We start from the raw sequence: 57,671 nt of genomic DNA, 5'->3' as shown, positions 1-57,671 counted from the left end.
CGCCCGCCATCCGGTGTGGCGCGGCTAACCCGGCGAACACCAGGTAAGGTAACGCGCCGATCAGAGTAGAAGCGGTCGTGGCAGCCGTGGAGCCGTACACCTGGCTGAGCGGACGCAGCACGATCGTATAGGCGCCGAAGAGAATAGTTCCGACCGTGACGAGCCCGAGACCGACCAGCATCCGACCGCCGGCTTCCACTCCCAGCGACGGTCCGATGACGGCAGCAACCCCGCACATGGCGAGGGCGGACGCGATCCAAGCCCAGAAGGCCACATGCTCCTTCGCGAAAACCCGCCCCAAACACATGATCCATATCGGTTCGGTGGCCAGGATCAGCGCCGCGATGGACGAGGGAACCGATCGCAGACCGAACGCCACTGGCAAGGTGTAGCCCACCATCCCAAGCAGCCCAGCGATGACGAGGCGGGCCAGGTGGGTTCTCGCAATATTCTTCAAAGTCCTGACACAGAGCGGCAGACACACGAGGCCGGCGATGAGCGCACGGAGTACGAGTAAGGTCAGCGGACCGATCTCGGTGACCGCCGAGCGAGTAAAGACGGGGGCGAGCCCCCACATGACCACCGCCCCCAAACCGCTCGCGACCGCTCTGTCGCCCCCCGACTGCCCGACCGTCACGACCGGGTTCCATGCTCACGAAGAGCGAGTCTTTCGACCGCTGCGCCCAGCACGACGTCCTCTATCCGCACCAGCAACTCGCTGATCTCGTCGGCTCGGAGGAAGTTGCACGCGAGACTTAGCCACAAACGGCCCCCCCCGGCTTCAACGTTCAGATCCATCCCCGGTGACACGGAGACCTCGCCGTTGCCGACGACACGTGGAGAATGACGCTTACCGCGCAGACTCGCAAGTTCGGGCCGCGTGGGTGCACGGCCCTCAGCCTCACCATCACGCTGCCGCGGACTTCGCCGATCGTTGAAATGCCAGGAGTCCACGTAGGAGGCACGGTCCTCCAGCCCCTTTTCGCAGATAATCTCAGCCAGCATCTGCGGGTCGTAGCGACCATTCTTATAGGCGATCAGAGCGCGCCCGTAGGCCTGATTGGCGTCGCGAACGAAATCGCCCTGTCCGGCACCCGACCGGAAGATCGCGCACTGCTTGAGTCGACTGACCGAGGAAACCTGTTCGCGTGTATATCGATTGAAAACGTGGATCTTCATGAAGACCTCACTCATGTCAAACTTGGCGCGAAGCGCACCCACATAAGCCGCCAATATGATTGAAGACTCCGAGACTCCGAGGTCATGTGAAAGGACCGTCACCGCGCAGGAGAGCGCTGGCGATTCCAGAACCAGGGTTTGTAGAGCTGTCGTTCCATATGCTGCGTGAAAAGCGGATACCTGCTGATTCGGGATATCCGAGAGAAGTCTCTCCAGGTAATGGAGGGACCGCGCGTTCATCCTTCTTCCAGCTTCCGACTCTTCAAACTGCCTTTGAATAGTCGGCTGGTAAGGAGCGTCCAGCTCTGCCGAGCCGACGGACAACACGTGTTCGAGCTCTTCCTTGAAGGCGTCGGCACCCCCACCGTCCACCGTGATTCTCGACTGCACTACGACCATGTTCCGCGCGTAGCCATCTACACAGATAAGACCGACTTTGAGCGGTTGCTCACCGTGGATGCCGATTGCCTCCTCAGTGAGAAAGCCGACAGCCGCTGAAACGGCCGCCTGTCTGGAGCTTTCTGTACACTCAAGGGTGCCGCCCACGAGGTGACCGTCCCCGCAGACCCGCTGAATGACATCACCGCTGGGGAGAGCTTCAAATCTAGTACGCAGCGAATGATGCCGACCGATCATCGACAGGACAGCTCGGATACACACATCGCGCAGGTATCCGTCCTTCAAGTCGATGACATAGTACATGTCGATGTTTTGCGGGTCGTCGACGGGAGTGTCCTCGATCTGCAGCAGCCAGTCCCAGGTCTCCCGCTGGGCCCATGTCAGCCTCGACGAGGTGGTATCCAAACCCGTGTACTCGACGGAGAACCGTACGAAGTCTTCGTGCTTGAAGGACGTCATCGCCTCTTCCTCGTTGGTTACGCTGGCGGAAGCAGCGGACTATGACATCTGCCAGAGACCGTCCATGGTCTCGTGACTGATATTCTTCTCGAAGTCAGCCTGTGCGGCGTAGCCCATATTGATGATGGAACGCCGTCCACCAGTTATCGGATACACGCGGTGCAGAGAAGTGTCGGTCTTCATGAGGTAAATATCGCCCTGGCCGACCGCCAGCGAGTAGATCGGATTCTCCGCGAGAACCCGGTTGATCTGGGGATCTGCCTTGTTCCAGACAGTCCCTGGGACGCACTGCACGAACCCGCCGTCGGCGACCGGCGGGCACTCGGCCACCCAGACAAGCGCGAAGCTGTAGTCGTCCCAGTGCCAGCCGTGCGTGTCCCCCTCCTGGTCCAGCGAGGTGATCACGTATCGCTCCGGCTCGTACGGGCAGGGGAAGACCTGCTCGCCGGCAACTACCGAGAGCAGGTCGATTATGGCGGACAGACCGTAGATCGTAGGGATGATTTCCGAGATCTTGGCGATTTCGCTGTAGTCGACGTTTCGCATGCGCCGAGGGCTGTAGTCGGTTTCCTTGAAGCTGATATCCCGCCGCACCGAAGACAGGCCGACCACCCGAAGAACCTCTTCGGCCATGAGCTCCTTGACGCTCCGTGGGAACAGCTCCGACAGCTTTGCGCGCCCCTTGAGAATGAACTCCTGCCTGGCCTCGCTCAACAGGTTGGAGCTCGAAGTGGCCCGGGAAACATGCCGTTCGATATCAACTGCGACCGTACTGACAACCTTCGTTTCCGTTGAAGACATTTGTCCTCTCCTTAATGGTGACGAATCGCGTCAAGCTTCTAATGCCGTCACAAATGGTCAAAAATGTTCATTTGAACAGACGTCGAGACCGCTCGTTGTACAACTGTGTGAAATCCGTACTTGAACGGAGCCCAGCCTGTTAGTCGAGCTTCGCGAAGCTTGATTCTTCCGTGTCGCTGCCAGCCTCTTCCTTCGGAAGCTGAATGACCAGGTCGGGACTGAAGGCGAGAGCGTTGATACACTTTTGATAGCGCGCTCTGACATCAGCCCTTGGATGGTCGAGATACATAGCCGGCAGAAATTCATCAATCGGGATGACGTCTCGCTCCAGTCCGACGGCCAGCAGTTTCGCCGCCGCGTCACGGCTCATGACGTATCCGTACGTACAGTGGCTGTATCCGGGAATTACGAGCTCAGGGACGTCCGGAGCCGGTCCCAGATCCGGTTCCAGCGGCACGCGTCCGAGGTAGACCAGACCTATCTCGACCCGCCGACGACGGGCACGGTTGATCCCCGCAAGCACCCTGTTGCAAAAGTCAGGACTCAGCGACACATCGTCTTCCAGCACGAGAAACAGCTGCCGCCCCGACTCCAGGGCACGGCGCCAACAGGCCAGGTGGCTGAGCGTGCAGCCGATCTCACCGAACTTCAGATCCCGAGCCCACCAGAAGTTTTCAGAATCGATCCGCCAGGGAAACAACCCGATCCCCAACGCTCGAAGATCCTTCGCTTCCATCTGCGCGCCGTCGAACTCACGCTCCCACTCAGACGTGAACTCGACAGCCAACGACATTGGAAGAATCTCCTTCATATGTTTCCTCCGGTCGCTCCGGCGGCGCAGGTTGACCACATAGACTTGGAGATCCTCAAGAAAGAGATCCATACCGGCTGCCCCGTCTCATTGCGGATGGACACGCTCACGGACCACTTCAGCCACGAACGGCGCGAGCCGGAACTGAGAGCGTCCGCTCGTATCGCCCAGGGCGAGCCCGTCTTCGAGGAGATCGGAGAGCAGCACAAGGCGCCCTTCTACGTCCACAGCGGTGGATTCAAGGTCCGAAAGATCGAACGTCTGCGCCGCGTGTTCGGCCAGTGCCCTGACGAGTCGGCAGTGTTCCTCGGTCAGCAGGCTGAGGGACCACAGGATGCTGTCGGCGATCGACCGCTGATGCGACAGCAACGCATGATCGTCTGACCGGAGCAGCCACAGGCTCTTCTCGTCCGACAGCAGACTCCGGACAGGCAGAGCACTTATGCGCTCGGCTATAAACTCGAGATACCGGGGTATAGCGCCCACCCTGCGGCAGAGCTCAGCCACCGCCGACAGGTGCCGCCCGAGATCGCTGTCGGCGTGCCTTTCAGAACTGATGTTCCGCAGAATTAACTGCACCGCCGGCGTCTCCGACAGCGTCTCGCCAGGGAGGGGTGTGCATCGCAGTGGCTTGATATCGATGTTCGTACCGAGCCGCTGACTCAGCCGCCGACGCGAGGTAGCCAGGATATGCACCTTCCAAGTGCTGCTCAGCACCTCGCGTATGGCTGCGATCGTCGCGGACGGGAGATGCTCGGTGTTGTCGAGTACCAGGAGCATGTTGAGGTCGCCGTCCAAGGCGTTGTGACCCCGGTCCGGGCTCTCAGTCCGGTGGCGATTCATCTCGTCCACGATCCGGCGCATCACCTCAGCCGTCACACCGTCCGCTTCGCGGTGAAGATCGCCGAACTCCACGATTCCGACACCGTCCCGGAACGACGGAGCCAGCCTGGCAGCGACATCTATGGCACAGCGCGTTTTCCCTACGCCACCCGGTCCGAGGAACGTAGTGCACCTGTTGAGCTGAACGATCCGGGTAATGCGCTCCAGCTCCATTTGATCGCCGATAGTCGTTGTATGCGACGGAAGGGGACCCGACCACAGGCGCCGGCCGGCAACTGACGCGGCATCCCAGCCCACCGTTCCGCCGGCTTCCAGAGCGCCCGCGAGGAGTGCAAGCGTGGACGCTCTCGGCTGCGATACTTTACCGAGCTCGACATTGCGTATGGTCCGGACGCTCAGCCCTGCCCGCTCAGCCAGTTCTTCTTGCGTCCAGCCCCGAACCCTTCGCATTGCCACGATACGATCGTTGTGTTGGCTGTAGATGGTATTATCTACGTCCTTCTGCAATGGCATCAATGGATATGGCATTGTCGAATGCACGCTCACCCGGCACCCCCACGTTTTCGCCAAGCTTCCTTAACTGCCCGTCACTGCATCTGATGTTCCAGTACGCGAAAGATGTACGCCCACATAGCAACGCGTGAGCGCGCTACCTGCGCCAACGGAAGCGATAGGTGCGCAGGGAACTTGAAGATTTGAGAAAGATCGTCCTGACGCAATACCCTGACGGTGAGCCAGCGCAACAGGTCTTGAACGTCAGTGGTGCAGCGGAAGGAGGGATCCTTCTTTATGGACAGGATGATTTGGGCGCAACCGTCGAGGCTCGCCTCCGGCGCTGGTACTTTCCCGGCGGTGCCGACAAAGATGCGGACAGCCCGTTCCGGCTTTGGTCGACACCGTCGCTGCGGACCGGATAGAAGGAGTCGACTAGGGCTACCGGCATAACAGCTGCCCAGGGCGGGGAGGACTTTGCCGCCATACCCCCACTCGCTCTCATCGGATTCGATTCGGATATCGGTGGTCCTGGCTGAGTTTGCACACTTCACCTTGTCAGCTTTGATGGTCGCCAGCTCTCCGACCGGACTGCCAGCCGGGTTCAACTGCGGAAGGGCCGTAAGCTTCATGGTGGAACACCCAGCTATCCGCGAACTACTCGGCCGATACTCTCGACGAGCAGCCTGGCCGTGACCAGTGCCGATGAATCGGCGCGGATCAGGACTCGCCGAGATCGACAAGCGTTTGGGGTGCGCTCAGAACCGGCGGCACCCGACCTGCGGCTGCCGAATACCCGGCTCTGGCAAGATTTTCGTGACGGGGTGACACATCGTCACTGGAGTGCCATCGTCTCCACTGTGTAACGCAGTGCTCGAGGTCGTGTTTCCGCACCAGGAGAAGGTGCTGGTGGAGCACATCGGGTTGAGAGCGGGACGGTTCGAATCTGCGCCCGTACGCGTGAGGGTGTCCAGGTTGCGTGTCCTGGCTGTGGCGTGTTGTCGGCGCGGGTTCATAGCCGGTATGAGCGGCACGTCGCTGACACCGCTGTCGGCGGGCGTCCGGTCGTGGTGGACTTGACGGTGCGGCGGCTCTTCTGTGACCAGGCCGGATGTCCAAGGCGGACCTTCGTGGAGCAGGTCGAAGGCCTGACCATCCGCTATGGGCGCTACACGCCGCTGCTGCTCGGAGTGCTTCAGGCCGTCGGCGTGGCGTTAGCCGGCCGGGCCGGGGCCCGGCTACTGACGGCGCTGCACGCGGTGGTCAGCCGGGTGACACTGCTGGCAGTGGTGATGGCGATGCCAGACCCGGCGGTCTCGACCGTGACCATCGTCGGCGTTGACGATTTCGCATTCCGCCGCGGGCATCGCTACGGCACAGTGGTCGTGGACGCTGAAAGTCACCGGCCGCTGGAACTTCTCCCAGGGCGGGAAGCCGAGCCGTTCGCCGCGTGGCTGCGTGTCCGGCCCGAGATCAAGGCCATCTGCCGGGATCGGGCCACTGCCTATGCCGAGGCAGCGGCCCGCGCCGCGCCGCAGGCAGCGCAGGTTGCCGACCGCTGGGACCTGTGGCACAACCTGGGTCAGCATGTGGAGAAGGACGTCGCAGCTCATCGTCGGTGTCTGGGACAGCGGGTCGGGCCGGGGCCGCCGCCGGACACGGCAGCCATCGAGACGCTACCCGCCCAGACCCTGTCGGCCCAAGGTGTGCTGGAGGCCCGGACCCGCAAGCGGTTCCGCGACCTGCATGATCTGGCCGATCAGGGCTGGGCGATCGCGGAGATCGCCCGCGAGCTGCACCTGAACTACAAGACCGCCCGTACGTTCGCTCGGGCACAACGCGTTGAGGACCTGCTTGGGCACATCGCCGGGGCCCGACCCAGCATCCTGGACCCGTGGCGGGACTACCTGCTGGAGCGCTGGAGCCAGGGCTGCCACTCGGCCACCGCGCTGCACGCCGAACTGACCGAGCGCGGACTGGCTTGCGGCTTCCGCACCTTGTCCCGGTATCTGCGGACCCTGATGGTGCGCGGGGAGTTGCCACCGAAAGCCGTCACCCCGCCGAAGACCAGGACGCTCGTCGGCTGGCTCATGCGGCCCGATGCGGCGTTAACAGAGAACTAGCGCAGCGGTCTGAAACAACGTTGGACGACTGCCCTGACCTGGCCCGTCTCCGCGAACATGTCGCTGCCTTCGCCGACCTGCTCACAAACCGGCCGAGCAACGGACGCCTGCTCAAGTGGGTGAACGCAGCCCGGGCGGATACTCTGCCAGCGCTGAAGTCCTTTGCCATGGGTCTGGACAAGGACTGGGACGCGGTGCTTGGCGCGGTCACCTCGCCATGGAGCTCCGGCGTCGTGGAGGGCACCGTCACCAAGATCAATCTGGTCAAACGGCAGATGTATGGACGAGCCGGGCTCCCGCTTCTCTGAAAACGGGTCCTACTGATGTGACGACAACCACATGGCACGTCACGAAAATCTTGCCAGAGCGTGTGCCACGAACACGGAGGGAGTCGGAGTTGTAGGAGACCGGATTCTGATGTGGTGCTGCACGAGAGATGAAGGTTCTTGGCCCTTCGGAGCCGCTCTCGCCGGGGAGGCTTCAAACCGCCTCATGCTGCGTTGGCTGAAGACCGTCGTGGTGAGCGATGAGGAAAAGGCGCAGGTCATGCGTCAGGTAGGGCTCGGGAAGACGACCGCTGTGTGAAGCGTCGAAACAAAGAGATGGCATCGGAACCGGGGTGATGTTCTGCATTCCAGGATGAGTCTGGCGGGTGCGGCGTGACTGGCCAGGTGGTGTCCGGCGTAGAGGCGGCGTGAGCCCGGGCCGCGCCGTGGTCCGGATGGATGGCCGCAGATGGCGTGAGAGTACCGTCGCGCGGTGCGCCGGCGGACCGACTCGTAGTAGCGATGAAGGCCCTGTAACGGGGCTGGAGCCAAGGGGCCGGGTCGCTTGTGACTGGTTTCGTGTCGTCAACCGGGCCTAACAGCCCGGGAGGAGCGGGATGGACGAGTTGAAAGCCTCGGCCAAGCCGTTCGACATCTCCAAGCAGGAGGTGTGGGACGCCTGGGTGAAGGTGAGAGGGAACAAGGGCACGTCCGGCGTGGACGGGGTGTCGATCGAAGCGTTCGAGAAGGACCTGAAGAACAATCTGTATAAGGTCTGGAACCGGATGTCCTCGGGCACGTACTTCCCGCCGGACGTCAAGGCGGTGGCGATCCCCAAGCAGGCGGGAGGCACCAGAATTCTCGGTGTGCCCACTGTCGGTGATCGGGTCGCGCAAACGGTGGTGGCCGCGCACCTGAGTGAACGGGTGGAGCCTGTGTTCCATCCGGGCTCCTTTGGGTATCGGCCCGGCAAGTCGGCGCTGGATGCGGTCGCATCCTGTCGGCAGCGGTGTTGGAAGTACGACTGGGTGGTCGAGTTCGACATCCGGAGGTTCTTCGACACGGTGCCGTGGGACAAGGTCGTGGTGGCGGTCGAGGCGCGCACCGACTCCGGTTGGGTGGTGCTGTATGTCAAGCGGTGGCTGGCCGCTGGGCTGCGACTGCCCGATGGGTCCACATCTGAACGGGCAGAGGGCACGCCGCAGGGTTCGGCGGTGTCGCCTGTCTTGGCGAATCTGTTCTTGCACTACGCGTTCGACATGTGGATGTCTCGGGAGTTCCCGGGCTGTCCGTTCGAGCGCTATGCCGACGACGGAGTGATTCACTGCCGCACGTTGGCCGAGGCAAGGGCGGTCCTGGCCGCGTTGCGCGCCAGGATGGCCGAGGTCGGTCTGGAGTTGCATCCGGAAAAGACCAGGATCGTGTACTGCAAGGACGCCAACCGGCGGCAGGAGTTTCCCGTCACCGAGTTCACGTTTCTGGGGTTCACGTTCCGGCCCAGGGGAGCCAGGAGCAAGGACGGGAAGGTTTCGTCTCGTTCCTGCCCGCGATCAGCAAGGACGCCCTGAAGCGGCTGAGTATGACCGTCAGATCCTGGCGGTTGCACAAGCGCACCAATGAACGGACCGCCGACCTGGCCCGGATGATCAATCCGGTGATCCGGGGATGGCTGGCCTACTACGGGCGCTTCTACCACTCGGCCCTGTCCCGACTGCTCCACCGCATCAACACCTACCTGTTGCGGTGGATTCGGAAGAAGTATCGGATCGGGATGAAGGAAGCCGTGCGTCGCATGGCCTACGGCTACCGGATGAGCCCGAACGCCTTCGCTCACTGGACCTGGGCCGTCCCCACTGGCGCGAGGACCAGAGCGACAAGAACCGTATAAACCGAGAGGTTTACGTACGGATCTGTGGGAGCCCGAGGGCGAAACTCCCTCGGGCTACCCGACCCGATGTTCGGCAGGCGCGCCTCCTCGGCGGCGCTGAAGAACACGTACAGACTGCCGCCGACGAAGGCCGCCACGATGACCTGGCCGACCGTCAGCACGCCCAGACCCGCCGCGATCGGGATCGCCGCCATGTTCACGGCCCGCAGCGTGTCGCACAGGATCATCACCCGCTTGCGGTTCCAGCGGTCCACTAGCGCTCCGGCGACCAGGCCGAAGAACACGTAGGGCAGGGCGCGCGCGGCGGACACGGCACCGGCGTAGACCGGGGAGCCGGTCATCGCCAGCACCAGCAGCGGATACGCCAGCTGCGACACCCCGGTGCCCAGCTCGGACAGGGTCTGGCCGGTCCACACCAGACGGAAGTCGCGATGCCGCCACAGCGCGGGGCGCCTGGTGGCGGGCGCTTCCGGGGCGCTCGTGCTCAGTCCTTCGGCGGTCACCGGGCCTCCCCGTTCTCCCGGCCGGCGCGCGCGGCGAACCGCTCCCACACCGACTGCCGCGACAGCCCCAGCGCGCCGCCGATCACCGCCCACGACACCTCGCGGCCGCGCAGCTCGTCGACCAGCCCCCGCAGCCCCTCGTCGACCTGGTCCTGGACCCGGGCTATGCGCGGCAGGCGGGTCAGCAGCTCCTCGGTCGGCACCCGGGTCCAGTCCGGCAGCACCGGCCGGGAGACGCCGTCGTCCTGGCCGAGGATCTGCGTGCACAGCGCCACGCACTCGTCGCAGATGTAGATCCCGGGACCCGAGATGACCTTCCGGACCTCGGCGGCGGCCTTGCCGCAGAACGAGCAGTGGACCTGGCCGTCCAACTTCATCGGTTCTTCCATCGGACTCGCTGTCAGATACTTGATGTCAGGTTTACCCTGACACGGGCACTGTAACCGCCGCACCGGGCCCGGGCAAGCACCAGCACGGCCCGGCAGTTCTTGGTCTCGGCGGTTTCGCGCGGCACACTGACGCCATGGCCACGCCGATAGCCGTCACGATCGAGTACCCGCGGGTCGGTTTCCCCGAGCGCATCCACCACCTGGGCGACGACCTCGGAGTCGCGGTGCTTCCGCTGCTGGAGGACCCGTTCCCGGCCGCCCTGGACGCCGCCGGCTACGCCGCCGAACTGCTGCGCCGCGTGCCCGAGGACCGCGACGTGGTCCTGGTCGCCGCCCTGTGCCTGGGCTCCCCGATCGGCTACCACGTCGCGCGGTTCAGCGCGACAATTCCCGTTGCCGGGCTGGTGGCTGTCCCCGGCTGTGATGACGACATTTGCGTGATATAGGCACCGGTCGACGCGGCAAGGGTCTTGGGCATGATCTCGTCGATGAAGCGCCCCGTGTTCAGACCACGGCAACGGCTTTGACGGCCCGGTCAAGGATGCTCTGACCTGGCTGTCAAACGGAAGAGCATGGCACCATCCCGGTACGGTTCAATCACTACAACCGCGGACCCAGGCACCAAGGCGACGGGATGGAACTGCGGGCGCCAGGCGACGACTCGAATGTGATCGCCTTCCCGGCCCCAGCAGACCGAATCTGCCGCAAACAAGTCCTTGGCGGACTGATGAACGAGTACCACGTTGTGGCATGAACCGTCAGGTCAGACCCGGTGGTCGAGTTTCAGGAGTACTACAGGGTGTGTGCTCGTCGGCGCTTGCCGCGCGTTGCGCTACCGCTCCCGGTCCTTGCGTAGGTAGGCCCTGGCGACATGCGCGCGTTGAATATTCGTGGTGCCTTCCATGAACTCGAACGCTCTGACGTCGCGCATCCATTTCTCCAGCAGCGGGTATTCGAGGGCTGCCGCTGGGCCAAGGGCCGAGGCCGCCCAGCGCGAGGTGCGTACGGCAACGGACTGCGCGAGCATCTTGGCCGCCGACGAGGCCTGTGCGTTGTCAGGATCGCGGTCTGCCGTGGCTGCGGCCGCGTACACGAGTTGTCTACAGGACTCAAGGCGCATAGCGACCTCGACCGCGCCGGGGGCCGCGGGCCGCTCACCGACCACGAGTTCGTGGATGGCAAGGCCTGTGCCGACCGCGAGGGCGGCGACCACGGAACGCATCCGGTTGAACGTCCGCATTGCGCCCCATATCCCGCGGCGGGAGCCGGACAAGTGACGGCCCAGCAGTGCTTCCTCGGATACCGGTAGCCCGTCGAAGACGAGTTCGGCCACGCGCGCCCCGCGTAGCCCGACCATGTCCAACGGTCGGGCTGAGAACCCACCAGTTCCGCGGGTGCCCTGCGTCGTTCCCTTGTTGTCAAGCTCGATGAGCGCGGCGCGGATGGCGAGTGGACCTGGACCGGTTCGGGCGAAGACGACGCCGAACCGGGCGCGGGCGCCATTTCCGATATAACGTTTGACGCCGTTCAGGCGGTAGCCGAAGTTGGGATCCTTGACGAGGGCGGTCTGCATCCCGGTCGCGTCGTTGCCGTGCGCGGGTTCGGTCATGGCGAAGAACGACCAGGTGCGGCCGTCCGCCATGGCATCGTAGAAACGCACCTGTTGGGCCTCGTCCGCGAGCTGGTCGATGACCATTCCGGCGAGGGCGGGCCCCGGGCACGCCAGAACGAGGCCGGCGTCGCCGCGCGCGAGTTCGAGGAGAGAGACGACCACGGCGAGACAGGAGTGGTCGAAGTCGAGGAGCCCGGAGCGGGGTGTCCCACTGCGAAGGTGTCGAGGCGTCAATGTCTTGCGCAGCAGATCGTACGCGGGCAGGTCTAGTAGGTGCGAGATCTGCGCCGGATCGGCGTCGAGGGCCAGAGCTTGCGCACGCAGTTCTGGTGCGAGCTCGGCGGCGGAGCGGCGCAGTTCGTTGAGACGGCCGTCGAGGGTCAGCATGGCGCGGAGACTTCAGACCACGCGCCGGCGACGAGCTCGGAGACATATAACGCGCGTACCGGATGGTCCTCAAGATACCCGCTCGCGCCGAACAGCGCCGCGACCTGCCAGCCGAGCGCCGACAGCTGCTCATTGCACGGACCAACGATCGCGGCCGGATCGGTGAACGCCAGCGTGAGGGCTTCGCGGAGCAGCCCGGCCTCGGCGACGGTGTCCGCTATCGTCCCCATCACCAGCTGCTTGTCGATGAGCGACACGCCTCCTGCGGTCCGGTCCGACAGGAATACGATGGCGGCGTCAAGCATCGCGTACAGCACGCCGAGTCGCACGGCCGCCAGCGTCACCGCGCGTTCCGGGGGGAGCCCGGCGTGTGTCTGAGGGCATTGTCCGTGAAGGCGGACGAAGCGGATACCCTCGTGCTCAGCGAGTCGGTGGGGAATCAGCGTGAACGGTCCGTTCGGCGCTGGGACCGCGGTTTCAGTCAGCGCTACGTAGCAGCTCGGGGCGACAGTCACGGGGTCCAGGCCTTCGAGCGCGGCTTCTAGACCCGCGGCGAGCCCTCGTCCACGACCGATCGCGATCGCCGCGTCCACGTAGCCGGGTCGCGTCGCGGCCGGTACGGTCGTATCCATCGCCGTTCACCTCCAGTCCTCGACGCGGCGGGTGGCCACCGCCCTCACGCTGGTCCGTTCTGACCTGCCGGATTGTGCTGTGCGGAGCGGATCGCCGGGCTGACTGTGCCGACGACCGCCGTGGCGAGCATGACCACGGTGATCACGACGATGCTCCGCGACGGCCCGGCTGCCGCGAGTAGGTAGCCGCTGGCCGCGGCGGCCAGCGGGATCACCCCGCTGCTCACCGCCATCGCGGCACCGGAGACCCGGCCGCGCAACTCGTCGGGCACCTGCGTGATGAAGTATCCCTCCGCCACGACGTTCCAGATCGGGCCGAGAAACGAACAACCGGCGCCGATCAGGCCGAGTATCAGAGGGTTGCCGGTGAGCAGGAACAGTGGCAGCTGGGCGGCCCAGATCCAGTTCGTGACCACGATCACGGACTTCGGGCTCAGCCGGCGGTACAGACGCGGCGCGGCAATCGCGCCGATCATCCCGCCGGCGCTGTAGAGGCCGAACATCAAACCGACCTCCGCCGAAGTGGCACCGTGTCTTCGGACGAGCACGATCAGAATCAGCGTCAGGGCCTGGAAGACCATATTGCTCACCGCGATCAGCAGTATCGCGGTGCGGATCAAGGGCTGGCGCACAATCCAGGCCAGGCCTCGGCCGGTCTCGCGCCACAGCCCGGTCGGCGCGCTCGTGCGAGCCGGGCGCAGGTCTGCGCGCACCAGGCGCAGGCCGCCTGCCGCCAGGAGCGAAGAGACCGCGTCCACCAGAAACGGCAGGCCGCGGCCGTAACCGAACAACAGGCCGCCGATCGGCGGCCCGATCAGATTGGCGGCGCGCGACTTGGCCTCGTTCTGAGCGATCGCGTCGCCGAGTTTGCCTTGCGGTACCAGGGCGGGCAGCACCGCACGTTCCGCACTGCCGAAGAAGACGCCGCAGCAACGCTGGACGACGATCGCCCCGCCGAGTACCAGCAGGCTGGGATGTCCCAGCCACACGGCGATCGGGACGAGCAACAACGCGAGTCCAGTGAGCAGTTCGGACACGGCGAGCACGCGCAATCGGTTCCACCGGTCCGCCAGGGTGCCGGCGGGCAGCTGGATGATGAGCGCGGGCAGCGCCGTGACAGCGGTGACCAACCCGGCGTCCGCGGCCGAGCTGGTGGCGGCCAGGACGAAGAGCGGAACGGCCGTGGCACTGCCCGAGGTGCCGAGGGTCGAGACGATCTGGCCGCTCCACACCGCAAGGAAGTCACGGTTGCGCCACAGCGATTCGCTGCGCTTCGTATCACGGTCCTGCGTCGTTTTCGTCAACCCGGCACCAGCGATCCACCGTGGTCGGCGCGAGCCGAATCCCGAGGCATATCCCTCATCTCAGCCGAGGACGACGCCGTTGTCCGACCGGTGCGGCCGACTGCGACGGTGATCGAGGTGCACGAAGACGCGGTGCAGCCACCGGTCGGAGCCGTCGTACCGCGGGGTGAACGGCGCACGGCCGTGCACGGCGATCCGATTGTCTACGAATACCATGTCACCGGGGTCCAGCACGAGGTCGCGGCAGACGGCGAGCAACGCCTCACGCAGGTGGTCTAGCGCCAGCCCCGCCTGTCTGTCCAGAGCCCTTGTGGCATTGAAGTCCACACAGACATCAGGATCCTCCGGCGCCCCGGTCAACACCGGCCGCGGCTCAGAGCGGCCGACGGCCCGGAAGGACGGTGGGGCTTCAGTGACGAAACGGGCTTCCTGCAAGAGTCCGCGAGCCGTTGAGCTGAGCAGCGGCAACGCGCGTCGGATCGAGGCGACTCGGGTGCCGATCCGGTCCTCGTGGGCGGAACGCAGGCACAGAAGCCCCACGTAGTCCGGCCGGTGCGGGTGGAAGGCGTTCTCGGTGTGCAGTTCCAGCTCGACCGATCCGCCGTTGCTCTGCGAGCCGGCCAGTGAGTGGACCGGCACGACGTTCTGTACCAGGGACCCGCGCTTCTCATCGCGGTAGGCCACGACCGTACCGAGCTCGTTGCCGAGCAGCAGGGACAGCACGGCAGGCGTGGTCGAGTGCGGCTCGGCCGAGTCCGGCTCACGCGGCGTCGGCGGGAGCGCGGGCGCACCGAGCGGCAGCTTGGCCAGGAACGCGGTGCCCTCTGGCCCGGGATCGTGACGGAAGGCGCGGACCAGGGCGCCGATGCGCTGCGGAAGCGCACCGGCCGCGCGGCACTGCTCCTGCCAGCGCGGGTCGTCCACCGAGCCCGGAGCGATCCGGGACACCAGGGCGAGCAACTCGGCCCGTTCCACCGGATCGAGCTCGATCTCCACGGCATCCGTGGCGCACGCGCTGCTCGTCTCCGGCGCGGTGGAGGTCACGATGGCTGGCCTTCCTGTTGTCGGCAGCGGATTCGTCTGCTGATGCGGACAAAATTATTGGCGTGGCGCCGGGGCGATCTCCAGGCAGCCCACCGGCAATTCGGGCTGCAGAACTTGCCTGTCCACTGCCTGGCAGCGTGCCCGGCGAACCAGGAAGCTGGCAGCCAGGCTGCGGACCAGGGATGGGGATGGAGCAAGCCGTGCACACATCGAACCCGGACATCGACCGGGTCACTCCGCCCTCCGCGCTGACGTGCCGCGTCGTCGAGGACTTGGTGCGCGAGCTGTGGAGCTCGCAGCTCGGGTATCCGATCACGGACCCGTATATCGACTTCTACGACGCAGGCGGCGACTCAGTCTCACTGATCGAGATCGTCGCCGCGGCGCAGGATCGAGGCCTGCCGCTGCGAAGCTCCGCCGCCTTTGGGCTGCTGACCCCGGCGAGGGTGGCCGAACATCTGGTCCTGCCCCGGGACCCGTCCGAATGCGCGAGACTCGCCGCCCGACTACTTGCGTCCGCCAGCGCCGCCGAGGACGTCCTCAGCGAAGGTCCCACCGTGCAGCGAACGACAGCCGGCTATGCGAGCGCCTCGCCGTCGCGGGATCTCCTCTTCTTCGTGCATTCGGACCGTTATATGGAGGCCGAGTACGATGCCGTCGCTGATTGGACACCTGGCGGCTCAATCCACGACCTCAGGCTTCGCGCCGGTTCGGCCACGGTGGCCGAGCTCGCTGACCGGCTCCTGCCCGAGCTTCGCGCTCGGCGACCGCGCGGCCCATATCGGCTGGTCGGCTTCGACCTCGGCGCTCCCGTCGCCTACGAACTTGCCCGGCGGTTGCGCGAACTCCGAGCCGAGGTGGCACTGCTGGTGCTCATCGCCCCGCCCGAAGCACACGGCATCTCGCAGATCGAGTCGCCAGATGTGCAGCTGGGATTGGTGGCTGGACGCTTCGCGCTCACCGGGGACGAGAGCCCGGCCGAGGTCCACGCGAGGATGCGCGCGGCCGGGTGGCTCGACGACACCGTACTTCCCGAGGATCTGCCCCGGCTGCAGCGGCTCAGATCAACAATCGCCCCAGCCGCGTTCGGCTACACGTATCCGCCTTACGACGGGCCGGGACTCCTGGTCACAGGTTCGCGCGAACCGCACGCCGCCGAGCGGTCGTGGACTTGCGCGGGGCAGCCGCTCGAGGCCCATCACCTCGACTACGGACTCGAGTGCCCGCTGCCCGTGCTCCGAGACTCGCGCCTCGCCGAGACGATGAGGAAGGTGCTCGACACATGAGCTCCGCCCCGATTGCTACGAGCGCCGAACGTCATGGCGCCGCGCTGAGCCGGGCCGTGGCCCGGCTCAGGTCCGAACCGCGACCGCGCCTGCGGCTGATCTGTTTCCCGCACGTCGGTGCCGGCGCCGCAGTGTTCCGGACGTGGATCAGTCACCTTCCGCCCGAGGTCGATCTCTACGCGGTGCGCGCGCCTGGTCGGGAGAACCGCGTTACCGAGCCCTTGGCCACGAATGGCCATGTGCTGCTCGAAGCCCTCGCGCCGGATCTCGAGCCGCTGCTCGAGGTTCCTTTCGTGATCGTGGGTCACTGCTCCGGCAGTGTGCTCGCCTACGAATACGCTCGCATGCTCAGGGCAGTGGCCGGACCTGAGCCAGTCGAACTCGTGCTCAGCTCGGCTGAGGGTCCGAAGGTCCGCAAACTCGAAGACCCCCCGCTGCATCGGCTCGGGGGCGCGACCCTGCTCGAGCGGGTGGTCGCGTACGGCGGCATGGCGCCGCAGGTACTGGATGATCCGCAACTGATGTCCATGTACGAGCGCATTCTCCGTGCGGACTACCAGGCCGTGGAGACGCTCTCCTACTCGCCGGGACCGGCTCTTGAGATCCCCTTGACCGTCTTGGGCGGACGGCGCGACGAATTCGTTTCCCCCGAATCCATGGCCGCATGGTCCGCCGAGACCACGGGACGCTTCTCCTTGCGCCTTCTAGACGGCCCGCACTTCATCCTCGCCGAGGCGGGAGTCGAAATCGGGCTGATAGCCGAACGGCTCGTCGGCGGTGCGGTGTGAACGCGCCGGTGTTCGTGCTGCCCAGTGCGTGGCTGTGCGCGGCCGAAAATACGTCGGGGGGCGGCCGGATCGAGGTGCCCTGTGGAGACCTCTTGGCGAAGCTCGAAGCCTTTGATGAGCCGACGCCCGCCACACTCACCGAGGTGCTGCTCTGCGCGCACGTGAAGGTGTTGGCGATGCTGAGCGGAGAACCTGCCTTCACCACTAGCGTCCTGTGGCCGGGCGATGACCACCCCCGAACCGTCGTCGTGGCGCCGCGCTCTGCCGGCACTTGGCGAGAACTCGTCGACCACGTACGTCGATCGGTTCATGGCCGATCGCCCGATGGCCTCGTGCCCGACGGCGAAGTCCAGGTGTTGTTCAACGCATCGGGCGTGCCAACTGTTTGGCCGAGCGCCCTGAGCGTCGAGGCGAACGCGGACAGCCTGTTCGTGCGCTCCGATGCACGCCTCGGTGAGGGGGCTGTGGACCGGATCGCCGCACTGCACCGGAGCGTGCTCGAAGCGATGGCTGCTGGAGCCGACGGCGATGCGCGGAGCGCTGTCCTGCCTGCGGCCGAGCGCCATGCCGTGCTCGAAGACTGGGCACGCGGCCCCTCCGTCCCCCGCGGATCGGTCACAGTGCTCGAGCTCTTCCAACGTTCGGCGGCATCAGCGCCGCAGGCCACGGCGGTGCGCGCAGGCGGTCGAGTACTCACTTTTCGGGAGCTCGACGAACACTCCACGCGGATCGCGCGTCTCTTGATTCAGCGCGGTGTACGTCCCGACACGGCCGTCGGTGTGTGCCTGCGGCGGGGCCTGGACCTGCTGCCGGTACTGCTGGCCGTATGGAAGATCGGCGCACACTACCTTCCGCTTGACGTCGACATGCCACTGCAGCGGCTGCACCGGATGACCCTGGCGGCCGATTGCAAGCTGATCGTGTCCTCGTCAGAGCATCGTGCAGTGATCGCCGAGGGGCTCAGCGAGCCCGCCCTCGTCCTTATCGACGAAGCGGCGCCGGACATCGCTGCGCAACCCGAAACGCCGCTGCCAACCGTCCTCGCCTCGGCCGCGCTCGCTTATGTGATGTATACCTCCGGATCCACCGGAACTCCCAAGGGTGTCATGGTCCATCAAGGCGGGCTGGCGAACTATGTCTTGTGGACCGCGCAGGAGTACGCCGGCCGCGGAACCGGCGGTTCCCCGCACCTGACCTCGATCGGCTTCGACCTCGGTGTGCCCAGCCTGCTCACCCCGCTCATCGTCGGCCAGTGCGTCGACCTCCTGCCCGATCCGCTTGACCCAGCAGCCCTGGGCGCCCTGCTCGTCGAGGGTGGGCCGTACAGCTTCGTCAAGATCACCCCCGGCCATCTCAACCTGCTTGGTACAGAGCTCGAGCCAGCCCAGGCCCGCGACCTCGCCGGGCTGGTGATCGCCGCCGGCGACGCCTTCCCTGTCTCCCTCGCACACCGCTGGAGCAGGCTTGCCGGGCCTGGCGGGACGCGTGTGGCCACCGAGTACGGACCGACCGAGATCACCGTCGGCAATTCGGGCCGAGAGGTCACCGGGATACGCGGCGAAGGCCTGATCCCGCTCGGTGCGCCGATTCCGAACACGACCATGTACGTGCTTGATGATCTGCTCGAACCAGTACCGGTCGGCGTCGTGGGCGAGATCTACGTCGGCGGTGCGGGCGTAGCGCACGGCTACCTCGGTGCGCCCTCGCTCACCGCGGAGCGCTTCCCTCCGGACCCGTACGGACCCGCGGGCGCACGGCTCTACCGCACGGGGGACCGCGGCTGCTGGAGCGCCGATGGCGACCTTGATTTCCTCGGCCGCGTCGACCACCAGGTGAAGATCCGCGGCTACCGTGTCGAGCCGGGCGAGGTGCGCACGGTCCTGCAGCACCTGCCGGGCGTCGAGGAGAGCGTCGTACTCGCCCGGCCGTTGCCGCGAGGTGCACGGCTCGCGGCGTTCGTGGTGCCGACGGCGCAAAACCCGCCCGATCCTGCGCAGCTGCGTGCTGAGCTTGCCGCGCAGCTGCCCGAACACATGCTTCCCGAGGCGGTCCACCTCGTGGCGTGTATCCCCTTGACGGCGAACGGGAAGGTCGACGCCGAGGCCCTGTTGTCCGGGCTCTCCGCCGGCGCCTCGCCCGGCTCCTCACTTCCCACGGCGAATTCAGGAAAGCAGGTACCGGTGACCCGAGCCGACGTGGAGACCTACCGAGTCGTGGTGAACGACGAGGGCCAGTACTCGATCTGGGACGTGCCCCGGCAACCGCCTGCCGGTTGGCGTCCGACCGGCTTCGAGGGTCCGAAGGACCTGTGCCTGCGGCACATTGCCGAGGTGTGGACCGATATCCGGCCGCTGAGCGCACGGAGCCGCGCGGCAGCAGATCCTGCAGGGAGCAGCCGATGACGTCGTTGCTGCCGGAGCTCATCTTGTCCCAGGCGCGGCGCACGCCGCAGGCGTCGGCCGTCGTCTCCGCAGCCGGCGAGGTCACCTACCGCGAGCTGGTCCCCTCTGCGCTGCGCGTCTGCGCGTCGCTGTCGGACCTCGGCGTGCGGCGGGAGTCCGCCGTCGCTTTGTCCGTAGCGCAGGGCCCTGACATGGTCGCCGCGCTGCTCGGCGTCTGGCTGGCAGGAGGCTACTACGTTCCGCTCGAGCTCGAGGCGCCCCCGGCTAGACGTCGCCAGGTCGTTGAGGCATCCGGGGTTCAGATCGTTGTCATCGACGAAGGTGCGGCGCTCAAGGCGAGCGGGCTCAGGGAGTCGGCGGCGGTGCACTCGGTCGCCGAGCTCACGGCCGCGGGCGAGGAGCGCGAACCGCGGCGCCAGGCGGCGAGTCGGCAGGCCGCTTACATGATCTTCACCTCCGGGTCCACGGGTGCACCCAAAGGTGTCGTGGTCGAGCACGAGGGCATCGCGAACCGGGTGCTGTGGGGGATACGGGCCCTGAGACTCACCGACCGTGACCGAGTGCTCCAGAAGACTCCGCTGACCTTCGACGCCGCAGGCTGGGAGGTACTGGCTCCGCTCGTCTACGGAGGGGCGGTGGCCTTCGGCCGGCCGGGTGCCGGGCGCGATCCCGGCGAACTGGTCGCCTCGATTCGGGAACGTGGTGCCACGGTGCTTCAGGTCGTGCCGAGCATGCTCCGACTACTCGCGGCCGAGCCCGGCTTCTCCGAGTGCACGAGCCTTCGGCTGATCTGCTCGGCCGGGGAGCCCTTGCACGCTGAGCTGTGCCGCCGGGTTCTCGCTCGAATCGAAGTGGAGCTGTGGAACACCTACGGCCCGACTGAGTGCTCGATCGACACACTGGCAGGCCGAGTCGATCCGGTGCAGAGTACCGGCCCGGTCCCGATAGGCCGGCCGATCGACAACGCCAGAGTGCTGCTGATGCCGACCGACCAGAGCCCGGAGTTCGATCTGCGGGAGATGTACCTGTGCGGGCCCGGTGTCGGCCGGGGCTACCAAAGCGAGCCAGCACTGACCGCGGAACGCTTCCTACCCGACCCCGGCGGACCTCCCGGCTCGCGCATGTACCGCTCCGGCGATCTCGTGCGCGAGCTACCGGACGGCACGATCGAGTTCGTCGGCCGCGCCGACGACCAGGTGAAGATCAACGGGATCCGGATCGAGCCCGGCGAGATCGAGGCGGTCCTGGAAGCGCACCCGGCCGTGCGCGAGGCAGCCGTGCGCGCGCTGGACGGCCCGGACGGCGCCCGGCGCCTGGCGGCTTGGGTCGTTACCTCCGACCTGACCCCGACCAGCGAACTGACCGCATTCCTGCACGAGCGGCTGCCCTCCTCGTACGTGCCAGCCGTCATCAGCGAACTGGACGCGCTGCCGCGCATGCCCAACGGCAAGACGGACCGCGCGCGACTGCCCGAGCCCGACTTCTCGCGTCCCATGCCCGGCAGCGAAGCGCTCACGAGCGAGCAGCGCATCGTCCTTGAGGCCTGGCGCGGTGTCCTCGGTCCGCAGGAGATGGGCTTGGACGACGACTTCTTCCACCTCGGTGGTCACTCCCTCCAGCTTTTCCGGCTCGCCGCGCAGCTCACGGAGACGTCCGGACTGACCATCGAACCGCGCGACCTGCATCGCCGGCCGACCGTGCGCGATCAGGCGCTGATCCTTCGCAAGGCGTCCGAGGCGGTGCCGATCGCGCCGCTGGCGCCGGACGCGCGGCTGCCCCTGTCCTCGACCCAGGAACGGTTCTGGGTCCTCGATCGGACGAACCCCCGTAGCCGCGAATACCTGCTTCCGATCCTGATCTGGCTGCCCGCCTCGGTGCCCGCAGACCTTGTCGAGGGCGCGATGACGCGGTTGATCGAGCGCCACGAGATCCTGCGCACCGGCTTCGGCATGGACGATTCCGGGCTGTTTGCGAACGTCCGGACCGTGGACCAACTCGGCTGGAGTCTACAGCGCGTCGAGCGCGTGCCGGAGGAGGCGGCTGGGACCCTGGCAGAGCTCTTTGACGAGGGTTTCGACCTGTCCTCAGCCCCACTGCTGCGCGCCGTGCTGATCGGGCACGGCGCCGGCGAACAACTCCTCGCCATCGCCTGTCACCACATCATCTGCGACGGATGGTCCTCAAGGCTGCTCGATGAGGAACTTCGAGAGCTGATCGCAGCCGGTCAGGAGCAACGGCCCGCGGTCCTTCCGCAGATCCCGGTCCGCTTCGTCGAGGCCGCCGTGGACCAGCGGGCCCGGTTGACCGGCAAGCGGACGGCCGAGCAGTTGGAGTTCTGGCGGGCCGCTCTGCCAAAGCTGCCTGCGCTCGCACTACCCGGCCGCCGTGAGCCCTCAGGGTCGCGCTCAGCCGACGGTGGCAGCGTTCTTGTGAAGATTCCGGCTCACTGCGCAGACGCGCTCTGCGCGCTGGGCCGACGTCGAGCCGCGAGCCCGAACTCTGTCTTCCTTGCCCTGTGGGCGACCGCGCTGGCACGCGCTGCGGGGCAGTGGGACTTCGCGGTGGCCGTACCGCATGCCGGCAGGGACAGGCCCGAGGTCGACCGCGTCGTCGGACCCTTCGTGAACACGATCCTCCTGCGTCCTAGGCTGTCCTCGGGTCTGAGCTTCCGAGAGGCGCTCGAGCGGGTCGAATACACGGCACGTGAGGCCTTCGCACGCTCCGAACTACCGTTCGAGGCGGTCATGGACGCAGTTGCCCGTGACCGGGAACGGCCGCGTGACTCCCTGTTCCAGACCCTGTTCACCCTAATAGACGACGGCGCCGGGCAGATCCCGCGTGCCCGCGACCTCGAACTGCTCGGACAAGCGGTGCACACGGCGAGAACCGATCTCGCGCTCACGGTGTGGCCGTGCCACGACGGGGACTACGGAGGCTTCATCGAGTACTCCACAGACCTCTACGACCGCACCGTCGCGAGCGCGCTGGCCGAACAGCTACACGAACTCGCGGAGCGATTCGCGGCCAACCCCGCACTGAAGATCGGCGCGGCGGAGCCAGACACTGAGAACGGTCAGCTCGAGGCATCGATCGCCGATGCCATGGGCGAACTGTTGGAGAACACGACGATCGGTCTCGACGAGGACTTCATGGCCTGCGGCGGCACCTCGCTACTCGCGGCCAGGCTGCTGTGGCGGGTGCAGAACGACCACGGCGTGGAGGTCTCGATGCGTGTGTTCTTCGACGCGCCGACCGCACGAGACCTGGCCCGCGAGGTCGCACGGCTTCGCACCGAGCTGACGGGGAGCACCGCATGAACTCCACGGCGAACGGTCTCGCCATGGCTCCGACGGGCGGGTCGCATACGGCGGCCACGCTGCCGTTGTCCTCCAGCCAAGAGCAGATGTGGCTCCTTAACCAGGTCGCGCCGACCAGCCAGGCCTATCTCATGACCTGGACCCATCGACTCACCGGGCCGCTCGACGCCGAGGTGCTGCGCCGGGCTTTCGACGGGCTTGCCCGGCGGCACGAGGTGCTGCGTACCCGCTACCGGCACGACGGATTCCAGCCCCAGCAGATCATCGACGAGCCTGGCCCGATCGAATTCCGGCTGATCCCGCTCGATGAGGAGCCGGCCGAAGGGCGCGCGCAGCGCGCGCTGCAGATCGCTGCCTGGGAACGCAGCCGGCCCTTCGACCTGGTCGAGCACTGGCCGATCCGAGTCAGCCTCATCGGCGAGGCTCCCGACAGCCACTTGCTGGTCATCAACATCCACCACATCGCCTGCGACGATGTGGCCTTCCGGATCATCGCCGCAGAGCTCGAAACGCTCTACGCCGCCGAGCTCGCCGCGCATCCGGCCAGGCTCGCCACACCGCGCAGGCAATATGCCGAATACGCACTGTGGGAACACGAACGTGGCGCAAGCGGGGCGCTGCAGCGACACCTGGAATATTGGCGCACTGCGCTGAGCGGCACGCAGGAGCTCGTCCTGCCGGTGCGCGCCGCCGCCGGCGCCCCGCGCACCGGCGACGTGGTCGAATTCGAGATCCGACCGGAGACCTCCGCCGCGGTGCACGCCTTGGCCACAGCGCACCGCGCCTCGCCGTTCATGGTGCTCCTCGCCGCCTACCACGTGTGGCTCTCCCGCCTCTCTGGCAGCGAGGATGTGACAGTGGGCTTCCCAGTCACCCACCGCACCCCTGATCTCGACGACCTGCTGGGCAACCTGGTCAACACCGCGGTCTCGAGGACGACGCACGCGTCCGGCGACAGCTTCGTTGACATCCTCAGCCAGGTGAGAGGTCGAATCCTGGACGCGATGGACCATCGCTTCGTACCGTTCGCGCGCGTCGTGGAGGATCTCAATCCCACCCGGGGAGGCGGCGACAATCCTCTGTTCCGCGTCGCGTTCGACATGGAGAGGGTGGACGAGGCAGCCGGGATCCGGCTGGCGGGCTTGCAGGCCGACAGGATCGGAACCTTCGTCGCGCCTGAGGCGAAGTTCGACCTCACACTGCACGTGTCCGAGGACGCTGGTCGGCGCCTGTCAGCCCACCTCGAGTACGCCAGCTCGTTGATCGATGAGGAGACGGCGCGCTCCTGGGCGGTGGAAGCGGCAGCGTTGCTGGAAACCCTGGTCTCCGACTCCTCTTCGCCGATCCCCTCCGTGCCGGCGTCGAGCCCGGTCCCGGGGTCCGGTGTCCTACCTGCTACGGCGGACCGGGAGGCGACGCCCGATTGCGAGGCCTCGGCATCGCTCATCGCGGTCGTGCTCGGAAGCTGGAAGGAAGTCCTCGAGAACCCGGCAATCGGTGCGTACGACAACTTCTTCGATGTGGGCGGCGACTCGTTGCGGGCCGTGGCGCTGGCCGGCCGGCTGCGCGCCGCTGGCTATGAGGTCTCGGCCGCGGACATCTTCGCCCATCAGACTGTCGCCGACCTTGCGAGGCTGTGCGCCGATCGGCAGGAGAAGGCGGCTCCGGCGGGGGCGTTGCCGCGACGTGCCCTCGTGGCTCCGTTCGAGCTGCTCGAACCGGCGGACCGCGCCGCGTTGCCCGCCGACGCGGTCGATGCTTACCCGCTGGCAGCCATGCAGCTCGGCATGATCATCGAGCTGCGCAACCGTCCCGGCATTCTGGCGTATCAGGACTCGACTTCCTATCTGATCCGGGACGAAGCCGGACTCGACGCCCAGATCCTCCAGAAGGCTGCGCAACTCGTCGTGGACCGGCACGAGATCCTACGGACCAGTTTCGACCTGACCGGCTACTCCGTTCCGCTTCAGGTCGTCCACCGCGCCGCGCCGATCACCGTCGAGCTGACCGAGCACGGCACCCTCGGCGCGGACGGCTGGCGTCCGCGGCTGGTGGAGCACGCCGCTCTGGAGCGGAGTACCGCGATCGACATGGCGCGGCCGCCGCTCATTCGCTTACACGCGCACACGGCTGTGAATACCCGCGACTGGTGCATCACGCTTACCGAGTTCCATCCCATCCTCGAGGGTTGGAGCTTCCACACGATGCTGATGGAGATTCTCGGCGGGTACCGCGCACTGCGCACGGGCGAGACTCCCGTCGAGCCGGAGCCGATCGCGTTCCGGTACGCGGACTACGTCGCCGCGGAGGCCGCAGCGCGCGAGTCGGACGAGCATCGCGACTTTTGGTGCTCGATGATCCAGGGCCGCGACGTCGTCGCGGTACCGGTTGCCTGGCAGGACGAGCGCGCGCGGCCGCGCGACCGCTACCAGTGCCTGGTGGACTACAAGGACCTCGAGGGCGACCTGCGGCGGCTGGCCGCCGAGACCCGGACCTCGCTCAAGGCGGTGCTCCTGGCCGCGCACATGAAGGTCATGTCCATGCTCGCGGGCACCGAGGAGTTCTACAGCGGGCTCGTGTGCGACGCGCGCCCGGAGGTCGCCGGCGCCGAACGGGTCCTCGGCATGTATCTCAATACCCTGCCTTTTGCGATGCCGACGGGCACGCACAGTTGGGGCGGGCTTGTCCGGGCCGTGTACGACCGTCTGACCGAGCTCTGGCCGCACCGGGCATACCCGATGCAGCTGATCCAGCAGGAGCACGGTCACGGCGGACGGCTCTTCGAGGTCTTCTACAACTATCTCGACTTCCACCAAGTCGACTGGGATCTGGTCGACGAGGAGGCGACGCTCAACGACAACGAGAACGAGTTCGCCCTGCATGTGTTCAGCTTCATAGGGTTCCTGAAATTCAACACCACGAACCACCGGCTCAGCCGTACAGCCGCCGCCCGGCTCGCCGCGCTCTACCGCACCGTGCTGGAGGAGATGGCGCTCGGCCCCGAAGGTGCCGCCGACCGTCCCGTTCTCCCCTCTCCGGAGCGCGTCGCGCTGCGTGCCCTCGATCGCTCCGGCGAAATGCCGGACGAACCACAGCCGGCCTTAGCGGCGCTCGCTCAGCGCGCCCGGCTGCATCCGGACAAGGTCGCAGTCCACTGCGGCTCCGAGACCCTCACCTACGCGCAACTCGTCGATGCGATCGACAAGAACTCCGTCGCTGTCCCCTCAAACGCACGAAACGGCGCCGCAGTGGTCGAAGCCATTCAAGCCTTGAGACACGGGGATGCACAGCACTCAGGACTGTCTCGCGCGGTCTACCGGCTGCACGCCGCACTTACCTCACGTGGCACGGCAACTGGCGTCGACTCCACATGGCTGTGCAGCTCCCCACTAGACAGTATGCGTGGCCTGATCGAGCTGCTGACACCGCTGACGGCGGGTGGTTCGGTCGTCGTGACCGCCGCTGGGTTGCCCGATTCCATACCCGAGATCGGGACCTTGCTGGCAACGGAGATGCTGACGCATGCCCAGCTCAGCCCGTTGGTCGCCGAGCAGACGCTTGATACGGTCTGCACATCGACGGTGACGGTAATCGATCCCGTATATGTGGAGGACGCCACCGGCCCTGTCGCCCTGGACGGCGTCCCTTTGCCGGGCTTGCGCCTCCAGGTCCAGGACGACCGCGGATACGCACTGCCCCTCGGGGTGGTGGGGGAACTATCCGTCGACGGAACAGCGCCTGCCGGTCTGCCCGCGCGACTCACCCTGGACGGTCGGCTCGAGCTGGCCGGATCACCCCGAGTCCATCGCACCGAGGAACTGCTTGCCGCCGAACCGGCGGTCCGCGATGCCCGAGTGATCGAAGCGCCGGACGCTGCGGGGGACAGGGCGCGAGTCCTGGGCTTCATCCGCCTCGAGACCGGCGCGGTGCTCGACCCGGAAACGGTGAACAGAGCACTGGCGGAGCGTCGGCTACCACGGTCGTTCGTTCCGGACGAACTGATCGTCGTGGAGGAATGGCCGCTTACCGATACCGGATCGGTCGATCTCACCCGGCTGCGGGAAACCGCCGAACGCCCGCGCTGTGGGTCGGCTCTCATGCCGCCCTGGGACGAACGCTTCGAGAAGGCTCTGCGCGACGGCCTCGAGGCTCTGGGCGAACGACCACTCGACCCGGACCGGCCACTCGCCGATCTCGGCTTGAACTCGATGGCAACGGTGAGCGTCATCGTCGCGCTCGAGGAGGTCTACGGCCTCCTCATCCCGGACGACTTCCAGATAGTCGACATGCTCCGCACGCCCCGCGGACTGTGGGAACAGATCCGGGAACTGTGCGCGGCCCAAGGCATCGACGTCGAAGCCTGAGTCCACCGGAGCCGAAGAATGATCCGCATGATCGAATCCCACGCGCTACGCCGAGCCTTCGCTGCCTATCCGACCGGCGTGACGGTGCTGGCGGCGCTGGACGAGACCGAGCCGGTTGGTATGGCGGTGAACTCCTTTGTCTCCGTCTCCCTGAAGCCGCCGCTGATCTCCGTGTGCATCGCGCACACCTCGACCACTTGGCCGAGAATCCGGCGCGCCACGCAGCTAGGAGTCAGTGTACTGAGCGCGTCGCAGGAGTCTGTGGGCCGCCGCTTCTCCCAGCGGGACGTGGACCGGTTCGCCGACGTGGCCTGGTACGCGACGCCACACGGCGGAGTGCTGGTGCACGGCGCCAGTGCCTGGTTCGAGTGCTCGCTGGAGCGCACGATCGAGGCTGGAGACCACGACATCGGCCTGTTGCGCCTCGAGCGTGTCGGGCTCGAACCGGCCGCATCGGCGCTGGTCTTCCACGGCGGCCGCTACCGCGGCCTCTACCCGGAGGGTCCAGGATCGGCCGCGGGCGCGTAGCCGCGGGTCGTCTGCGGACGCGGGAGACCGACAGCCGTCAGACGGGCTCAGGCCAGTTGGCGAGATCGTCGCCGTGCGCTTGGATCAGCGCGGACACGACTCGTTCGAGCCCGAAAGCCATGCAGGAACTGTGCGCCACACCCATCTCGGCGAACCGGATGGCAAAGCGTTCGCCGAGATGGTCCTTGTGGCAGTTGGCCGAGGCGATCGCGGTGCCTTCGTCTCGTGCGTGCACTGGCGCGACGAACTCGAATTTCAGGCTCTGCTGGAGCTGGCTCGCGCGCATGAAGCGGTCGCCGGGACCGAAGAACGGATCGCTTGCCGCCACCACGGCGATCTTCAGCCCGAGCCGCGCGAACAGTCCTTCGCAGCGTTCAATCCAGGCCTCGCGCCACTCCCAGGCCGGCTCCTGTCCACCGACGATGACGAACTCGCGCATCCGGAAGGAGCGAAAGCGCCCGTACTCGCTGGTGGCCTCGTGGCGGTAGCAGTACCCGAAGACGTCGAAGTGCTGTTCCAGGTCCAGGGTACGGTCTGCGATCTGTGGATACACGCTGTAGCAAGCGGCGGGAGCCAGCACCACGTCGGTCAGCTCGCGTTGGCTGGCCGACGGTGCCGTCGCCTGCTCGGCCGAGGCGTACGCGTGCACTGTGCCCAGAAGGTGCGGGAAGGACTCGGCATACTGCGCTCGCTCGATTGTTTCCCGCGGGACCACCGGCGCGTGCTGGACAGGGCCCCCTAATCCGTGCGGATCCAGCGCCGTCAGAGCGGTCTGCAAGGATTCGAGCACGGACTCGAACTTCGGGGTGTACCCGATTAGGCCGGGTACCGATGTGGGCGACACCCAGCCGGCATCCGCCATGCGGGCCAGCGGCGTTGCGGCCGACACGGCTGTACTGCTCGTCATCTCGAGGTTCTCCGTCTCGTTCGAAGCACCAAGGCGCCGCCGCCGTGGTCAGAAACCCGGGCCACTGTTGACCCCCGGCCGTGCGTTCTCGGACAGGATGGCCGCGTACTGCTCCGCGAGCAGGTGCGCGCGTTTCTCGGTGAAGAGCGACGTGTTGTACTTCAAGACCGCCTGCGCTTGCTTGCCGTACCTGGTTATTTGGAGCGTCAGCCAGAACTGGCCGAGCTGCTGCGGCAGCCGGTATTCCGCGACGTCTAACCCGGCGATCTGCACGCGATGGCCGAGCGCGAGCGCGGCGCCCGGTTCGTCCGGGTCGAGATCGTTGAGGACGAACAACGCGGAGACCGGTCCGGGACGCGACGGATCTTGCCGGAGCTCTGAGGGCCACGGAAGCAGGGCGAACGGGTAGTCGCGCTGCAGCAGCGCCCGGAAGTGGGCCCGCGAGACCGCGTGCAGGACCTCGCTGAACGAGTCCTCCGGTCCGATGCGAGTCCGGAGCGGCAGGGTGTTGACGAAATAGCCGATTGCAGCGCGCTCCGGCTCACCTCGCCGCAAGGTGGCGGGGTAGCCGACGGCGAGGTCGCGCTGCCTCGAGTGGGAGCGCAGCAGGACCTGGAAGGCCGCCATGAGCAGCGCGAACGTGGTGGTGTTGCGCTCGGCGGCGGCTCGGTCGAGTCCGCTGGTCAGGTCCGGGGGCAGCGCGATGTCGACCTGTGCGCCTTGGTAGCGGTAGACGGTGGGCACCGGAAGATCGGTCGGCAATGCGGTGTGCCGCGTTAGGCCCGCGAGTTCCTTGCCCCAGAACTCCCGTGCTGTCTCAGCTCTCCGCGAGGCCTGATACTCCCGCTGGCGCTCTACGAACCCTGCGAACGCTGCGCCGTCGTCCTCTTCCTCCGGCGGTTCGTCGTCCAGAAGAGCTGCGTACCGGGCCAGGATCCTGCGGCACAGGTTCAACTGGGAGATGTTGTCGGCCGCGATGTGGTGAGCGACGAGCAGCAGGACGTCAGGCTCCTGTCCCTGGAGCAGCAGCACAGCCCGCACCGGCAGCTCGTGCTCAAGGTCGAACGGTCGCTGCGACAGAGCCAGGACGTGGGCCTGGAGCTGCGGCTCTGCCTCGTCGGCCACCACCAACTCCAGCATCCGCTCCGGGATGGGCTTGGCGGCGGTTGACTCCCCCCCGGCAAACAGCTGCCGTGGAAAGGTCTGGTTGAGCAGGCCATGGCCGAGCACCGTCGCTCGCACCGCGGCGTCGAGCACCACGGGGTCGACCGTGAAGTGCAGGCTCAGCGCGAGGCTTGTGTTGTAGGCCGCGCACTCGGGCTCGAGGTGCTGGATGAACCACAGCGCCTGTTGGCCGGCCGTCGGTCCGGGGGTCAGTGGATGATTCATGACACTGCGTTCGACTCCGCTCGACCTCGACTCCGGCCCGCCGCAGGCCCTTCTGACATCTCAAGTAGGGCACGGGGCACGCGCGAGCAACCAGGCAGGGCGGCGGCAACTTCCGGTGCCGAAGCTGCCGCCCCGTTGCCTGTCGGCCTCCCCGGCCGCTCTCCTACGCTGCGAAAGCGCGATGCCCGCACCCTCACTGCGGGCGCCGTCGGCGACCCGGTCGGCGAGAGGCTCCAAGGGATGGGGGTTTGCGTGGTCCACGGACACCAACGCATGGCGCGGCTCATCGGCCACCGCCGACGGAAAAGGCTGATATGACAGCCCCGAACCATGCCCCCCCACACGTTCCGACGGCCGCGCCGACCGGCTTCGCGGCGAGGCTTAAGAGTGCTCTCACCGGCGATCCGCACGCCCGCTTCGTGTACCTCAACAACTTCGAAGTCGAACGCGTCTGGGGACGTGGTGAGCCTGCCCTGCCCGGCACAGGCTTGTCGTTCTCCGCAGCCACCGTCAACCGGATCGAGGAGGTCGGGCTGGCGCTAGCCGAGGCCGGCGACGTCGTCGTGCTCAAACAGGCGCCAGATCCCGCCTACGCGGCGTATCTGGCGGACATCGGGCTCATCGAGGCCGCCGTCTGTACGGTCGACCACAACGACCCGCGGCGCACGGTTACCGAGGACGCGCTCGACTCGCCGAAGTTGCTGGCTGCCTTGCGCCGGCTCGACGACGGTCACACCTATCTCGCGCCGCTGGGCGTCTCCGTACTGGAGGAGCAGGTCGCCGAGGCAAGCGGGCTGCCGCTCGCCGGTCCCTGCTCCGTCGTAGCCAAAGAGGTCAATGGCAAGATCTTCAGCCGCGAACTCGTCGACGCCGCGGGCTTGACCTCCGTCCCCGGCTCGGTGTGCCGCACGATCGACGATCTCGATCAGGCCCTGCGGCTCCACCTCGGGGAAGCGGGCGCGAGCGCGGTCGTCGTCAAGGAGTCGCTCGGTGTCTCAGGTCGCGGCATGGTCGTGCTGGATAGCCGGGAGCGTGCCGACCGGCTGCTGCGCATGATCGCGCGGAAATCGACCGGGGACGGCAAGGTCTCTCTCGTCGTCGAACGCTGGATCGACAAGCGAGCCGACCTCAATTACCAGTTCCTCGTAGGCCAGGACGGCCACTTCACCTTCGAGACGATCAAGACTGCGCTGACTCGTGACGGCGTGCACCGCGGGCACGTGTTCCCGCCAGATCTTCGGGCTCAGGAGATCGCGCAGCTCGAGAACGCCGCCGCGGTGGTCTCCAAGGTGCTGCACACGTCCGGCTATCACGGGCTGGTCGGCGTCGACGCGATCCTCGGAACCGACGGCGCCGTCTATCCGTGCCTGGAGATCAATGCCCGCTTGAACATGGCGACGTATCAGAACCGGATCGCAGAACGTTTGATCACGCCCGGTACGAGTGCCCTGGCGACCTCTTTCGAACTCCGCCCGGGGCGCACGTTCGGGTTCGACGAGGTGGCAGCGGTGCTCGGTCGCCACTTGCCCACCTCTCCGGAGCGGCTGCGCGAAGCTGCCCGCGGCCTGCTGATCACCAATTTCGCGACCCTCAACGCGGCGGTCGTGGCCGACGGGCGGCCCTACGGCCGGCTGTACGCCGTCCTCGTAGCCGGCAACGAACCCGAGGTGCTGGCTCTGCGCGGACAAGTGCAGGCCACTCTCGACGAATTGATGGTGAACTGATGGACGACGGCATTGACTGGAGCGGCATCGCCGCGCGCTTCGGCACTCCGACGTACGTGTATGACGGGGACTGGCTCGTGCGCAACTTCCTGGCGTTGCGTGCTGCACTCCACCCAGACCTGGAGATCTTCTTCTCTCTGAAAGCGAACCCAAATAGGGGCGTGTACGACGTCTTACGGTCGGCCGGCGCGCGCGCTGAGGTGTCATCGTTGGCCGAGCTGCGGCTCGTCCTCGACGCCGGAACCGCACCCGAGGACATCGTGTTCCTCGGCCCGGGAAAGAGTCCCGAGGAGATCGCCGCGTGTGTCCACGCCGGGATCTACGCGCTCGTCTGCGAGTCTTTTGACGAGCTGGCGGCAACCGATCGGGCGGCGGGGTCCGCCGGGCTGCGCATACGTGTCCTGCTTCGCATCAACCCGGCGACCGCGGTCGCCGGACCGCGTCTGACGATGGGCGGCAAGCCGCGCCAGTTCGGCATCGACGAGGCCGCGGTCTTTGACGGCAAGGCGCGCTTGGCGGGCCTCCAGCACGTTGACGTCGCGGGCGTCCAGGTCTACCTGGGTACCAGGGTGCTGGACGCGTCGGTGATCGTACGGAACACCGCCTACATCCTCGATCTCGCCGAGCGGGTGGCGGGCGAGATCGGGATCCCCCTGGACGCCGTCGACATCGGCGGAGGCCTCGGCGTACCCTACTTCGACGGTGAGCGGGAGCTCGATCTTGCCGACCTCGCCGCCGACATCAACCCCCTGCTGGCAGACTTCTCCACCGCCCACCCCCAGACCCGGCTCATGCTGGAGTCCGGACGCTATCTGACCGCCGGGTGTGGCACGTACCTCATGCGGGTGCGCTATACCAAGCGCTCCATGGGCGAGAACTTTGCCGTGGCGGATGGCGGCACCCACCACCACATGGCGGCCGTCGGCATCGGCTCCTTCGTCAAGCGGAACTTCCCGATCGTGGTGCTCTCTCGTGTCGCAGGGCCCGTAGCACCGCACGAACTGTGGAACATCGCCGGACCGCTCTGCACTCCGAACGACATGGTCGCCAAGGCCGTCACCCTTCCCCGGCTGACGCCCGGCGACCTCGTCGGGGTGCTCAGCTCCGGAGCCTACGGACCGTCGGCCTCGCCGGTGTTTTTTCTCAGCCACGGCTACCCGGCCGAGGTCCTGGTCCTGAACGGCCGGACCTACCCGGTGCGGACCAGGGACACGGTCGAGGATATCCTCGGCCGCCAGTCCACCCATCCCGACCTGGCACGCGCGGCTGGTACCGCCGCCCGGGTCACTACGGCAAGGAGTTAAAACCGGTGGCGTATCCCCCGAGCGACGACACGATCGCCGCGGTGCGTGCGGCGATCAGTGCGACCCTGTCGAAGGAGCCTCCTGAGCTCACCACGCAGACCCGGCTCTTCAGCGATCTGGCTCTCGACTCGACGAGTGTGATCGAGCTGCTCATGGCCCTTGAGGACACGCTGAACCTGCACATCGATCCGGACGAGCTGACGCCCGAGGTTTTTGAGACCGTCGGTGCCCTCGCCGAATACGTCGAGGCATGCCTTGCCGGGCAGCAGGTTCCCGCCGATGGGTACTAGCCTCTCGGCCGAGAAGGCGGTGTCGACTTCCTCATGTGCGGTGGCGATCGCATCCGCGTGGACATGACCGCAGCAGTCGTGGACGGCCCTGGGGCGCTGCCGTACAGGGGCCGCTGCCCGGGTTCGCAAGGCGATGACCGGGCGGATGGCTTGTTGTGAACGTCGGCGTCGACCTGTTCGAGGTTGCCAGGATCAGCCGGATCGCCGCTCACCCGGCCGGACAGCGGCTCGTTTTCTCCGCCCGCGAACTCGCCCACGCCGACACGCTGGGACCTCAGCGGCGGTTGGAATACCTGGCCGGTCGGTTGTCCGCGAAAGAGGCAACGGCCAAAGCCCTTGGTCGCGGCCTGGGCCAAGGCCTGGTCTGGCGCGAGATTGAGGTGCTCAGCGACGACACCGGCGCACCGAGGGTCTACCTGTCCGGCGGTGCGGCTTCCATCGCCAACCAGGCCGGCCTGGCTAGGATCACGCTTTCATTGAGTCATCAGACCGGACTGGTGTTCTGCGTGGCGCTTGCAGAGCAGGGCCAGCCCCGATGGCCGGAAACCATTCCGTCGCCGCCTGCGGCGACCCGATCCAAGGAACCGGACCCATGGACCTGAGCTTGTTCTTCTTCGCCGACAGTTCGGCCGGCGATGACCGCTACCGGCTGCTGCTGGACAGCGCGCGCTTCGCCGACGAGCACGGCTTCCGCGCCGTTTGGACGCCGGAGCGGCACTTCCACCCCTTCGGCGGCCAGTATCCGAACCCGGCCGTGACCGGCGCGGCGCTTGCCGCGGTCACCCGGCAGATCGGAATCAGGGCGGGCAGCGTGGTAGCACCGCTGCACCATCAGGTCCGCATCGCCGAGGAGTGGTCCGTCGTCGACAACCTCTCCGACGGTCGGGCCGGGATCTCCTTCGCATCAGGATGGCACGCAGGCGACTTCGTCTTCCAGCCGGACAACTACAAGGACCGTAAGAACGTCATGGCTGAGACGGTCGAGGTGGTGCGGCGACTGTGGCGCGGGGAGACAATAGACTACAGCGTGCCGGAGGGCCTTCAGCGCCCCGTCCGGTTGTATCCCCGTCCGGTCCAACCCGAACTGCCGGTGTGGATCACTGCCGCGGGCTCTCCGCAGACTTATCGGCTGGCTGGGCGGCTCGGAGCGGGTGTGCTCACCCACCAGCTGGAGCAGGACCACGCGGCCTTGGACCGCGGCATCGCGGCTTACCGTGCGGCGTTGAAGGCAGAGCACGGCGACGGCGCGAGCGGGCACGTTGTACTCATGCTGCATACCCTGTTGGGCGAGGACCGAGAAGAAGTACGCGACCTGGTGCGCGCCCCCCTCACCCAATATCTGAGCACGTCGATGGATCTCCTCGCCGGCGCTCTGGCGGACACTCCCGGAGATAGCTTCGACCTTCGCAAACTGTCTGCGCAAGACCGCGAAGTGCTCCTTGAGCGAGCCTTCGGCCGACTGTTCGACCACGCGGGCCTGTTCGGCACCATCGAGGACGGCGTGGCGACCGTCGAACGGCTCAACGCTTTGGGTGTCGACGAGATCGCCTGCCTGATCGACTTCGGGGCTGAGAGGAACGTCGTGCTAGACGGCCTGGAAAGGCTCGATCGACTCCGTCGGCGCATCGGCTGACGGTGCGAACGAAGGCTTCGGCCAAGCACTCGGGCAGCACCTCGACCTGTACACGCCGGTGTGTGGGCGTGCCGCGCGAGAGCATGATCGTCAAGTTCCCGGACCATCGCCGCCAAGACTCGAAGCTGCGCATGCCGTTCTCGCGCAGCATGCCGAAGTCGTACATGCCGGTCGGGCTCGTTTCTCGTCCACGAACTGGGTGGCGGCGACCTCGCGGTCTTCACCGTTGATACGAGCCTTCACAGACATACCGTCGAAGAAAAAGGGGGAGTTCTGGTTTACTCTGACCGTCACCTTCTTTTCGAAGCCGGGACCGGTGATCTCGATTTCGACACGTGGTACGACCTGGCCGAGAATCGGAAACCTGATCTCGGACGTCAAGAGTCTGATGCCGTCGTGCAACACTCCCAGACGGAAGATCTCTTCGATCGACACCTTGTCGACGTTTCGAAGCTCGATATCAGGCTTCGCAGTGACCCTGTTTGCCATCTTCTCGAATCGCGCTGTTCTCTCGAGGGGCGGTCGCTCGCTGGCCGTCACGTCGTCGGCCTAAACACGACCGTGCACCAGGCGCTTATTTGAGAAGTACCTGATCGCTACCGTCCGTCTACCTGGTCGCCGACGACTTGGTAGCGTCACGCGTCCAGACGGCTGAAGCTGGTGCGATGACGTTTACTTACGGCAAGCTGACGGCGGACGCGAAAAGATTTTGGTGGGCGGACAGTTGAGTCTGGTTCTGCGGACACCAGGGTGGCCGGTAACCTTCGGGGTGCGGCCGTGGAAGTTCCAGTTTCGACCGGTTAATCGAACAGACCCCCGAGGGCGCGGTGCGGCCTCGACTGTGTCGCCTAGGCTTCCGTCGGGTAGCGGGTCATGCCGAGAAGGTGTACCCGTCGGGTGCGGTGTTCGATGACGAATGTCACGTACAGGAGTGACAGTGAGATGGCGCAGTCGATGTGGAAGAAGTCGATCGCCGAGATCGATTCGGCGTGGGCTCGGAGGAACCGGCGCCATGAGTCGTCGCGTACACTTGGTGGTGGGATCTGGCAGGAACGCAGGATCTTGCGGATCGTGCCTTCACCGATCCGGTGGCCGAGCCGACGCAGCACGCCTTGGATCCGAACTACGCCCAAGTGCGGTTTTCGGAAACCAGGCGGACGATCAGCGCAACGATCGCCTCATCGAGCGGAGGACGTCCTGGAGGCCGTCGCTGAGTCCACTTCTTGGCGACCAGGCGGCGCCAGCGCAGGAGGGTGCCCGGCCTGACGATGCGCTGCGCACGTAGCAGCTTCGGTAGTAGCCGGGCCAGCGCCGCGAACTCGGCCCGATTGCTCCAGTCGATCCGTGGTGTGGGATTGCTGCGGCGCAGTACCGCGACCTCGTGGCGCAGGACCAGTATTTCGACGTTCTTCGATGCTGATGACTTGGTTAGCAGCGCTAGCCAGGACAGCACAAGGACACCGAATCTGTAGACCAGACGAACCAACGCGGTCATGCATCATCACCGGTCGTGGCAGGTGGCCGAGTTTCAGAGGTAGTACAGGCCTCGGCCTAGCGTGATCAAGGACCTGCTCGGTCTATGACCGCAAGTCCTATGGCTGATATCAGGCGGGGAGAGAACAGTCTTTTGTGAAGCCCGCATCGGCTTCATCGTGCCGGCACCGCCAGCAACGTTCGGATTCCGGATCGTCCGCCGCCAGGTGCAGCCGGGCAGCCGCGGCGTCCACGACCCCACCGGGATAAACGGCCAGTGCTTCGCGCCAGCAGACCTTGGCTTTGGCGATGTCGAGGCGGGCGAGTGCCAGGTGCGCCATGCCGTCACGGGCTCGCGCGATGTATCGCCTGGACGAGTAGGCCAAGCCGATTGACTCGACCTGGGCGTACGACTGCGCAGCCGACTCCAGGTCGCCCCGGCTGAGGTGGGTGTCACCGATTGCGCTGAGCGCGTCCGCCTCGAGGTGGAACCAGTCGACGGAGCGAGCCAGATCGACAGCTTCGCGACCGGCGTCGAGGGCACGGACCAGGTCGTTCGACGCCCGATATACGGCGCACAGACCGGTCAGGGCCAGCGCTCTACCGCGCGGGGACTGGTTCATGCGGCTGAGTTCCAGTGCTTCCAGGTACCGCTCGCGCGCACGGCTCGTCAGGCCTTGGAGGTTGAGCACCTCACCGATGTTGCAGACCTTGTTCGGCGATCTGTGGAGAACCTCTTCGTCCACGTCTTCGATGCCCACCGACCGGTTGAAGTACTCGAGAGCTTCGGTCAGTCTGCCGAGTTCGCGGGAGATGACGCCGAGATTGTTGGTGAGCCCCGACTGAAGTTTGAGGTCGCCGATCTGGATCGCGAGGTCCAGGGCGCCGAGAAAGCACTTCTCGCCCTCGGCGAAGTTGTTGGCGTCCACGAGTGTCACACCCAGATTCGTGAGCTGACTCGCCTCCGCCGCCAGGTCGCCTCGTGCGCGGCTGATCGCGATCGCCCGAGATATCAGCTCACGGGCGTCGGAGACCTCCCCGCGGGACCGCTTGACGGCGGCCAGGCCCATGAGACATACGGATTCCCCCTGTTCAAGCCCCAAGCGGCGTACTGCTGCCAGCGCCGTCGTGTACAGGTCTTCTGCTTCGCTCCATTGGCTGATCCGAGAGAAGTACGGCAGCATCGAGCAGACAAGCTGCCAGGCGTGCGAGTCGAATCCGTGGAGCGCGGCATATCTCACAGATGCCGCGATGTTTCGATATTCGTCCTCGAACAGTGAAAGCGCGGTGCTCTGGTCCGGGACGGCCTTCAGGTGGTCGGGCTCGATGTGGGCTTGGAAAGTGGTATAGCGGTTCTCAGTCCCCATGGCCCGGCACCAACGGTTCGTCGATACGAGATAATAGTCGAGGAGGCGACGAAGCGCAGACTGCTGTGCTTCATCGTCATCATCGCGGGCACGTAGATCTTTGGCGCAGTCCCGGACCAGGTCGTGGAAACTGTAGCGTCCGGCGCGCCGCTGTTGAAGGAGGTTGATGTCGAAGAGTTCTTCCAGGGCGTCCTCGGCCTGCTCCAACGGCAAACCCGACAGGGCTGCCGCGGTGTACGCGTCGAAATCGTGCCCGGGGTGCGCGCTGAGGCGGCGGAAAAGTTTCTTCTGGAGCGGTGACAGATGCTGGTAGGACCAGCCGATGATGGTCAGAACATTGCGATCGCCCGCCACCAGGGTTCTGGCCCGGCCGCTGCGCCGTCGCAGCTGCCCGACCAGGTCGGCCACCGACCAGCTGGGGCGATCGCGGAGCCGGGCGGCGGCGATCTGGATGGCAAGGGGGAGCCTCCCGCACAGTTCCAGAACCAGTGCGACCTGATCGGACTCCGCTGCCGTACGATCTGCCCCGGCGATGTGACTGAACAGCTGATGAGCATCGCGCTCCGGCATGACATCCAGAGAAAGCGGTACCGCGCCCTCCAGAGCGGCCATCCGACGCCGGCTCGCTATCAGCACGAGAGCGCCAGGCTCGGCGGGTATCAGAGGGCGGACCTGATTCACGTCCAGCGCGTTGTCCAGGAGTACAAGTGCTCGGCGCCCGGTCAGGGTACTGCGCCAGAGCGCGCTACGGGCTTCGAGGTCGTGAGGAATAGCCTCAGGGGGAACGCCGCTGCTTCGAAGCAGGGAATTGAGAGCCCGCATCGGGGACATCGGTTCGACCCCGACGCTGAAACCCTGCAGGTCGATGAAGAACTGGCCGTCCGGATACCGGTCGGCAAGCTGGTGGGCGATGTGGATGGCCAGTGTCGTCTTGCCTACTCCGCCCATGCCGTCGATCGCGGAGATCACGAGCGCTGATGTGCCCGAGTTGGCGGCATTCTCATACAGGCGACGGATCTCGGCCACGCGGCCGGTGAATTCCGCAAGGTCCCGGGGGAGGAAGTTGGCCCCCGGCGGCGCGGACTTGTGTGTGGTTCCAACCGCCGCTGGTCCTGTGGACTCGGAAGTCGACGGGACTGCAGCGTTCCTGCCCGCCAGTACCTCCTGATGTGCCTCGCGTAGCCGGGGTCCCGGGTCCAAGCCAAGCTCCTCGGCCAGCCGGCTTCGTCCATCCTCGTAGACCGCGAGTGCGTCCGCTTGTCTACCGCTGCGGTACAACGCCCGCATGAGAACCGCGCGAAGCGATTCGCGGAGCGGGAAGTCGGCGACCAACTGCGTCAAGATCGCCACCACTGACGCGGCCTCGTCCACCTCGATGCTGATCTCCGCCAGCTGCTCGATGGCGGCAGCTCGCCGCTCGGCGAGCAGGACGGCGGAATTCTGGAGCTTTCGGGACTCGATGCCGCTCAAAGCCGGCCCGTGCCAGAGTGCGATCGCCTCCTTGAGATGCCGACACGCCTCTGTGAGCTCACGTGCCGCGACAGCGCCGTCCGCCGCCAGCAGCAGCGCTTCGAACCGAAGAAGATCGACGGCGTCCTTCGGCACATTGAGTTTGTAGCCGGAGTCGACTGTCAACACTTCTGCGGCGCCCACGGCTGGTTTCAGGGCTCTGCGGACGGCGGCAACGACGTTGTGCACCTGCTGGCGTGCCGACTCGGGGGGATCGTCCCACAACGCGGCGATGACCTGGTCCGCCGAAACGACCTTGTTGGCATTGAGGCTCAACAGCGCCAGTGCCCGGGCGGACCGACCCCCGCCGATGGTGATGGGCCGACCGTCGATGGTGACCAGCAGCGGGCCGAGCACCTGGATCTCGAGAGCGACCGAGCTGTGGAGGGGCATGCCGTTCAGTGCAGAGTCAGGATCGTCCTGTGGCATGGGCGATAGGTCCTCTCCTTGCTACTACTGCGAGGCGTTCGCCGCTGCTTGGTTCGCTATATCGTTTGAGCTCATGTGCTGCCGGTAGCGATCCGATAGCGGTTGGGTAGTGTCAGCGCTCAAGCTCGCTGAGGACTACGGGACGGGTACCAACAGTAGTCGAACCCTCAAGCGGCGGGAGATCAAATTACATGAAGCACAAGATTGTTTTCGCGGTGATCGGTACGCTCGCAGCTCTGTCCGCGGTCGCGCTGACGGGAGCGGGCCAGCAGGCGGGGTCTCGAGTCAGCAGTCCTGCAGGGGACCTGTGGACCCAGAACGGGGGGTCTTGAACCCAGGCATGGCGGTGACTGACGCGGCTGGCGAGCCTTCCGAGGCCGCCAGCTCGCTCGGCTTCAAAGTGACCCTCGCGATCCTCGCGACACTCCTGGTCTCGACACTGGGTTTGCAGGTGTTCGGCAACTCTGAACCTCCATGGGCGCGACGTGCCCGCCTCGCCTATCACTCGGTCTGGCCCCAAGGGTGGGCGTTCTTCTCCAACGACGCAGACCTGCCCACCCTTTCCGTGTATCGACTCGGTTCGGACCTGTCGGAGGCATCGCCGTTCGTCCCTCGACAGATGTCGTCATCCACCCTCTTGGGATTGTCGGGTGTCTCCCAAGCGGAATCGCGCGAGGCGCAGTACCTCCAAGGGCTTGTTCCCGTTGGGGCCTGGCATCCGTGTGGCGGCGCTGTCACGGCGGGCTGCCTGGCGGGCGTCCGGCCGCTGCCGCTGCTCAATCCAACGCGCCCGGCGTCCCTGTGTGGATCATTCGTGTTCGCTCTTGCCGCGCCGGAGGCTCATGTGGGGACGAAGCCAGAGGTGAAGGCCGTGGTTCTCACCCTGCGGTGCGCGCCATGAAGCGGCTCCTCGAATCAGCGGCTTTGTTTGATCCGCGAAGCAAGATCTTCAGTATCGGCCGCTCGCTACTGGCTCTGGCGCAGCTCAGTATCATTCTCTTCACATCCGATCGTGACCTGCTGTTCAACACGCCGCATCCGGGTGGACCCGGATTGTGCGAAGGGGTGGAAGGCATCTCGATCTGGTGCGTCACCGGCGGAGATCAGACCTCGAACCCGGCGGCTCGGGCGGTCGCGTTGGCGGTTCTCGCGGCGGTGGCAATCGGTGTGAAGCCGCGATGGCTGTGCATACCGCATTGGTACGTCTCCTTCAGCATAGCCAGCAGCGTGACGGTCGCTGACGGCGGCGCAGCGATCGCGGAGGTCGCCTGCGGCCTCCTCATCCCCCAGTGCCTGGGCGATACCCGAATGACCCACTGGAGCAAGATCGAGACGCCGATCGCACCGAGTTGGCGCGGCAGTTCCTATGCCGCACATCTCGTGCTACGGCTGCAGGTCGCGATCATCTATCTGGATGCCGCGTTCGCCAAGGTCTCGCATCCGGCGTGGCGTCATGGACAGGCGTTGCGCATCATCATGCAGGGTCCTCAGTTCGGGGCACCCGATGCCGTTCGCGGTACGGTCGTTGGCTTGTTGGATATCGGCTGGGTGGGGCCGGTCGTCACCTGGTCGGTGTTGATCATCGAAACCGGCATCGCTGCTTCCATGTTCTGCGCCACCGCCGTTCGGCGCTACGCCCTGGTCGCCGCGGTGATTCTTCATTTCTTCATCATGATATTGATGGGCCTGTTCGCCTTCGCCCTGACCATGATGGCGGTAGTCGCCCTGGCATCACTCAACACTCCTGCGAGGAAGGTGTCCACCAGTGCCGATCGAGATCAGCGTGTTCGATCCGTCGTCAGCCTCTGACGTCGATGTGGCGCAGCACTATGGGCTGATGAAGGAGGTCATGACGCTGGACCATCCCGACCAGCCGTTGCCGACGCTCGGAGAGTACATCGAGTTGATTGGCTCACCTGTCACGGCGGCGGGGCCGATCAGCCGCTGGGTGATGCGGGAGGACGGTCATATCGTGGCGGGTGCCTCGGCGATATATCCGCGTCATGAGAACAGCCATGTGACCTTGGTCAGGGTCGTCGTACGGCCGGCGCGGCGACGTGAGGGGGCGGGCACGACGATGCTGCGGGCCGTACTTCCGGATCTGAGCATCGACGGTCGCACTCTCGTCATGGCGAACGGGGTCAAGGCCGACGCCTCCGGTGAGTCGTGGGCGCGGGAACTGGGTTTCGTCCGTAGCCGAGCGCACGAGCGCCAGATGTTGGCGCTGGCCGATGTGGATCCGGCCCTGTGGGAGCGTTCTGTTCCCGACGGGTTCCGCCTGGAACGCTGGATCGGATCCGCGCCGGAGAACCTGCTGGAGGAATACGCTCGCGCACGCACTGCCATCCTCGATGCGCCGCGTGGCGATTCGCAGCTGGAGACGACGGCCTGGACAGCTGAACGTGTCCGTGCCCACGAAGCCGATCTGCGGACTCACGAGGTCCAGAGCGTCGTCACTGTGGCCGTCCACGAATTCAGCGGCCGGATAGCGGGCATCACCGAGATCGAACTGTGGCCCAACCAGCCCAGCCAGGCCATGCAGATGGACACCGCCGTGGTGGCGGCCTTCCGAGGCCACGGCCTCGGTCTCGCCATCAAGGGCGCGATGCTGCGCTGGCTTCGTGTTGAACGACCTGCGATTGCGGAGATCTACACTCAAACAGCGCACGACAACACCTATATGAACCGCATCAACCACGACTTGGGCTACACAACCCTGGCAGTCGTGGCTGAGCTTCAGATCGGTGTAGCCGAACTCACTGAGCGATTGAAAGCCGTTAGGGAATGTCACTAGCAGGTGAGTGGCCACGGAGGCTCGGAGGCTGAAGCGCTCCCGGGTTCGTACCGCGGTCACGGCTTTGACAGCCAGGTCAGGGCCGTCCTCTGACCTGGCTGTCAAACGGAGGAGCATGGCATAGTCCCGGCGCGGTTCACACGCCCGCGGCCTGCGCCACTGCCGCTACAAGGGCCTGGCCAAAACCCACGTCCAACACGTGCTCACTGCCGCGGGGGCGAACATCATCCGACTCAGCCAGTACGACCCACCCGAAGACCATCCCCGGCCGGGCCGCCGAACCAGCCACCTACAACAGCTCTGCTCGCGATACTTCAGCAGTTGACGACTCCAGCCAAGATCACCAACGGCATCCGAAGATTTTGCCAGAGCCAAGTTCTCGGCAGGCACAGGGTCGTGCACCCGGCGCGACCCACCGCCTCGATGATCTGCCATCGGCAACGTAGCCAACCGGCTGTTCGTGGACCGTCCGGCGGTGCCGTTATCAGTCGGTGCCGAAGGTTTGTTGCAGCCGCGGAATCAGGTTGGCCAGGTCATGGTCCCAGCACGGGTCGTCATGAGCGCCGTCGCACTGTCCCCACCCGGCGCCACTGCCGTAGTCCTCGAAGTACGGGTGCTGGCCCGCAGCGGTCAAAGCGGCGTCGAAGTGCTGGGATGCGCTCTCCAGCCACCATTCGCGGTAATCCTGCCCGTTACCGTTGCCGACGTAGATGGAGACGCCCATGCCCGCGAAGGCTGAGGCGTGCTCCGTGGGGTCGGCAGCGATCCACAGAGAGTCGTTGAAGGGCGGGTTCGTCGATAGCGGATACGGGGAGCCGAACAGCGCGTCGCTGCTGACGGCGGGCCGATATGGGTCGTTCACCGGGTGGCAGGCGCTCCAGCCGGTGGTACCCGGGAGAACACCGCTGGTGGCGACCGGCAACGCTCCTTGTGCGTCCGTGAGCGAGGCGATGACGACCTCCCGAAGGACCATCTCGTTCCTTGACAGGTCGGCGTCCCCTGACAGGGTCGCCACCTGGCTGAACAGATCAGGGTGGAGTTGCGCGAGGTGGAGCGCGCCGAAACCGCCCATGGAGATGCCCGCGATGGCGCGGTGCTGCTTGTCTGCGACGGTACGCAGGTTGGCGTCGATGAACGGGATCACCTGCTCAGTTTCGAAGTTCTCCCAGTTTTGGGCGCCGACCGAGGTGGACTGGTCACGCCAGTTGGAGTACCAGCCGCGGGTGCCGCCGCTGGGCATGATGATGATCATGCCCGACGTGTTCTTCAGCGCGTTGAATTGGGGGAAGCCGGCGATGCCGAAGTAGTCGCACGGGTCGCCCGGAGAGCCATCGAGAAGGTACAGGACCGGGTACCGCTTGCTTGGATTGCTGTAGTAGTCGGCCGGCAGGGCGATGCGGATGTGCTGTCCGGCTGTGCCGGGGTCGTTGGCGACCTGCGCTGACGTCACCGTGATTGTGAAGTCCGTCGCGGTGGGGGTGGGTATCCCCGGGTTCGACAAAGCCGGATCGTCGACCTGCGTCAGCCCGTAGCCGTCCGACAGGACGGGTGGGCCGGCGGGGTCGGCGTGGGCCGCGCCCGGGCCGGCGATGGCACCGGCGGCCGTGAGGGAAGCGGTGGCGAATGCCGCTACGGCGGTGGCAAGCCGTTGTTTCACAGAGCTCTCCTGAACGGTGATGAGGTTCTGGTAGAGCTCCTAGTGTCACAGTGGCGCTTCACAATCCGAGCACAGGGATCACATACCCCCCTTGGTCGAGGGGGAGACGGACGCGGTGGATGTGCCGCGGAGGTCCCGCGCCACATCCACGGCTGCAACCCATCGAACACCGGCGCCCGACCGCCGGCACTGCCGCGACGCTTGCGCCCGGCGATCTGGTCGCGACGCTCCGGGATCGTGGCCCGGATCCCGCGCTTGCACAGGTACATGCGGTTGGCCCTCGGACAGTATCCCTTGTCGGCCCGCACCCGGTTCGGGCGGCAGCGGGGATGGGCCAGGGCCCAGACGGGGCACCCTGATCGCCTCCAGCACCCGCACGAACTGCGGGGAGTCGCCGCCCTGACCAGCCGTGACGACCAGGGAAAGCAAACGCTGCCCATGTTCGCAGGCCAGGTGAATCTTGCTGGTCAGGCCGCCGCGGGAACGGCCCAGGCCATGGTCGGCCGGTTCGATCTCCACCCCACCGGGTGACCCTTCTGGGCCGCGCCGTCACGGCGGGCACCGGCCGCATGCTGATGGGCCCGACTGATCGTGGAGCCCACCGACACGTCCCAGATGATCCGCCCCGCGGCATCGGCTCTGGTCTGGTCTGGTCTAGAGCTTGGTGAGCAGCATGACCCACACACCCTCGCGCTGCCAGCGCCGAAACAGCGAGTACACCACCTATCAGTGCCCATATTCCTCGGGCAAGCAGGGCCAGGGCACACCGGTACGCACCCGATGCCGCACCCCGTCGATCAGCCTGCGTTGGAACAACGCCGGTCGGCCCGTCGCAGCGACCGGCAACAGCGGCTCCAGCAACGCCCACTGCGCATCACTCAAGTCTCCTCGCGCCACACCGAGATCATCCCGGTGCGGCACGAGCAACGCGACAGGGTTCTGAGACATGTCCTAGGAGGGCCCAGCCCGGGGGAAGTTTCGAGCGGATCCGGCCCAGCAGCGCCTTGGCCTGGGCGTCGAACGACTCAGACTCTTGCGTTGTCCACGGGCTGGGACCCCCTGGATCGTCCCAGCCCAACGATGACTGATACCACTCGGCGAGTCGATCGATGTCCGCGCGGGTCTGCTCGCTGAACGGCAGCAGTCGTGTTTCACACGGAAAGCCGAGCGGGCTGGTCATGTCGCTCGGCCAGAGCATCGTGTCCACGCCGTACGAGAAGACGAACCGCAAGATCACCATGGTCTTTCACCCATCGCTTGGTACGTGGATGCGCGTTGGCTCATGGATTGTCGTCCGACTCCATTGCTTCGTGTGGTTGACGTTCGGCCTCGCCCGGACCGCAAGGTGCGGTCCGGGCGAGAGAGCTGGGCTGTCAGTTGTTGGCGCTGCGGTGTGCCGGGTATTGCACGACCTGCTGGAAGGTCGGGCGGTTCTGCCAGTTGCTCTCAGGGTCGGTGATGCCACCGAGTGGGAGCTGCTCAACGGAGTCCGCACACCACTGGTCGCCGGCCTTGCAGACCGAGTCCGCCGGGTAGACGGTGGCCGCCGGGGTGGCGATCGCCGTGGACAGCGCGGACAGTAGGGCGGTGCGGCACTGTGTGAGGTCGCCGCCGCCGCAGTAAGTCTGTGCCAGGCCGCCCTGGACCGGTTCACCGAGGACGGCGCGCAGGTCCTTGTCGACGTAGGAGTACCAGCCGAGCTCATACGACGAGCCGGTGTGGCCGCGGTACGGGGGTTGGTCGAGCGGCTGGACACCGTTCATCGCCTTGTACAGGCCGGTGCCCATGCCGGGCTGGAATTCGGCTTGGAGCAGCAGAGGCCACCAGGCGTCCATGATGCGGATGGCGTCGGAGTCGCCGTACGTCTTGCTGCCCGCCGAAGTCTCCTTACGCTTGGCACCGTCAGCAAGCCACGTCTTCAGCTCGTTCACCGCAGCCACCTGCGTGGGATCGCTCGGCGTCCCGATCACCTTCAACAGCTCCGGCAGCAGCTTCTCGCCACGCAAGTCGGTGAGCGCTGCGTCCTCCATCGCCTGGGTCAGCGAGGCGCGGGTGATCTTCTGGCCGGAGTTGGTCAGGCTCTTGATCCGCTCGTCGAGCAGGTTGCTGCGGTAGATCGAGCCGTCGCCGAAGGTGGAGACGGTGTAGCCCTGGGCGATCTTGTTGTTCCAGGACTCGTAGTAGTCCTGATCCATCGAGTTCGGGTGCGACGCGAACGGCGTGTTGGCGACCGTGTTCGTGGCCGGATCCCAGTTCAGCCACTGGTGTGCGGCATCGGCGGTGATCGGTAGGTTCGGGTCGTCGTCGGCCGGCCTGGTCGGGTTCAGACCCGAGTTGTAGTAGGCGGTGTGCTGGGAATCGACGTAGAACCAGTTGAACGTGTAGGTCACGTTCGACGCCGCCTGCTGGAAACCGGCCGGACCGGTCACCACAGCCGGATCGTTGAACATCTGGAAGCCGACGATGGTGTCGACCTCATGCTGATACGTCGAGCGCAGCTGGGTGTAGGCGACCGGTTTGCCGCCGATGGTGGCGCGGGCTTGCACGATGCCGAATTCGGTGCGGAAGGCGATGAGCTTGTAGGAGCCGGCTGGTGTGGAGTCGGCGATCGTCGGGGACCAGGAGTCTTCGCGCTCGATCTGCTGCATCGGCGTGCACACGCCGTTGTAGAGATAGGCGTTGGAGTCCTTGGTCGCTGGTGTGCCGTCGGTGTTGCACAGGGTCACGGCGAACGAGTCGATGATGTCCTGACCCGCCGAGGTGGCGCTCCAGGAGTAGTCGGCACCTCGGCCGAGTTCCACATAGAAGTTCAGACCGGCGAAGGCGGCTCCACGGGCGCTGATACCAGGGCCCTGAATCTCCTCCAGCATCAGCAGTTGCGGGGCGAAATATCCAGTCTGAGGGCCGAAGACGGCGATCGGGTTTCCGGAATCAGTGTATTGACCGGAGACCACCAAGGCGTTGGACATACCACGCTTGGTCTTGAACAGATCAGCCGGCAACACGCCGTTCGCCATCGAGTCCGCCTGCTTCCCGAGGGTCGGCTCGGCCATGAGGTTGGCGTTGGACGTCGCCGACTTGGCTGCGGCTGAACTGGTAGCAGTCGTAGGCGTCTTCGCGGTTGAGGCCGTTGTGCTGGAGGCGGCCGATCCGGTCGGATCGAAGACGATCTGCTGTGGCGTGACCGAGCCCGCGTCGGGCATCGCTACGCCGGAGGAGTTCGCCGGTGTCCCGTTGAACGAGAACGACTGGCCGTTGTGCAGCGTCAGGTTCGCCTCGGGGTCGTTCTCTTCCCGGAAGGAATTCCAGACGGCATCGCCTTGCGCCGTCCCGTACTTGGCCTCGGCGGCTTCCTTGACCAGCGCGGAGGCGACCTGATTGCCCCCGCCGGCGCCGAACAGCGCACCGATCACCGTGCCGATCGCGACGAGGTCGGTCGGCTGGAAGTTCTGGATGCCCTCGCCGGTGTAGACGGCGGCGTTGCCGGTGAGGTCGTACTCGCCGGGGAAGACATGGCCGGCTTTCGCGTCGGCGATGTACCGGTTCAGGCCGGCCAGGTAGTCGGTCACGTCCTGGTAGGCCTGAGCGCCGCGCGGACCGCTGTTCTTCACCCGGTCGACCTGCGCCTGCAGATCGATGTCGGTGTAGGCGCCGCTGAGATAAAGGCCCTGTTCCAGCGCCCGGTTGCCGGCCGCACCGCCAGCGAAGCCGCTGAGCTCCCCCTTGCCGAGATGCCGGAAGACGTCCATCATCCACAGCCGGTCCTGCCCGGCGGCGTATCCGGCACCGTATTCGGCACCGGAGCGGGTGGTTCCGTAGATGTGCGGGATGTCCTGCTTATCGCGGGTGATGGTCACGTCCCTGCGACCACCGGGGTTGAGGGTGCTGGCCACCTGATCGGCCGGGACACCGAACGAGGAGTCGTTGAAGAAGTCGCCGAGGGTGCCGTTGGTCAGACCGGTGTAGCCATCGACCATGTCGGCGTACTTGCCGAGCTGGTCGTCGGTGTTCGCGGGACGGTTGCCGGTGGCCTTGAACCACAGGATCTGCGTGGCTGTGGCGCTGCCGTTCTCCCCCGGCGGCAGGATGTCGTCGCACTGACCGCCGCAGTAGTCGGCGGCGCCGGACGCGGCGATCGTGGTCGCTTTCACGGGGGCCGCCGAAGCCGTCAGCGTGGGTACCGCGACGGCCCCACCCACCGCCAGCGTGGTCAGCGCCACGGCTATTGTTCGGGCACGGATGTGCATGCTCGTCTCCATTTCGAGGATGTCGCGGCGCCGCGTTGTGTCGAAGTCTAGGAAGAGGCGGGGTGGAGCGGTCCCTGGAAGGTTCCAGGATCGCTGCTCTCGACACCCCCGAGGCCCGAAGCGGCTGGCGATGATGCCGACGCGGTCATGCGACGTCCACTGTCCCGAAGGTCTACTGCCGCTACCGTGCCGTGCTCGCCACCGAGAACGGCCCACGCCGTGGCCTTCGGGCCAGCGTGGAGCGTGGGGACGGACGACCGCCGCTGGTGGCGCAATGTGGCGGGATCTCACTGGCGCGGGACAGCACGCCACGACCTCTCAACAGCCCGGCCCGCATCTGGGGCAAACGCCGCTCGGAAGTCGTTCAACGGCTGCTGGCCGACGTCTGTGAACAGTGTGGGTCAACACGGCAGGTCGAGGTGCATCATGTTCGAGCCCTCAAAGACCTGAACCCGAAAGGGCGGCCCAACCCGCCTGGCTGGGTGGTGCGGATGGCCTCACGCCGTCGCGAGACCCTGGTCGTCTGCCGCACCTGCCACGAGGGTATCCACGCCGGACGTCCAACAAAGCGATCACGATGAGCACTGGAGAGCCGGATGCTACGGAAAGCGGGCATGTCCGGTTCGGGGGGCGCCGTCGGAAAAGGACCATTTCAGCTGGCACCTCGTCGGCGGTTTACCCTACCGCACGGCGGGTTCGGCGGGAGGCCCGGGGAAACGGACCGGGAGCAATCCCGACCGCGCCCGGGCCTACTCAGCGACGAGTCCGGGTGCATCCTCCAGGCCGCCGCATGCCAAGACGTGGGGTAGGCGTGGGCAGACGCCGGTCGTCACGGTTCGCGGGCGCGGCTCGGGCCGGGTCAACATCGCCGGACTGACCTGCTACCGGCCCGGTCACCGTTCGCGCCTGTTCTACCGTCTGCTGCTCTACCACGGCCGCAAGAATGAGTAGAAGAGCTTCGGCTGGACGGACAACCGCGACCTGCTGACGGCCGCGCATCAGCAGCTCGGCGCCCCGCTGATCGTCATCTGAGACAACGCACGCACCCACTGGATGACCGGGATCACCGAATTCGCCGCTGAACACGACTGGCTGACCCTGGTGGCGCTGCCCAAGCACGCCCCGGAGATCAACCCGACCGAGGGCATCTGGTCGCTGATCAAGCGGGGCCCGCTGGCCAGCCTGGTCCCCGTCTGCCTCGACGAGGTAGCTGGCGCCGTCCGCTTCGCGCTCAAACGGATCCAGTACCGGACGGTGCTGATCGGCTTCAAGGCGAGCTGCGTCGACTTGGGCATCGGGTCGCGGCCTTCACCATCCGCAAGATTCTTCGCGACCGCCGGATCGGGCTGCTGGCGCTACGCGACTAGATTTGGCGCACCTTCCTGCGGGCCCACGCCGGTAGTTGTGTTCGGCTCGGGTCGAATGCCGAAGCGAACCAGCCTCCTGGCGGAAGCCCGCCGAAGTGCCGGGCCGGTCACCGACGAAAGGGGTGGCCCCGGGCTGAGGCCCGGGGCCACCCGACTCTGGTTCAGGGCATGGACGGTCCGGCTGTGCTGCTCAGCCAGGCCCAGGCCGACCAGGCGCTGAAGCTGGTCTGCCACTTGTGGTAGACGCCGGCGCTGCTGGTGGCGAAGATCTCTTCGCGTCCGTCCTGGTTGTTTGCGGCGGTGATGGAGGTGCCGCCGCCCCCGAAGGTCTCCCACGCGGACCAGGCACCGTTCACCGCGGTCTGCCAGATGTGGGTGGCGGTGCTGCCGTTGATCGCGAAGACTTCAACCCGGCCGTCGGTCGCTATCGCCGACGTCAGTTCTGAGGTGGTGGCGCCGCCGTTGGTGCCGGCCCAGTCGGACCAGGTTGTCGGGCTGGTCTCCCATTTGTGGAAGACGCCGGAGGCGTTGGAGGCGAACACTTCGAGTCGGCCGTCGGCGTCGTGGTTGACGGTCAGTTCGGTGCCGCCTCCGCCGAAGGTCTCCCAGGCGGACCAGCCGCCGTTCACAGTGGTCTGCCAGATATGGCCGAACGTGGTGTCCGACAGCGCGAACACCTCCAGTCGTCCGTCGGCCGCGCGCTCCATCTGCAGCCGTGAGTTGGCCGGGCCGCCGAGGCCTTCCCAGCTGGAGAACGGGGAGTTCGGTGCGGTCTGCCAGGTGTGGAAGACTCCTGCGCTGCTGGAGGCGAACACTTCGAGGCGGCCGTCGGCGTTGGCTCCGGCGGCGATTCGGTAGCCACCGCCGCCCAGTTTCGCCCAGGCCGACCAGTTGGAGTTCGGCGCGTTCTGCCAAATGTGGTCCAACTCGCTGCCGTTCACCGCGAACAGCTCCAGTCGGCCGTCAGCATTCGGCGCGATCGCCAGCTGAGCGTTGGCCGGACCGGCGACGTTGACCCAGTCCGACCATGAGCCGTTGACCGCTGTCTGCCACGCATGCCACACCCCGTCCGGCCCACCGGCGAACGCCTCCAGACGGCCATCCGCATCGCGGCCCGACACCGTCCGGCCCGACGGGTACGGATGTGGTTTCGGTCCGCCGCCGCAGAATGCGGCGAGGTCGGCCAAACTGCCGTTGAACACGTCCCGGTCGACCGTCGCGCTGCTCACGCCCGGGATGCCGGTCTCCTGGTCGGTGTACTGCCAGAACGCGAAGTTCGACCAGCCGGCCGGCAGTGGAGTCGGGTTCGCGTTGTAGTTGGGATAGTCGAGCGGCAGGTGGCCGAATGACGTGTCGCCGCCGGTGCACGGACCCCAGAACGGCAGGCCGGTGTAGAGGACCGGGTCGCGGCCGGCACGGGCCCGGACCTCGTTCACGAACGCGTGTAGGAACGCCGACATATCGCTTTGCGAGAGGCCGTAGCACGTCGGCTGGCCCTGTTGTCCGGGTTCGAGGTCGATCATGGGAGGCAACGTCCGGCCGTCATTGACGTACTGGGCGTTGTCCATGAAGAAGTCGGCCTGGGCCACGGCCGACCCCACGCCGGCGTCCGGGCGGGGCCACGCGTAGGCGCCGGTGTAGAGGCCGGACGCTTTGGCATTGTGGAGGCCGTCGGCACCATACGGGTTCACATATGTCGAACCCTCTGTGACCTTGACGTAGGCGAACTTCTCGCCGTGCGCGGCTACCTGGGTCCAGTCGACAGCGCCCTGATAGCTTGAGACGTCGATACCGGTCACGGAGTACCCGGGCGGGACGAAGTCAACCGCCGACGCGGGGGGTGCTGCCAGACCGGCGGTTACGACAGCCACGACGACCCCGGCCAGCAGGCCGGCGGTGCGTCGCAGGGATATAGGCATGTTTCCGTCCTTGTCCTGTGATGAACGATGGAAGGCGCAGCGGGGAGGGAAGGCTGGACCGAGTCCTCGCCGGATCATCGGCGAGGACTCGGTCCAGCAGGGGGATCAGCCGGCGGGACGAAGCCAGCCGATCATCCCGTTGAGGTCGGCGATCATCCGATCGGGCCGGACGATGTGACCGCCGGGCACCTCGTACGCCTCGTAGGGGATGCTGGCACCGTCCAGCAGGCTCTTGAACTCCCGCTGCCCGGCCAGGACCTGGGTCTCGTTGAACGTGTCGAACGGGTTCGTCGGGTCGGGGCTGGTGCCGGCGACCAGGAAGATCCGCTTGTTGCGGTAGCTCTCTAGGCGTTCGACCGGGTTGTCGGCGGTGACCCGGGCCTCGTCCCACGGCACGCCGTAGACGGTGCCGCCGCCCAGGTCCTTGACTGCGGAGGACAGGTTGGCCCAGTGGACCACAGCGCCTTCATCACGGCGGATGCTGCACGGACCGGAATGCGCGCTCACCGAGGAGAAGGTGCCGTAGTACTTGGCGGTGTACTTCATCGCTCCGAAGCCGCCCATGGAGAATCCGGCCACTGCGCGACCGGCGTACTCGCCGAACACCCGGAAGTTCGCCTCGACCCACGGCAGCAGCTGGTTCAGGTGGAAGTTCTCCCAGTTGCGGGGACCGACGTTGGTGCTGACCGGGTTCGAGGCCCAGCCGGCCTGGCCGCCGTCGGGCATCACGACCACGATCGGCAGCCCGGCGGACCAGTCCCGGATGCCGAGCTGGTCGAACTCCCTGAAGTCCTGGAGCCCGCCGTGGTGCAGGTAGAGCACCGGATATGTGGCACCGCTGGTCCAGTAGTCGCTGGGCAGCAGGACGTTGACTCCCGGGTTCCAGCCGATCTCGGCGGTGGCAAACCGGAAGTACCTCATGCGCGGATCGCTCTCGTTGCGGTCCACGATGGTCAGCCCGAAGCCGTCGTCCACGGCGCGCGCCGAGGCCGCCGTCGCGAAGTTCGTGGCGGCGCCGACCGTCACAGCGGCGGCGATGCCGCCGGCGGCCTTCAGGACGCCCCGGCGAGAGGGGCGGGGGGTATTCGGAGTATTCACTGTGACCTCCAGGTCATGGTGGGAACTGAATGGTGTGGTTCGGTTGTTCAGGGCATGGACGGTCCGGCTGTGCTGCTCAGCCAGGCCCAGGCCGACCAGGCGCTGAAGCTGGTCTGCCACTTGTGGTAGACGCCGGCGCTGCTGGTGGCGAAGATCTCTTCGCGTCCGTCCTGGTTGTTTGCGGCGGTGATGGAGGTGCCGCCGCCCCCGAAGGTCTCCCACGCGGACCAGGCACCGTTCACCGCGGTCTGCCAGATGTGGGTGGCGGTGCTGCCGTTGATCGCGAAGACTTCAACCCGGCCGTCGGTCGCTATCGCCGACGTCAGTTCTGAGGTGGTGGCGCCGCCGTTGGTGCCGGCCCAGTCGGACCAGGTTGTCGGGCTGGTCTCCCATTTGTGGAAGACGCCGGAGGCGTTGGAGGCGAACACTTCGAGTCGGCCGTCGGCGTCGTGGTTGACGGTCAGTTCGGTGCCGCCTCCGCCGAAGGTCTCCCAGGCGGACCAGCCGCCGTTCACAGTGGTCTGCCAGATATGGCCGAACGTGGTGTCCGACAGCGCGAACACCTCCAGTCGTCCGTCGGCCGCGCGCTCCATCTGCAGCCGTGAGTTGGCCGGGCCGCCGAGGCCTTCCCAGCTGGAGAACGGGGAGTTCGGTGCGGTCTGCCAGGTGTGGAAGACTCCTGCGCTGCTGGAGGCGAACACTTCGAGGCGGCCGTCGGCGTTGGCTCCGGCGGCGATTCGGTAGCCACCGCCGCCCAGTTTCGCCCAGGCCGACCAGTTGGAGTTCGGCGCGTTCTGCCAAATGTGGTCCAACTCGCTGCCGTTCACCGCGAACAGCTCCAGTCGGCCGTCAGCATTCGGCGCGATCGCCAGCTGAGCGTTGGCCGGACCGGCGACGTTGACCCAGTCCGACCATGAGCCGTTGACCGCTGTCTGCCACGCATGCCACACCCCGTCCGGCCCACCGGCGAACGCCTCCAGACGGCCATCCGCATCGCGGCCCGACACCGTCCGGCCGGCAGCCGAGGGGTGCGGGCGCGCCGCACTGTCCTCGACCACGTTGTTGTAGCGCCGCGCGCTCATGGAGCCGTTCGGGATTCCGTCCAGCGTGGCGTCGTTGATGTTGGCGGTCAGGTACCGCACCGGCGTGATGCCGAAGGTGTAGTAGCCGAAGTCGCCGTTGGCGTCGAGCCACCGGTCGAATAGGAAGGTGTGCTCGCTGTAGTTGATCATGATGTCGCCGGCCCGCAGATCACTGCGGTCGATTGGGACCGTGTAGCTGTCCCACAGACCCTCGGTGTTGGGATCGGCCTTCAGGTGCCAGGCCATGTCCACGTAGCCCGAGCAGTCCCGGCGGTAATTGTGGTCGCCGCCGGGGCCGGGGGACCAGCCCTGCTGGTCGTAGGGGCCGGGCTGGTTGTCGACCCAGAACTGGGCCCGGGAGATGATCTCGCTGCGGCTGATCGGCCCGCCAAGCGTGGAGTCGGCGGACGCGCTGCCGGCGCTCGCCAACCCGATGCCGGTGACGGTCAGCAGCAGCGTGACGATGAAGGACAGGGCCTTGACGGCGCGAGCCGTCGATCGCGAGCCCCTCCCCACGGGGGTTCGTTGTGGCATCTCGGCTGTTCCTCTCGGAGCATGAATGATCGAACACTGCGATTCGCTATTTAGTCTCGCGAGCCCACTTCACAAAACGCGCACACTCATTGCACGCGGCCTGTGCTGTGCGAACGCTGTGCTCGGTTTGTGAACGAGTCCTGTCACGCTGGCGGGAGCGATACGGACATACGGCGCCGGGACCGGGCGCACCGATCCGGTGCGCTGGTCCCGCGCGGCGACAACCGAAAGCGAGCAGCTGTGTCCCATCGGCACCTCAGGCGGTTGCTGGCCGCCCCCACCATCGTGGCCCTGGCCCTGACATTCCTGGTCGCGGCCGGTGTCAGACCCACTGCCGCCGCCCAGGCGCCCACGGGTCCGCGGCAGGCAGCCATCGAGTCGGTCACCGCCGGGGACTTCGCCGACGTCTACGATCCCGGGGCCGGCGAGTCCCAGCCCTGGTACATCAACGACCACACCTTCATCCGCGACGACTCAGGGACCTGGCACCTGTTCGGCATCACGCACGCCGAGCCGGCCGATCCGCAGAACGAGGTCGAGTTCGCGCACGCTACAGCGCCCAGTCTGCACGGGCCGTGGACCAAGCACGCGCCCGCGCTCACCGTGGACTCCTCCTACGGCGAGTCCCACCTGTGGGCGCCTGACGTCGTCCATGTGGGCTCCACCTACTACATGTTCTATGCCGGAGGCGGCGACCCGACGAGCTCTGAGATCAACCTGGCCACGTCCACCGACCTCTACACCTGGACAAGGCTCCCGTCCGGCCCGTTGTTCAACGAGGGCTATGAGGCCCGGGACCCGATGGTCGCCCGCGTCGACCACCAGTGGGTGATGTACTACACGGCGACCAGCGCGCCGTCCGGTGGGAACCACGTTGTCGCCTATCGGACCAGCGACGACCTGATCCATTGGAGCGACCGCGGGATCGCCTTCTCCGATCCCTCGACCGGCACGGCCGCCGGGAACACCGAGTCGCCATACGTCGTCGAGCACGACGGGACGTGGTACCTGTTCATCGGTCCCCGGCCGGGCTATGTCGGAACCGACGTGTTCGCCTCGGCGGATCCGTTCCAGTTCACTTCGGACAACCTCGTCGGCCACCTGCCAGCGCACGCGGCGGAGGTCGTCCAGGACACCGACGGGAGCACGTGGGTCAGTAGCGCCGGATGGTCTAGGGGCGGAGTCTGGCTGGCACGGTTGCACTGGACCCTGCGGCCCTACGTCGGCGACCACCTCTACGCCCTGGCACCCGACCATTCCGGGGTGTGGGCCTGGAGCGCCTCGGGAACCGTCTGGTCGCAGATCGGAGGGCCAGCTACCGCTTTGTACGCCGGTGGGGCCGGTCTGTTCGCTACGGATCCCACGGACGGATCCCTCCACGAATATCTCGGCTCGCCGAACGCCTGGACGACTGTGAGCGATAGCGGTGCCGAGTTTGCCGTCGACAGCACCAGCCTGTATCGATTGTCGCCGGACCGCAGCGCTGTCTATCAGCGGTCTGGCAACGGAACGGAGTGGACCCGGATCGGCGGCCCGGCCGAGCACATCTACGCCGGCGGGGCGGGGCTGGTCGCCACCAGCCCGACCACCGGTGAGATCTCGCGGTACGACGGCACACCGGGCTCGTGGACCGCCATCGGCGGTCCGGGTTCGACCTACGCGGTGACCGACGACCACGTGTACGGTCTGTCCAGGGACGGCCGAACGGTGTCGGAGTGGGCTGCTTCCGGTTCCGGAGCGGGCTCCTGGACCGTCGTGGGTGGCGCAGCGACCGCCCTGTACGGCGGGGGTGCGGGGCTCTTCGCGACCAGCCCGGCCAACGGCGGCATCTATCAGTACACCGGGCAACCCGGTGTCTGGAAGGCGCTGACCGAGTCGGGTGGTGCGTATGCCGACGGCTACGCGGTCAACGGCGCTCGGCTGTACCGGCTCGCCGCCGGCAGTTCGTCTGTCGACGTCTACAACGGACTCTACGATCAGTGGACGACGGTCGGCGGGCCTGGCGCGGCCATAGCGGCGAGCGGATGAGCCGTTCCCTCAAGTCCTGCGCTCAAGTCGTGTCACGCGTTCCTGGAGCCGCTCGACATCGGCGTTAATAGCCAGGCGCCGTGTGATCTCCAGTGCCTGACGCAGATGGGACAGGCCCTTCTCCTCGGCACCGTCGAGGAGAAGGCACTCACCGATGCCTTCCAAAGCTGCGGCTTCGTCGTCGGGCTGTTGGACCTCGCGGGCCATGTGCAGGGCGTCCGTGTAGATCGCCATGGCGCGCGGCACGTCGCCGGTCCCCGCGAACACGGCGGCGTAGTGGTTGAGCGCGCAGGCCTCGGCACCGCGGGAGCCGATCTCCCGGAAGATCTTCAGCGCGTCGGCGATGTCCTGTTCCGAGCCGGCCAGGTCTCCCGCGATCCTCAGGACGGTTCCGCGTTCGGTCAGCGCGATTCCCCGGCCGTAGGGGTCGCCGAGGTCGTGATAGATCTTCAGCGCCTCGCCCAGTGAGGCGGCGGCGCCGGGGTAGTCGCAGGTCAGGCGTCGGATGATGCCCAGATCGGTCAGTGTGTTGGCATACATGCGCCGGTCCCCCAGGTCCCGCAGGAGGACCTGGGCCCTGGAGAGGGCGTGGACCGCGTCCGGATAGTCGCCTGCCAGCCGTCGCATGAGCGCGAGGTTCGTCAGGGCCACGGCCTGACCGCGCCGGTCGTCGAGTTCGAGGGAGATCTCCAGGGCCCTAGTGAAATCGTGGGTGGCGCCGGGATAGTCCCCGGCTCCCTGCCGTGCCGCGCCCAACTCGGCCAGCGCGGTGGCCTGGCCGCGCCGGTCGTCGAGCTCGCGGAACCGGTCCAGGGCCAGGCACGCGTCGCCGATCGCGCCGAGGTAGTCGCCGGTGAGGCGGCGGACGACCACGAGCTCGGTGTGGGCGTTGGCCTGGCCGAGGCGGCTGCCTGTGGTGTCGTGCAGGCGGGCGGCGAGGGTGAGGTTCTCGAGCGCGGCGGCGTAGTCCCCGGTCAGGCGGAGGATGACGCCGAGGTCGGTGCGGGCGTTCGCCTCGGCGATCCGGTCGCCGGCGCGTCGTGCGGTGTCCACGGTCCGGGCGAGGACGTCGCGGGCCAGGCTCCAGGGTCCGTCGACGCGAA

The 57,671-nt window shown here is 66.4% G+C and carries 44 protein-coding genes and 4 pseudogenes (2 of these 48 cut by a window edge); 22 read left to right on the top strand and 26 right to left on the bottom strand.

Annotated elements, in window-relative coordinates; all coding sequences use genetic code 11:
* From ABH926_RS45910 to ABH926_RS45880, 7 genes and pseudogenes are all read right to left on the bottom strand, one after another.
* A protein-coding gene (locus tag ABH926_RS45910) for a DMT family transporter (RefSeq protein WP_370373407.1) crosses the window boundary here: on the bottom strand, nucleotides 1-637 show its 5' portion. Its footprint begins 344 nt before the window's first position; the window shows 637 of its 981 coding nt (coding positions 1-637); it begins with the start codon at nucleotides 635-637; its stop codon lies off the left edge, out of view.
* A complete protein-coding gene (locus ABH926_RS45905) occupies nucleotides 634-2,037 on the bottom strand; it encodes a hypothetical protein (protein ID WP_370373405.1) in 1,404 nt (467 codons plus the stop codon). Before ABH926_RS45905 ends, ABH926_RS45910 begins: the two co-directional genes overlap by 4 nt.
* Nucleotides 2,038-2,076: 39 nt before the next feature.
* The gene (locus ABH926_RS45900; protein WP_370373403.1) at nucleotides 2,077-2,838 is read right to left on the bottom strand and encodes a hypothetical protein; all 762 of its coding nucleotides are present in this window, start codon (nucleotides 2,836-2,838) and stop codon (nucleotides 2,077-2,079) included.
* Between the two features lie 139 nt (nucleotides 2,839-2,977).
* Nucleotides 2,978-3,721 (bottom strand): glycosyltransferase family 25 protein, encoded by a 744-nt coding sequence (locus tag ABH926_RS45895; protein WP_370373401.1) that lies wholly within the window; start codon nucleotides 3,719-3,721, stop codon nucleotides 2,978-2,980.
* A 15-nt stretch (nucleotides 3,722-3,736) separates the two neighbouring features.
* Nucleotides 3,737-4,705, bottom strand: coding sequence for a hypothetical protein (locus tag ABH926_RS45890; protein ID WP_370373423.1), 969 nt, complete (start codon nucleotides 4,703-4,705; stop codon nucleotides 3,737-3,739).
* Between the two features lie 99 nt (nucleotides 4,706-4,804).
* Nucleotides 4,805-4,942 (bottom strand): annotated as a pseudogene (locus tag ABH926_RS45885) (helix-turn-helix domain-containing protein); the annotation flags it as partial.
* A 137-nt stretch (nucleotides 4,943-5,079) separates the two neighbouring features.
* On the bottom strand, nucleotides 5,080-5,616 hold the full coding sequence (locus tag ABH926_RS45880; protein WP_370373400.1) for a hypothetical protein: 537 nt from the start codon (nucleotides 5,614-5,616) through the stop codon (nucleotides 5,080-5,082).
* Nucleotides 5,617-5,979: 363 nt separating this feature from the next.
* Here ABH926_RS45880 and ABH926_RS45875 point away from each other — a divergent pair, with 363 nt between their 5' ends.
* The 3 genes and pseudogenes from ABH926_RS45875 to ltrA all read left to right on the top strand — a co-directional run bounded on the left by ABH926_RS45875 (nucleotide 5,980) and on the right by ltrA (nucleotide 9,261).
* Nucleotides 5,980-7,107 carry an ISL3 family transposase gene (locus ABH926_RS45875; protein ID WP_370373398.1) on the top strand — a complete coding sequence of 376 codons (1,128 nt, stop codon included), beginning with the start codon at nucleotides 5,980-5,982 and terminating at the stop codon, nucleotides 7,105-7,107.
* A gap of 20 nt (nucleotides 7,108-7,127) precedes the next feature.
* Nucleotides 7,128-7,415 carry a transposase gene (locus tag ABH926_RS45870; RefSeq protein ID WP_370373396.1) on the top strand — a complete coding sequence of 96 codons (288 nt, stop codon included), beginning with the start codon at nucleotides 7,128-7,130 and terminating at the stop codon, nucleotides 7,413-7,415.
* A 575-nt stretch (nucleotides 7,416-7,990) separates the two neighbouring features.
* Nucleotides 7,991-9,261 (top strand): annotated as a pseudogene (gene ltrA, locus ABH926_RS45865) (group II intron reverse transcriptase/maturase).
* On the opposite strand, the gene ABH926_RS45860 reads toward ltrA, so the two are convergent.
* Together ABH926_RS45860 and ABH926_RS45855 are read right to left on the bottom strand one after the other, a co-directional pair.
* On the bottom strand, nucleotides 9,204-9,764 hold the full coding sequence (locus ABH926_RS45860) for an MFS transporter (RefSeq protein ID WP_370373394.1): 561 nt from the start codon (nucleotides 9,762-9,764) through the stop codon (nucleotides 9,204-9,206). The pseudogene ltrA and the gene ABH926_RS45860 overlap by 58 nt on opposite strands.
* Nucleotides 9,761-10,141 carry a ClpX C4-type zinc finger protein gene (locus ABH926_RS45855; RefSeq protein ID WP_370373392.1) on the bottom strand — a complete coding sequence of 127 codons (381 nt, stop codon included), beginning with the start codon at nucleotides 10,139-10,141 and terminating at the stop codon, nucleotides 9,761-9,763. Before ABH926_RS45855 ends, ABH926_RS45860 begins: the two co-directional genes overlap by 4 nt.
* A gap of 146 nt (nucleotides 10,142-10,287) precedes the next feature.
* Here ABH926_RS45855 and ABH926_RS45850 point away from each other — a divergent pair, with 146 nt between their 5' ends.
* Nucleotides 10,288-10,599: a hypothetical protein gene (locus ABH926_RS45850; protein WP_370373390.1), complete on the top strand. Its 312-nt coding sequence runs from the start codon at nucleotides 10,288-10,290 to the stop codon at nucleotides 10,597-10,599.
* 386 nt (nucleotides 10,600-10,985) lie between these two features.
* On the opposite strand, the gene ABH926_RS45845 is transcribed toward ABH926_RS45850, so the two are convergent.
* From ABH926_RS45845 to ABH926_RS45830, 4 genes are read right to left on the bottom strand one after another with little or no spacing between them, the layout of a single operon-like run.
* Nucleotides 10,986-12,152 carry an acyl-CoA dehydrogenase family protein gene (locus ABH926_RS45845; RefSeq protein WP_370373389.1) on the bottom strand — a complete coding sequence of 389 codons (1,167 nt, stop codon included), beginning with the start codon at nucleotides 12,150-12,152 and terminating at the stop codon, nucleotides 10,986-10,988.
* Nucleotides 12,146-12,784, bottom strand: coding sequence for an acyl-CoA dehydrogenase (locus tag ABH926_RS45840; protein ID WP_370373387.1), 639 nt, complete (start codon nucleotides 12,782-12,784; stop codon nucleotides 12,146-12,148). The genes ABH926_RS45845 and ABH926_RS45840 overlap by 7 nt, the downstream gene beginning before the upstream one ends.
* Nucleotides 12,785-12,828: 44 nt before the next feature.
* The gene (locus ABH926_RS45835) at nucleotides 12,829-14,088 is read right to left on the bottom strand and encodes an MFS transporter (protein WP_370373385.1); all 1,260 of its coding nucleotides are present in this window, start codon (nucleotides 14,086-14,088) and stop codon (nucleotides 12,829-12,831) included.
* Between the two features lie 60 nt (nucleotides 14,089-14,148).
* Nucleotides 14,149-15,132, bottom strand: coding sequence for a TauD/TfdA family dioxygenase (locus ABH926_RS45830; protein WP_370373383.1), 984 nt, complete (start codon nucleotides 15,130-15,132; stop codon nucleotides 14,149-14,151).
* Between the two features lie 188 nt (nucleotides 15,133-15,320).
* Between ABH926_RS45830 and ABH926_RS45825 the strand changes: the two genes are divergently transcribed.
* From ABH926_RS45825 to ABH926_RS45800, 6 genes are all read left to right on the top strand, one after another.
* Nucleotides 15,321-16,418, top strand: coding sequence for a thioesterase domain-containing protein (locus tag ABH926_RS45825; RefSeq protein ID WP_370373382.1), 1,098 nt, complete (start codon nucleotides 15,321-15,323; stop codon nucleotides 16,416-16,418).
* Nucleotides 16,415-17,206, top strand: a complete 792-nt coding sequence (locus ABH926_RS45820; protein WP_370373381.1) for a thioesterase II family protein — start codon at nucleotides 16,415-16,417, stop codon at nucleotides 17,204-17,206. Before ABH926_RS45825 ends, ABH926_RS45820 begins: the two co-directional genes overlap by 4 nt.
* Before the next feature lie 92 nt (nucleotides 17,207-17,298).
* The gene (locus tag ABH926_RS45815) at nucleotides 17,299-19,608 is read left to right on the top strand and encodes an amino acid adenylation domain-containing protein (RefSeq protein WP_370373379.1); all 2,310 of its coding nucleotides are present in this window, start codon (nucleotides 17,299-17,301) and stop codon (nucleotides 19,606-19,608) included.
* Entirely contained in the window at nucleotides 19,605-22,925 is a 3,321-nt protein-coding gene (locus ABH926_RS45810) for an amino acid adenylation domain-containing protein (RefSeq protein ID WP_370373377.1), read from the top strand. Before ABH926_RS45815 ends, ABH926_RS45810 begins: the two co-directional genes overlap by 4 nt.
* Entirely contained in the window at nucleotides 22,922-27,289 is a 4,368-nt protein-coding gene (locus tag ABH926_RS45805; RefSeq protein ID WP_370373376.1) for a condensation domain-containing protein, read from the top strand. The genes ABH926_RS45810 and ABH926_RS45805 overlap by 4 nt, the downstream gene beginning before the upstream one ends.
* Before the next feature lie 27 nt (nucleotides 27,290-27,316).
* Nucleotides 27,317-27,817: a flavin reductase family protein gene (locus tag ABH926_RS45800; protein WP_370373374.1), complete on the top strand. Its 501-nt coding sequence runs from the start codon at nucleotides 27,317-27,319 to the stop codon at nucleotides 27,815-27,817.
* Between the two features lie 37 nt (nucleotides 27,818-27,854).
* Here ABH926_RS45800 and ABH926_RS45795 read toward each other — a convergent pair whose 3' ends face one another.
* A complete protein-coding gene (locus tag ABH926_RS45795; protein ID WP_370373372.1) occupies nucleotides 27,855-28,724 on the bottom strand; it encodes an aminoacyl--tRNA ligase-related protein in 870 nt (289 codons plus the stop codon).
* Nucleotides 28,725-28,772: 48 nt separating this feature from the next.
* Nucleotides 28,773-30,113: a condensation domain-containing protein gene (locus ABH926_RS45790; RefSeq protein WP_370373371.1), complete on the bottom strand. Its 1,341-nt coding sequence runs from the start codon at nucleotides 30,111-30,113 to the stop codon at nucleotides 28,773-28,775.
* A gap of 314 nt (nucleotides 30,114-30,427) precedes the next feature.
* On the opposite strand from ABH926_RS45790, the gene ABH926_RS45785 reads away from it, so the two are divergent.
* The 5 genes from ABH926_RS45785 (at nucleotide 30,428) to ABH926_RS45765 (ending at nucleotide 35,064) form a co-directional block, all read left to right on the top strand.
* Entirely contained in the window at nucleotides 30,428-31,837 is a 1,410-nt protein-coding gene (locus ABH926_RS45785) for an ATP-grasp domain-containing protein (protein WP_370373369.1), read from the top strand.
* A complete protein-coding gene (locus ABH926_RS45780) occupies nucleotides 31,837-33,141 on the top strand; it encodes a type III PLP-dependent enzyme (RefSeq protein ID WP_370373368.1) in 1,305 nt (434 codons plus the stop codon). Before ABH926_RS45785 ends, ABH926_RS45780 begins: the two co-directional genes overlap by 1 nt.
* 5 nt (nucleotides 33,142-33,146) lie before the next feature.
* Nucleotides 33,147-33,431 carry an acyl carrier protein gene (locus ABH926_RS45775; RefSeq protein WP_370373366.1) on the top strand — a complete coding sequence of 95 codons (285 nt, stop codon included), beginning with the start codon at nucleotides 33,147-33,149 and terminating at the stop codon, nucleotides 33,429-33,431.
* A 155-nt stretch (nucleotides 33,432-33,586) separates the two neighbouring features.
* Nucleotides 33,587-34,033 (top strand): holo-ACP synthase, encoded by a 447-nt coding sequence (gene acpS / locus ABH926_RS45770; protein ID WP_370373364.1) that lies wholly within the window; start codon nucleotides 33,587-33,589, stop codon nucleotides 34,031-34,033.
* The gene (locus ABH926_RS45765; RefSeq protein WP_370373362.1) at nucleotides 34,024-35,064 is read left to right on the top strand and encodes a MupA/Atu3671 family FMN-dependent luciferase-like monooxygenase; all 1,041 of its coding nucleotides are present in this window, start codon (nucleotides 34,024-34,026) and stop codon (nucleotides 35,062-35,064) included. The genes acpS and ABH926_RS45765 overlap by 10 nt, the downstream gene beginning before the upstream one ends.
* Nucleotides 35,065-35,154: 90 nt before the next feature.
* Here ABH926_RS45765 and ABH926_RS45760 read toward each other — a convergent pair whose 3' ends face one another.
* From ABH926_RS45760 to ABH926_RS45745, 4 genes are all read right to left on the bottom strand, one after another.
* The gene (locus ABH926_RS45760; RefSeq protein WP_370373361.1) at nucleotides 35,155-35,604 is read right to left on the bottom strand and encodes a hypothetical protein; all 450 of its coding nucleotides are present in this window, start codon (nucleotides 35,602-35,604) and stop codon (nucleotides 35,155-35,157) included.
* Nucleotides 35,605-35,912: 308 nt separating this feature from the next.
* The gene (locus tag ABH926_RS45755) at nucleotides 35,913-36,173 is read right to left on the bottom strand and encodes a hypothetical protein (RefSeq protein WP_370373359.1); all 261 of its coding nucleotides are present in this window, start codon (nucleotides 36,171-36,173) and stop codon (nucleotides 35,913-35,915) included.
* Nucleotides 36,174-36,187: 14 nt separating this feature from the next.
* Complete coding sequence (locus ABH926_RS45750) at nucleotides 36,188-36,559, bottom strand: integrase (RefSeq protein WP_370373358.1); 372 nt, start codon at nucleotides 36,557-36,559, stop codon at nucleotides 36,188-36,190.
* A 109-nt stretch (nucleotides 36,560-36,668) separates the two neighbouring features.
* Nucleotides 36,669-39,842, bottom strand: coding sequence for a BTAD domain-containing putative transcriptional regulator (locus ABH926_RS45745; protein WP_370373357.1), 3,174 nt, complete (start codon nucleotides 39,840-39,842; stop codon nucleotides 36,669-36,671).
* Between the two features lie 340 nt (nucleotides 39,843-40,182).
* Here ABH926_RS45745 and ABH926_RS45740 point away from each other — a divergent pair, with 340 nt between their 5' ends.
* From ABH926_RS45740 to ABH926_RS45725, 4 genes are all read left to right on the top strand, one after another.
* Nucleotides 40,183-40,743 (top strand): hypothetical protein, encoded by a 561-nt coding sequence (locus tag ABH926_RS45740; protein WP_370373355.1) that lies wholly within the window; start codon nucleotides 40,183-40,185, stop codon nucleotides 40,741-40,743.
* Nucleotides 40,740-41,651: an HTTM domain-containing protein gene (locus tag ABH926_RS45735; RefSeq protein ID WP_370373354.1), complete on the top strand. Its 912-nt coding sequence runs from the start codon at nucleotides 40,740-40,742 to the stop codon at nucleotides 41,649-41,651. Before ABH926_RS45740 ends, ABH926_RS45735 begins: the two co-directional genes overlap by 4 nt.
* A complete protein-coding gene (locus tag ABH926_RS45730) occupies nucleotides 41,608-42,636 on the top strand; it encodes a GNAT family N-acetyltransferase (RefSeq protein ID WP_370373352.1) in 1,029 nt (342 codons plus the stop codon). The genes ABH926_RS45735 and ABH926_RS45730 overlap by 44 nt, the downstream gene beginning before the upstream one ends.
* Before the next feature lie 151 nt (nucleotides 42,637-42,787).
* On the top strand, nucleotides 42,788-42,961 hold the full coding sequence (locus ABH926_RS45725) for a hypothetical protein (protein ID WP_370373420.1): 174 nt from the start codon (nucleotides 42,788-42,790) through the stop codon (nucleotides 42,959-42,961).
* Nucleotides 42,962-43,120: 159 nt separating this feature from the next.
* Here the strand turns inward: ABH926_RS45725 and ABH926_RS45720 are convergent, their stop codons facing one another.
* The 3 genes and pseudogenes from ABH926_RS45720 to ABH926_RS45710 all read right to left on the bottom strand — a co-directional run bounded on the left by ABH926_RS45720 (nucleotide 43,121) and on the right by ABH926_RS45710 (nucleotide 48,540).
* Entirely contained in the window at nucleotides 43,121-44,293 is a 1,173-nt protein-coding gene (locus ABH926_RS45720; RefSeq protein WP_370373350.1) for an alpha/beta hydrolase, read from the bottom strand.
* 161 nt (nucleotides 44,294-44,454) lie between these two features.
* Nucleotides 44,455-45,241, bottom strand: a pseudogene (locus ABH926_RS45715) (IS5 family transposase); the annotation flags it as partial.
* Between the two features lie 425 nt (nucleotides 45,242-45,666).
* The gene (locus ABH926_RS45710; protein ID WP_370373349.1) at nucleotides 45,667-48,540 is read right to left on the bottom strand and encodes a penicillin acylase family protein; all 2,874 of its coding nucleotides are present in this window, start codon (nucleotides 48,538-48,540) and stop codon (nucleotides 45,667-45,669) included.
* Between the two features lie 191 nt (nucleotides 48,541-48,731).
* Between ABH926_RS45710 and ABH926_RS45705 the strand changes: the two genes are divergently transcribed.
* Together ABH926_RS45705 and ABH926_RS45700 are read left to right on the top strand one after the other, a co-directional pair.
* Nucleotides 48,732-49,121 (top strand): hypothetical protein, encoded by a 390-nt coding sequence (locus ABH926_RS45705; RefSeq protein WP_370373347.1) that lies wholly within the window; start codon nucleotides 48,732-48,734, stop codon nucleotides 49,119-49,121.
* 463 nt (nucleotides 49,122-49,584) lie between these two features.
* Nucleotides 49,585-50,127, top strand: a pseudogene (locus ABH926_RS45700) (hypothetical protein); the annotation flags it as partial.
* On the opposite strand, the gene ABH926_RS45695 reads toward ABH926_RS45700, so the two are convergent.
* From ABH926_RS45695 to ABH926_RS45685, 3 genes are all read right to left on the bottom strand, one after another.
* Nucleotides 50,069-51,826 carry a GH25 family lysozyme gene (locus ABH926_RS45695; protein ID WP_370373345.1) on the bottom strand — a complete coding sequence of 586 codons (1,758 nt, stop codon included), beginning with the start codon at nucleotides 51,824-51,826 and terminating at the stop codon, nucleotides 50,069-50,071. The pseudogene ABH926_RS45700 and the gene ABH926_RS45695 sit on opposite strands and share 59 nt — an antisense overlap.
* 105 nt (nucleotides 51,827-51,931) lie before the next feature.
* On the bottom strand, nucleotides 51,932-52,924 hold the full coding sequence (locus ABH926_RS45690; protein WP_370373343.1) for an alpha/beta hydrolase: 993 nt from the start codon (nucleotides 52,922-52,924) through the stop codon (nucleotides 51,932-51,934).
* Between the two features lie 47 nt (nucleotides 52,925-52,971).
* On the bottom strand, nucleotides 52,972-54,540 hold the full coding sequence (locus tag ABH926_RS45685) for a hypothetical protein (RefSeq protein ID WP_370373341.1): 1,569 nt from the start codon (nucleotides 54,538-54,540) through the stop codon (nucleotides 52,972-52,974).
* Between the two features lie 240 nt (nucleotides 54,541-54,780).
* On the opposite strand from ABH926_RS45685, the gene ABH926_RS45680 reads away from it, so the two are divergent.
* On the top strand, nucleotides 54,781-56,568 hold the full coding sequence (locus ABH926_RS45680; RefSeq protein WP_370373339.1) for a hypothetical protein: 1,788 nt from the start codon (nucleotides 54,781-54,783) through the stop codon (nucleotides 56,566-56,568).
* A gap of 9 nt (nucleotides 56,569-56,577) precedes the next feature.
* On the opposite strand, the gene ABH926_RS45675 is transcribed toward ABH926_RS45680, so the two are convergent.
* On the bottom strand, nucleotides 56,578-57,671 hold the final stretch of the coding sequence (locus ABH926_RS45675) for a tetratricopeptide repeat protein (protein WP_370373337.1). The gene runs 2,038 nt beyond the window's last position; 1,094 of the gene's 3,132 nt are visible here — the last part of the coding sequence; its start codon lies beyond the right edge, outside the window — the gene reads right to left on this strand; its stop codon occupies nucleotides 56,578-56,580.

Source organism: Catenulispora sp. GP43, from assembly GCF_041260665.1.
Lineage (GTDB): Bacteria > Actinomycetota > Actinomycetes > Streptomycetales > Catenulisporaceae > Catenulispora.
Note: the sequence above shows the minus strand (reverse complement) of the source record. Positions and strands in the feature narration are given on the sequence as shown.

Bases quoted from the DNA above. Each gene is read 5' to 3' on its own strand.
- ABH926_RS45795 (WP_370373372.1), bottom strand. From the start codon at position 28,724: ATGACGAGCAGTACAGCCGTGTCGGCCGCAACGCCGCTGGCCCGCATG.
- ABH926_RS45785 (WP_370373369.1), top strand. From the start codon at position 30,428: ATGACAGCCCCGAACCATGCCCCCCCACACGTTCCGACGGCCGCGCCG.
- ABH926_RS45820 (WP_370373381.1), top strand. From the start codon at position 16,415: ATGAGCTCCGCCCCGATTGCTACGAGCGCCGAACGTCATGGCGCCGCG.
- ABH926_RS45735 (WP_370373354.1), top strand. From the start codon at position 40,740: ATGAAGCGGCTCCTCGAATCAGCGGCTTTGTTTGATCCGCGAAGCAAG.
- ABH926_RS45840 (WP_370373387.1), bottom strand. From the start codon at position 12,784: ATGGATACGACCGTACCGGCCGCGACGCGACCCGGCTACGTGGACGCG.
- ABH926_RS45895 (WP_370373401.1), bottom strand. From the start codon at position 3,721: ATGGATCTCTTTCTTGAGGATCTCCAAGTCTATGTGGTCAACCTGCGC.
- ABH926_RS45745 (WP_370373357.1), bottom strand. From the start codon at position 39,842: ATGCCACAGGACGATCCTGACTCTGCACTGAACGGCATGCCCCTCCAC.
- ABH926_RS45810 (WP_370373377.1), top strand. From the start codon at position 19,605: ATGACGTCGTTGCTGCCGGAGCTCATCTTGTCCCAGGCGCGGCGCACG.
- ABH926_RS45850 (WP_370373390.1), top strand. From the start codon at position 10,288: ATGGCCACGCCGATAGCCGTCACGATCGAGTACCCGCGGGTCGGTTTC.
- ABH926_RS45900 (WP_370373403.1), bottom strand. From the start codon at position 2,838: ATGTCTTCAACGGAAACGAAGGTTGTCAGTACGGTCGCAGTTGATATC.
- ABH926_RS45890 (WP_370373423.1), bottom strand. From the start codon at position 4,705: ATGGAGCTGGAGCGCATTACCCGGATCGTTCAGCTCAACAGGTGCACT.
- ABH926_RS45880 (WP_370373400.1), bottom strand. From the start codon at position 5,616: ATGAAGCTTACGGCCCTTCCGCAGTTGAACCCGGCTGGCAGTCCGGTC.
- ABH926_RS45710 (WP_370373349.1), bottom strand. From the start codon at position 48,540: ATGCACATCCGTGCCCGAACAATAGCCGTGGCGCTGACCACGCTGGCG.
- ABH926_RS45805 (WP_370373376.1), top strand. From the start codon at position 22,922: ATGAACTCCACGGCGAACGGTCTCGCCATGGCTCCGACGGGCGGGTCG.
- ABH926_RS45685 (WP_370373341.1), bottom strand. From the start codon at position 54,540: ATGCCACAACGAACCCCCGTGGGGAGGGGCTCGCGATCGACGGCTCGC.
- ABH926_RS45740 (WP_370373355.1), top strand. From the start codon at position 40,183: ATGGCGGTGACTGACGCGGCTGGCGAGCCTTCCGAGGCCGCCAGCTCG.
- ABH926_RS45905 (WP_370373405.1), bottom strand. From the start codon at position 2,037: ATGACGTCCTTCAAGCACGAAGACTTCGTACGGTTCTCCGTCGAGTAC.
- ABH926_RS45800 (WP_370373374.1), top strand. From the start codon at position 27,317: ATGATCGAATCCCACGCGCTACGCCGAGCCTTCGCTGCCTATCCGACC.
- ABH926_RS45695 (WP_370373345.1), bottom strand. From the start codon at position 51,826: ATGCCTATATCCCTGCGACGCACCGCCGGCCTGCTGGCCGGGGTCGTC.
- ABH926_RS45825 (WP_370373382.1), top strand. From the start codon at position 15,321: ATGGAGCAAGCCGTGCACACATCGAACCCGGACATCGACCGGGTCACT.
- ABH926_RS45790 (WP_370373371.1), bottom strand. From the start codon at position 30,113: ATGAATCATCCACTGACCCCCGGACCGACGGCCGGCCAACAGGCGCTG.
- ABH926_RS45765 (WP_370373362.1), top strand. From the start codon at position 34,024: ATGGACCTGAGCTTGTTCTTCTTCGCCGACAGTTCGGCCGGCGATGAC.
- ABH926_RS45750 (WP_370373358.1), bottom strand. From the start codon at position 36,559: ATGACCGCGTTGGTTCGTCTGGTCTACAGATTCGGTGTCCTTGTGCTG.
- ABH926_RS45855 (WP_370373392.1), bottom strand. From the start codon at position 10,141: ATGAAGTTGGACGGCCAGGTCCACTGCTCGTTCTGCGGCAAGGCCGCC.
- ABH926_RS45780 (WP_370373368.1), top strand. From the start codon at position 31,837: ATGGACGACGGCATTGACTGGAGCGGCATCGCCGCGCGCTTCGGCACT.
- ABH926_RS45845 (WP_370373389.1), bottom strand. From the start codon at position 12,152: ATGCTGACCCTCGACGGCCGTCTCAACGAACTGCGCCGCTCCGCCGCC.